The sequence below is a fragment of the Shewanella sp. NKUCC06_TVS genome (genome assembly GCF_019345515.1).
Lineage (GTDB): Bacteria > Pseudomonadota > Gammaproteobacteria > Enterobacterales > Shewanellaceae > Shewanella > Shewanella oncorhynchi.
Genome location: NZ_JAHKQX010000013.1, coordinates 57,672 through 115,342, shown reverse-complemented (window position 1 = coordinate 115,342; position 57,671 = coordinate 57,672). Strand labels below are relative to the sequence as shown.

The window sequence follows — 57,671 nt, the reverse complement described above, 5'->3', positions numbered from 1 at the left end:
TCATGGTTTTTTGATACCAGTGATGTCTGTGTTTACAGCGATGTGGGTAAAGTCTTTGAGCTTAAATGCCAAAAGCAAAGAGTGCTCGCCCTCGTGGTTGAAAATACCCTACAGTCGGCGCTAGTGATGTTATTGTCACCTGAATGTGTTTTGTCGGGCGCTAAAACTATGGTGCAGTTTGAAACCATCAAAGTGATGCATAACCGCTTACACCCACTGCGCGCGCAGCGCCATGTGGTAGCGGCATAATATGGTTGTAGATCAATTGTCATCATTGGTTTTTAATATCTACCATTAGTCATACATCACGATTGGTTTTGATATTAACCACTTGCCGATAATTCGCTCAAATCCCCATGGCGTTAGTGTGCTATCCGTACTCTTTTCTGCTAAGAAAGCCTTTTCCTAAAATTAGTCACGTGAATCTTCGACACCTTTCTATCGAATGCTACCCAACGATAATTTGTGAGTCTTATTACTCTTTATTGGCTCTGCTTTTAGTATCAAACTCACTACGCAGTCTGGTTTGCCATGGTATTGACTCGTCGACTCGCAGCGAGTCCATCCTTGGATGCTCGACCGCCCCGTCCATGGGGCGGACGGTCGTCTCGCCAATCACCATGGCGCACCTTTTTGGCATTTGCGTAGTCTGGAGGTTCAAAGAGGGGGGAGTTTTTATTTAACTATGGTTGGTACTGTTTTCTGTATTGTTTGCACAGTGCTAAAAGCAAAAAGCGTGGTGGGTGTCCGGTTTTTTCGCCGCCCTTAATACTGATTGTTTACACAGTGTTATCTGGTTTGTGCCGATTTCAAGGACTAGATTGAAAATATTTGTGCGCGTTTACATAAGAGCTTCATGTATATAGCATTTATAATCAATAACTTATTTTTTGACAGCTTGAGATAATAGGTTTGGAAAACGCGCATGCGCGTTTTTCCGGATGGTATATCTGATAGAAAGCTGATAAGTTCCTTTTATTACATGTAGTTAACCATGCGCGTTTTTACTGGTCCAACAAGCGATTTATGCCCTGCAAACAGCGCAGCGCATAAATACTAAGACGTTAGCTGCTAGGAGAAGTCATGAGTGATTGGCCATTTGACCAGATAGAAACCTGTGTAGCGGTGACAAACAAAGATATTATTCATGAGGGCGCTCCAATACTTCACGTAAGCCACGATGATGAAGATCATGGTTGGCAATTCATCGGTTTAGATGATGCAGAAGAAGAAAATATTGCGCTTGTATGTATGGCTGAAATTGTAAAATTAGACCCTACAGTTAAAGAGGTGGCACATATCCCTCCTGGCTGGCATGCATGGCGTCAACATGTTGGTGCAGAATGGGAAATCGAAGAATATGCAGAGTAATCAGCTAACAAGTAGTACCAACGGGCTCCGTAATATTGGCACCTTTTGCGTAAAAATACGCACAAAAGTCGCCAATATTACTACGCCGTTGTGCTAGCCGTTATGTGCAAGGAGAGTAAGTCACAGTGAATATATTGATTGTCATCGTTGGTTTAGGCTTGGCTTGCACAGGTGCGCTTCTGTCGTGGAATGAAAAGAAGAGTATGGGGATTTGGGCCACATATGCATTTGGCTTTTTACTTGTTCTAACTAGCGGGCCAATAAGTAATAGTCTGCAAGGGTTTTCGTTAACAGGAAAAGGACTTGACGTAAAATTTACGGAGATATCGCCGGAAAGTTCAATTATTGAAGCTATAAGTACGAAAGCTCAGGAGTCAATTAAATCTCTATCCTTGTCCAGTGCTTCAGATAATAATTTTGGGGTAGAGGTCACAAACACATATACAAAGGACATCGTCGAGAAGCTTATACCTTTTATTCAATCATTGGGTTACACACCAACGCAGATAGTTGGTTCGCCAAATATTCGGCCAGGTTCAATCGTTACAATTTCTAATAAGGGGCTATCCCTGTGGGCCACGCCTCAAGAGGCATTTCCAAAATTACTAATCCAGTCTTCTGCAGTAGCATTACCTACCTTCCAGTTTAGCTATCCTCTTCCTTCGCAAGAATCATTTTATAAGTTTATTTTTGAATGTGGTGAAGGCGCAGTAAGTGAGGAAGCTTCTCTTTCTGGATTAATGGGCAGCTGGAACAAAACTCTATCTCAAAGAGCATTAAACTCGACTGAGACCTTTGTAGTTCAATCCGTATTACTTTGCAGTAGTTTACAAATGGCATCCTCTCTGAGAGGGAACGGATCAAACGAGTCCAGGCAGGATTTTGATTTTTCTACCAAGGATAAAGTAGTAATTGGATACAAACTAGTCAAAATGGACTTTGGGAATAGTGAGTGAAATTGCACATAATCGGGTAGCCGGAAGTATCTAGCCTCCAGCCCCCACACCACCCTGCATGCGGCTCCGCACAGGGCGGTTCATTTAGAACACCTAACTAGCTTTCTGGTTAGGATAATGAACTGCGATCCATCCATCTCTTAGTGAATATAGTCCTGCTTTCTTGAGATACTCGTTACTCAACGCTTGCTGTATTCCTGGTCAAAGATTTTAACAAGAGTCGAGCTCCGCCATGGACCTTTACTTGTGATACCCAAAACACTTCGTGGGGTAGGCCCTCACACAAGCAACGGCAGCTTGGATCCTGACGCCACGTTTAAGTACCATTCATTTCAAGAAGGCACCTTAGTCCGTGGTTTTCTCCACTGACGCCAGTAGCGCATACGTACGCGACGGCGGATCCAATGGTCACTCTTTATAAACAATAGGTGACACACCCTTGGCGGTAAGCGTTGGCTATGCCAAAGTAATTGATCCAACCTTGCCTTCTTGTTTGGCAAGAGGTGCCGTACTTTAAACAATTGATATCCCATGCTAACGCCCCAATTTCGGTTCGTCAGGCGTCTCATCTTTTGTTTGAAAATGTGTAATGTTTTAGCATGCCATTGGATCTTTCCACGGTTAAAGGTAAAACTAAGGAACTTGCTTTGGTCTACCTTAACCACTTGGCTCTTCTGTTCGTTAACAATCAGTTTTAGCTTAGTGGCAAGGTATTGAGCAATACTCTTGAGTACCCGTTCACCCGCTCGTTGAGATTTTACCAAGATGATAAAATCGTCTGCGTAGCGGGCGAATTTGTGCCCTCTGCTTTCCAGCTCTTTATCCAGACTATCCAACATGATGTTTGATAGTAATGGTGAGAGTGGGCCGCCTTGAGGCACACCTTCGAAACTTGCCTCAAATTGGTCGTTGACTATCACACCTGCTCGAAGGTACTTACCAATAAGCGCCAACAAACGCTTATCCTGTACTTTATTCCTTAGTTGAGTCATCAAGAGATCATGATTAACTCGGTCAAAGAACTTAGACAGATCAACATCGACGGCAAATTTGCGTTTCAGTTTGATGATATCCTTTACTTGCAAGACCGCTTGTTTGGCATTTCTGTTCGGCCTAAAGCCAAAGCTGTTAGTCGAGAAGAATGGGTCAAACAATGGCGTGAGAATTTGAGCTATAGCTTGTTGTATCACGCGGTCAATAACGTTGGGTATCCCCAATTTGCGTTTACCGCCATCGGGTTTATCGATCTCCACGCGCCTGACTGCTGAGGGGTTATATTCACCTCGTTCCAGTAGAGATTTACACCGTTGCCAACCGCCTTGCTGCACCCAAAGCGGGAAAGCATCGATGGTCATGCCATCGATGCCTGCCGCGCCTTTATTGGCTTTAACTTGACGCCACGCTCGGTGTAGATTTTCAGGTTCGAGCAGTTGTTGGAATAAATCGCTGTTGAAGGCCGGTTGCATATCAATACGCTGCCGATAGTAATCGTCTGGCGACGTAGTGGGTATCAACAAGTTTGACAAGACTCCTCCTTCTTCTAAATGTTCAGGCCTTCACCATGTACCCACAACGCTAACGCGGGTATGCTATCCCATCCATTACGATGGGCTACTCGGCAACTGCTCCTGCGTTGCTCTACCTCCTGCATCCATGCAGTCGTATGCCGTCTGCTGACTTCTGCTTAATCACATGCCGAGTTGCCCCGTCATGCGCTATCGGTTTTGACCGCCACGGATGGCGGAAATGCAGGTATTGCAGGAGCAATATATCTGCCATCTGGTTCGCTCTTTTCAGTCGATGAAATTGAAAAGCCAAGGCACTTATAAACCAGAGCCTTACTGGTTAATGACCGATCGCGTGTTAAGCAGATCTCACCACTCTTTATTGATTAGAGAAGGAACATGAACTTTCTTTGCACTGCTGCATCATTTACGGTGGCCATTAGATCACGTGGTTTCGTCGTCTTGTCCCCTTACTACGTGGGGGAGGCCCTGCCAACTCACCTCTAGCCTACGCCTCATATGATGTTCTTGTTCATCAGCTCGCACTCTTTATTAATTAATAGGCTAGCGGCTTCCTTCAGACCAATCCTCGCGGATAAGCCCTTGCCATTCGCTAGTAGTTAACGTTTAATAACAGTATGTTATTTAAACGGTGATCTTTCTACAGAGGACTTTCACCTCATTAGTTCGTGCCCATGCTGGGCGTACACAAGGCCCGGCAACACGCAGCCTTCGGCTGCTGGACTCGCTACGCTCGCCGCTGCGGGCGGCGTTAGACAATTCAGGAATAAGTTAACTAAAGGAAAACTATGCAAGTATTTATATCTTACTCATGGGACAACGAAGAACACAAAACTTGGGTTAGGCAGTTTGCGGACAAGCTAATTCATGCCGGTATTCCAGTGATACTAGATCAGTATGATCTGCGCGGTGGATCTGATATGCATCATTTTATGGAAAATGCTGTTAGCTCGTCGTCGCATATTTTGGTGATATGCACACCGCAATATGTGAGTAGAGCTAACGAAAGAATAAAAGGAGCAGGAGAAGAAACATCACTTATTACTGGTGAGTTTTATAATCGACATGTTAATGGTAAGACTTACTTTCCAATTGTACGCACTCAATCAACGAAACCTGTCCCTGACTATTTAGGAAGTTTGGTGTATTTTGATTTTTCAAATGATCAGAACTTCGAAAGCACTTTTGAAGACCTACTTCGAAATATTTATCAAGAACCTCGTTATGTAAAACCTGATCTCGGGAGTAAACCTCTATTTTTTAATCAACCTCCACAAATACCTACGAACGTCCTTAGTTTGGAAAGTTTAAAAAATAGAGTGTTAAGCTCTGAGCCTGAAGACTGGGTATATGACGATGATATTGGTGTTTATAGTAATAAACACGACATTCGCCTGCAAATACGGAATAGACGAACTGATAGGTACGAAAGCTTCAGGGAAGAGTGGACAGATAGGTTCCCAGACCCATCAGCTTCAAGAGATTTTTACGATATTTACTATGACAATAATAGGGTTTGTGATTATTTCCAAGTATCTGTTGATGGAGGGCGGGTTTCTATCCCTATTCCAAAACTAGGAAATAACCTATCAATTGATAAAGAGCAATATACTTTTGGACGCCTAATTCATTATTCTGGTAACAACTGTTTGTATGACTTTGAAGACTACCTTCGAAGAGCAGGAATTTCGGTGACGCAATAATTGCCTAACAAATAAGGATAGGCCGCGCGTAGCCGTGACCCATTCTCAAAAGGCATGGCAAGTGTTGAACAAGCCCGATGCTGGTTGTTGACACTTTATAATGCAAATAGCTGATTGAGAATTTGAGGGTGCTAAGGTCGTATTTTGAAAGAGACTTTTGTGCAGACATGAGCAGCCCTTAGAAAAATCGAATGAAAAAAAATCGAGACACCCATTGTTAAATTTGGTTACCAGTATACGCCGGGTCGATGAGATTAAGCACAGTCATGGAAGTGACCGTTCGTGACAGGGATGTCACGGTCGAGCCTATAGGGATACTTCTTACTAGGTAACAGGACTGCGTGTCACTGGAATGACAGTGCTTAACCAAACTCCATCAAACAACCTAAAATCTAGATCCTCGCTCAAAGGTATTGGTCAGCAAATCATTCCCTTTATCGACCACCAATAAAAACGCCTGCGATTGCAGGCGTTGTTGTTTAAGTCAACTCGTTTGGCTTTTATGCGTTAGAGCATTAAATAGTGGATTACTTTTTAATCCATTTGCCTTTGGCATCTTGCACATAGTTGCCTTTATCTGTGGCGGCGATGGCTTTTTCGCCGGCGAGTTTAGCGACATCGGCGGCGGAGAGTTTGTTCTTCTTGGCGATGGTTTCGTAGTGGGCGCGGCGTTTGTTATTGACATCGTCCATCACGGCTTTGGCTTCGGGATTGGCTTTTACTAAACCTAAGTAGCCGTTGGCTTGCTCGCCTAAATAGCCCTGTGATTTCGCTTCTTGAAGTGACATGGCGAAGGCGCTTAGGCTTAAAAGACTAAGGCTCAAGAAGCTGAGGGTTAATAGTTGTAGTAACTTTGATTTTAGTCGCATTGATTTCATAGTGATTCCTCAATTCTGATGTAATTAGAACAACTGCTCATCTGACAGAAGCTGATCTAGCTCCTTATCCACTTTGATTTTTATTTCGTGTTCAATTTTCACATTAAGATTGATGACGATAGGTTTATCCGGTGGTTCAATTTTGACTGTAGGGGCGCAGCCCGGCAATATGGCAAGTGCAGCCAAGGCGACAAGAGCGCTTCGGGCATTTAGGCTAATTTGCTGTAATTGAATAATTTTCAATGATATTTCCTTATTACTTCACGGATTTTTCGATTCTATCCTGCAGATCGTTACCAATCTGTAGACTCCTGAATAATTGCAGCATGTTCTCTTCATGGGAGTAATTCAAGTGGATTGGGCGTTCAATCCCTTGGCTTTGTCCTTTCACTTCCACGAGCAGTTTAGCATCACCCGCAGTGTCCATATCAAAACTGCTGGATAACTGGCTGTATTGTAAGTGTTCTAACGCCGAAAATACAAAGTCGAGGTAAGGTTGGGATTGGCGCATCTGATCCACGGCGGGATTACCCGAGATGGCGATTAAGCCGCCGGGCGCGCGGGCGGCTAATTGACCGCCGGTGATAGATACTTTGCCGTTGACTAAATCGACGGGTAATACACCATCGAAAATACCGTCGGCATAGACACCAATTTGTGGCTGAATGCGTAGCACTTCTTCTAGGCTCATGCCCTGCAATAGGAGATAGGCATGGGATTTATCCTGTAGTTTTAAATTAAAGTCGGGCAGCAAAAATTGGCCACTGAGCACTTTGCCTTTGGCCGTCATGGAAACATCGGTATCGCTTAAGCCTGTAAGTTGTTGCAGCCAATTGTCGGGCAGCTTCTGCGCATCTTTACCGAGGGCGATATCGGCTTCCACTTCGATATCGGTCAGCGGAAAGCCGGGATCAAACAGGTTAAAGGTCATCCGCGTTTGCGGGCAATTGAGTTTACTTAGGCTGTTAACAGAACCTTTATCCTGCGGCTCTTTTTTATAAGAGAGGCCCCAAGTAAACTCACATTGCGCCTGCAGTTTTCCGCCTTCAAAGGTGGTGTCCTTATAAAAACCTTCAAGTTCGGTCATTGACTGGGTGATTTGCATGGCAAATTGGGTCTGATCGCGCTTTTGCGTCAGCTTAAACTGCGCCTGTAATTGGTTATGACCCGTGACATTAAGCTCAGCAGGCAAGGGTTGGGTTTGATTGAGTAAGGACAGTGCTTCGGTCATGCTGGTATCGACAACCCATTGACCCGTAAGCAATAAGGGGTTATTCGCATTAGCGAGGTTTAACTTGTGTTGGCTTTGCAGCTCAACCGTGCCCACTTGCCAGCGTTCATCACCCAAGAGCGTGTTATTTTTCCAATTTAAGGCTTGTGCCAGCGTTAAGGTATCTAGCTTGAGTATAGTTTCTTTGCGGCTGCGGCCTTTGCTACTGAGCTGTTTTTCGATATTAAGCTGATTGGCTTGCCATACGAGTTGATTTTGCCAAGTGGCTGTGAGCAGCGAGTCGAGTGGGGCTTCGACCTCGGGCTTAAACTCAAATGACATGGCTTTTTGTAATGCAATCGAGAAACTGCCCGCGCTCATGTCAGTTTTAGTTGTGATGCTCGTGTTTGTGCTTTTGTCAGCGCTAGCTTCTGTCACTTTCGTTTCAACAGCTGCTGTTTCACTAACAACCGTCTGTGTGGTTTGCGAAAAATGCAGTTGCTCCAGTGCCAAGTTCAAAGGCGGTAAGGCCAGTGTGAATTGGTTTGCAGTATCGGACGCGGGCACTGAAGTTTGTGCTGAGCTGATACTTGAGCTGGTATTTGAGTTGCGCTGCGAGCTTACGGTAAGCGGTGCAAGGGCGTTTATTGTGATACTGCCAAGGCTCACATCGGCATGTTTAGCCGCATTGTTATCTTGAGCGCTTAACTGTTTAAGCTCGCCGACAGTGAACTGCAGTGTGTCGCCGGCATTTTGCTGTGTTTGGGTGGCAGCGCCGATAGGCGTGGTAATGAATTGCCAGTCGGTTGAGCTTGGTGTCCGATTAAAGCTCAATCTGCCCGCAGTGGTTAACTGGCTGCTATTCCAGCTGAGATCTTGGGGCGTATTCGCCCACAATTCAGATAATAGCAGTGAACTGGTTTGCTTAGCGTTAAGGCGCCAATCTGTTTTGAAGGACAGCGCTTCGGCGGACTTGACCACTTCAACATTGGCCAAATCGATTTGGGTATCGAGTTTACTGCCTAAGGTTTTTAGCTCAATTCGGGGAAGTTTGAACCTAAGCGGCTTATTATCAAGCGGCTCATTCTTAAGCGGTTGACTCTGTGCATCTTGCTGGATTTGAGTCAGCGGATAATGCAGGGCTTCACTTAATGTCAGCGCGATCCCCACTGGTGCATCTGTGCTTTTGAGCCCTGACAGCAGCTTAGCGATTTGACCTGCTGTTTGACTTGCAACTTGTTCCGGCACTTGCTCCGAAGCGGACTTGGCTGCCGATCTGGATGGAGGCAGAGACAAAGGCTGAGTTAAAGGTTTAGCTAAAGGCTTAGCCAGCGTCTCATCGAGCAGCTGCATCAATCGCTGTTGCTGCGCTTCATTGGGAGTCAAGGCTAAGGTAAAGGGCTCAAGGCTTAGGTCAAGTTCGGCTAAATGCCCAGTAATCTTAAATGCGAGCTCAGGTTTAGGCGCAAGTTCTAGCGCCGCCAACTGATTAAAGGTCAGCTTAGGATCAATTAACTGGTGCTGGCTGATAAGCTCGCCCGAAGTTAATGTAATACGGCTGTCGGACACTAATTGGCCTTGTAGATCAATCGCTAACGCTTGCCACTCTTGATCAAGTTCCGTTAACGGACTCAGCACACTGTCTTGAGCTTGCCTCAGGCTGATTTGATGCAAGCTAGCAAGCAGCGGCGCGAGTGTAATTTGACTTGCCAGTTGCCATTGTTGGGCTGTGAGTGTGGCTTTGAGTTTGGCGATGCTTTCACCTTCGTGGCTAAACTCGCTGTTGATTTCCCCCGCGCCGTTAAGGCTCAACTTGTCCATCACCAAACGATAGGCGGGTAAATCATTTTGGGTGTCGAGATGGTGAGCTTTGAGAATAAGGCTGGTTTTACCGATATCGATGAGGGGTAATGATTTGATATCTAAGGCCAAGGCGGGGCCTTGTTCATCGATGGCATTTCGATTGGGTAAAAATAGCGATTGCCCTAACTCGACTTCAATATCACCCGTGGAGATTTGGGTGATTTTTTGAGTGAGGTAAGCAATTTGGCTGAACTGTTTCAGCTCGGCAAAGCTCTGCGGCCAGTCAAGTTTTAGCTGGATATTCAGGTTATTCAGCCTGATATGGCTGTCATGCACCCTAAGATTGGCAGAAGTAATGCGCCAATGTTCTAACTGACTTTTCCCTAATTCAATGTCAATCAGTTCGCTGTCCATGCCTACGAGGGCAAAGTTTGCCGCCTGCATAATCAGTTTTTCAGCCTGAGTATTCACAATCCACACAGTTAACGCCACCCCCGCCAAGATGCCCGTTAAGCTGGTCGCCAATAAGGTTTTTTTTAGGGGGAATTTACGGCGATTTTGCGCAGCAACATGAGTATCTGTTCCAAAACCTAAAGCACCACTGCGAGGGCCTGCGGATATTTCCGTTGCCTCGTGCTGAAGTGCCTTGCTATCAGAGGCATTGCCACGGCTTGGCTTGTTGTGGATTGGCATTGGGTTTGATATTTATCCTTTATTGACAGAGCCCTGATCAAACTCGTGCCTTAGCAGTGCAAAAATACACGATTGTGTATATTTCATTGGCACTTTTACTTTGTTCGGTTACTTCGGAGCTTTTATATCGCGCACGAGCACCTGAGGCAGTTTAACACTCAAGGGCTTAGCTGACTAATGTGAAAGGATCATTGAATAGACAAGAGCCTGATGTCAATAGTTGAGGTTTTACAGGCTCTTGTACTTAATCTGTTATTCGGGCTAGCTAACTTTTAGTTCACTCACTCTTGGTGAGTGAATTGCGGCTAGCTAAATATCTGGGCGGCGATCACCACAATTCCGCAAAGTGTGGCGAGCATTAAGGCTAACTTGCCGCCCGCAACGCGGTAACCTGTCGGCATATTGGCAGCGTCTCGCATCTGGCGTTGTGTCCACACCATGGCCACAGGTAAAAAGATGGCGAGGATCACCAGCGCAATCGCCGCGTAACCCAGCGCTGTGATAAAACCTTGAGGGTAGAAGAGGGCAAAACCTAAGGGCGGTAAAAAGGTGATAGCCGCGGTTAAGCTGCGACCTGTTGCATTATCTTCTTGCCTTAAGCTTGAGGCCATAAAATCGAACAAACCTAAACTCACCCCTAAAAACGAAGTCGCAAGGGCTAGGTCGGCAAATAGACTAATAGCGCTACTTAAGTATTCACTGTGCAGTACGCTCGCCAGTTGATTGATAAAGCTCGATAAACTCTGGTTTTCGAGCAATTGACTTTGGCTCAATACGCCTTGACTGCCCAGTTGCCACAAAAGGTAAATCACTAATGGCAAAGCTGAGCCAAACAACATGATCCTGCGCAGGGCTTTGACCTCAACGCCCAAGTAGCGCACCACTGAGGGAATCGAACCGTGGAAACCAAAGGAGGTAAAAATTACCGGGATAGCCGTGATAATCAGCCCTTGGTTAAGTGGAAGCTCGAGTAAATGTGGGCTTTCAACCTGCGGCAGTAACAAGGCCAACATAAGCAATAATGCCAATAGCTTAAGGGCAAATAAACCGCGATTGATGAGATCCACACAGTGGGTTCCCATGCCCACAATCGCCCCAATCAGCAGGGTAAACAGGATGGCGCCAGCCTGTGGTGGCAAACTTAGCCCTAGCCAAGTGCTCAGCTTTTGGTTCACTTGCTCACCGCCACCGGCAATGTAGGCGGCGCAAAGGGCGTACAGTAAAAACATCAAGGCGCTATTGGCGATCAACTGGCCCTTACGACCCAATAAGCGCTGCGCTAAGTGATTAAGGCTGGCATCGCTGGGGGCGAATTGGTGGATCTCCACCATTAGCAGTGCTGTGTAGGCCATCAGCGCCCATAGGATGAGCATTATGGCGGAGGAGGTGCCAAAGCCAAGTCCAGCAGATGCGATAGGCAAAGCCAACATGCCCGCGCCGATTGTGGTGCCGGCGATAAGCAGTAAACTGCCGAAAATTTTATTCTGTGTCATAACATAATCTCAAAAGCGTGTCGGATGAAAAAGAGCTAAAGATTTGATCCGAAAGCAACTGTCTTAAAATATTTTGCTGCGATTCAACGTGAAACGCTTCAAGCACAAAATGATTTAAGCAAATGAGACAGTGGCGCTCAGCGGATCCGAAAGGATATGGCCACAATGGAAGGTCAGGCGAGGTGCCTATTTTATACCCAAACAACCTGAAGATGCAGGATTCAGCGGGAGTTTAACGCACTTTAGGCAAGGCGGTTATTTGCAGACCTAGCGGGCTAAGTTAAAAATAACCAACACCGCATAAAGTGCGTTAAAACCCGCCGGGACGGAGCGTCTAGGGTACTCCACTCCCGTGTTGCATCAATTCAAAAGGTGGTCGACATTCTGTCATTGATACGCCTTGAATTGAAGCCCCCTAGGCGCTCTGAAACTCGTATCTTCAGGTAGCTTGGGTATATCCATTGCGGCTACAGATAGGGATAATAAAAGGGTGTGAAACACATAAAACTTGCCTTAGCGTGTGTTGAGTAAAAACGGATAAGTGTTTTGATGCCTTGCCTTAATAACCTAACGGCAACGGAGGTTACCATAGGGAACTGATCTGTACTTGTCAACCATTACAACAGTATTTTGATTATTTTTTGTTACAGGATTAAGGGGCAATATATTCATTGCTCACATTGCTGCAATGGCACTTGAGGGAATCGCGCGATAAAAAATGCCGCCGACTTGATTTAAGAGGGCGGCATTTTTAGCGGTAAAATCGATAGTAAGACATCAGGAACAGTGAGCAGATTATGCTTTGCTCTGCAGCGCCTTTTCATGTCTTGCCAACAAGTTTGCTGTGATGTCACTGAGGCTTAAGTGTTGATCTTCAAGCAATACCAGCAAGTGATAGATAAGATCAGAGGCTTCGTTAACTAACTCTTCCTTATCGTGGGTCGCAGCGGCAAGGGCGGTTTCAAGACCTTCTTCACCGACCTTTTGGGCGATACGTTTTGTGCCGCGCGCAAACAAAGACGCCGTGTAACTGGAATCGGCACTTTGCCCTTTACGTGAGGTGATTAAGTTCGCGAGATTGTTCAAGAAAGGGTGCGCATTGTCATCTAACCAGCAACTTTCGGTGCCTTTGTGGCAGGTTGGGCCGTTGGGGATCACTTGCACTAACAGGCTATCGTTATCGCAGTCTTTATCGATAGCGACCAACCTTAGCGTATTCCCCGAGGTTTCACCTTTAGTCCACAAGCGCTGTTTTGAGCGGCTGAAAAAGGTCACATCACCTGTGCTCAAGGTTTTTTCCAGCGCGGCCTTATCCATATAACCGAGCATTAATACCTTGCCCGATAAGTGATTTTGGATAACGGCAGGAATAAGCCCATCCTGTTTATTCCAATCCAGCTCATTAACTTGAACAGGGCTAAAATCCGACTTAGTGTTTGTTTGCGTTGACATAGTATTCACTCTTAATCTGTTTGTAGAACCTAGAACCGCTCTAGCGTCTAATCGCAATGCCTTCGGCCGCTAAATAGGCTTTTAATTCACCTATGTTGATAATCGCCTTGTGGAATACGCTCGCTGCCAGCGCTGCATCGACCTTAGCTTCAATAAATACATCGCGAAAATGCGCCATAGTCCCAGCACCGCCAGAGGCAATTAACGGCACGTCGCAGATGGCACGAACAAGACTTAACTGCTTGATATCATAGCCGCCGCGCACGCCGTCTTGGTTCATAACATTGAGCACTATTTCACCACAACCTCGTTTCTGTACTTCTTCAACCCAGTCTTGGGTGAACCACTGCGTATCCTTAGTTGCCGCTTCATCGCCGGTAAATTGTTTTACCTTATAGCTGTTGCTGGTGGCGTCGAAAAAGGAGTCGATGCCAATCACGATACACTGGCGGCCGAACTCGTCCTGCAGGCGTGAGATTAAACTTGGATCGGTCAAGGCGGGCGAGTTAATCGAAATCTTATCCGCCCCAAAGGCTAATAATTCACGGGCTTGGCTAATGGTTTTAATGCCACCTGCCACGCAGAAGGGAATATCAATCTGCTCCGCCACGCGGCTCACCCAAGATTTATCGACCACACGTTCGTGGGCGCTGGCAGTAATGTCATAAAACACCAGCTCATCGGCGCCTTCTTCGGCATAACGCGCGGCTAAGGGCACGATATCACCGACAATTTCGTGGTTACGAAACTGCACGCCTTTCACTACTTTACCGTCTTTCACATCTAAACAGGGGACTAGTCGTTTGGCCAGCATTGGATTGCCTCCACCACGTTAAACTGATTGATAAGCAAGGCTTTGCCTATAATGATGCCCGCGGCGCCGCTGTCTCTCACGGCGGCAACATCATCAAGAGTCGCAATACCGCCAGAGGCTTGCCAAGCGATGTTTGGGAAGCTTGCTGCAATTTCTTGATAAAGCGCGGTATTGGCGCCCGTTAAGGTGCCATCACGGCTAATGTCAGTCACTAGCGCGTGCTTTAAGCCGACAGCGCTAAAGGTTTCTACGAGGGATTCTAAACTCTTACCGCCGCCACTTTGCCAACCGGATACGGCGACCATTTTCTCGCCGCTCTGGTTGATATTGACATCGAGCGCGAGGCAAATCGCTTCGCTGCCGTATTTGATAAACCATTGTTTGACTAACTCAGGTTCTTTCACCGCCAGTGAGCCAATTACCACTCGTTTTACACCGATAGCTAATAATTCAGTGACTTGCTCTTCAGTACGAATACCGCCGCCCACTTGAATATTGGCGTTTAGTTCCGCCACTAATTCACTGATAAGACGAGTTTGGCGTTTCGCGGGATCTTTCGCGCCCGTTAAATCAACGAGATGCAACCACTTAGCGCCTTGTGCTTCATAGGATTGCAGCTGTGCCAAAGGACTTAAATCAAAGGTGGTCTGCTGGCTGTAATCGCCTTGATAAAGGCGGACGACATTGCCACCAATTAAATCAATCGCAGGAATAATCATAAGCTCATATCCTTGATTGATTTGTTTATAAATAATTTATTAATAAATACTTTTTTAATGAGTAATTTATTCATTGGTCAGCCTTCTTTACACCAGATTGGCCATCAGCAGAGTTGCTTTGCAGCGCTTCGTTCATCAGAGCTTCATTCATCTGTAACTCGTCCATCAGCAAAAAGTTACGCAGAATTTGCGCACCCACGGCGGCACTTTTTTCGGGGTGGAACTGCACGCCCATAAAGTTGCCTTTGCCGATGGCGGCGCTAAAGTCTTCACCATAGGAACATTGGGCTAAGGTAAATTCACTCAACGGCGCGCGGTAACTGTGGACGAAATACACATAACTGCCATCTTCAATGCCCGTAAACAGCGGGTGAACGTTAGGGATTTTGGCTCCTTGTGAGTTTGTCGTAAGCTTAAGTTGGTTCCAGCCCATGTGCGGTAAAGGTAGGCTTTCAGCTTTGAGCAACTGCGTATCCAGCTCGCAAATGTCGGTCGGGATTATGCCTAAGCACTCGCAATCTTGACCTTTTCCGCCGCGCTCCTTAGATATTGTCGCCAACATTTGCATGCCAAGGCACACACCTAGCACAGGTTGAGTCAGGCCTTGAATGAGTTCGACCAAGCCTTTTTCATGTAAGGACGCCATGGCGGCACCCGCTGTGCCCACACCCGGCAGTACCACACGTTTTGCCGCTTTGATTTTGGCTTTATCGTCTGTGACCAATACCTTAGCGCCTAAACGCTCGAAGGCGAAACGTACTGAGTTTAAATTGGCACAGCCCGTGTCTATGATGACGGTTTCAGCATCTGGTGATTCATTTGCTGTTAATTGCGGGCTAGCTGTTAATAGAGTGTCTTGTTGCATCCTAACCTCTTAAACGATTTATGCTGATGCCTTAAAGCACGCCTTTGCTCGATGGCAGAATATCGCCTTCGACTTTAACCGCTTGGCGTAGCGCGCGGCCTAGCACTTTAAACAGGGCTTCAACCTTGTGGTGATCGTTATCACCTTCGGTCGACACATGTAGCGTACAGCGCAGGCCATCGGCAAAGGATCGGAAGAAGTGCGGCACCATTTCAGTGGCCATTTCGCCCACATGCTCACGCTCAAAATTGGCCGAGAATTTGATAAAAGGACGACCAGAGATATCCAGCAGACATTCGCCCTTGGCTTCGTCCATCGGCAGGCTAAAGCCGAAACGGGCAATGCCGCGTTTGTCGCCGAGCGCTTGGCGCAGGGCATCACCTATGGCCAGTGCCGTGTCTTCGATGCTGTGGTGATCGTCGATTTCCAGATCGCCATCGACTTTCACATCCATTCTAAAATTACCGTGGGTGGCAATTTGATCGAGCATGTGGTCGAAAAAGCCAATGCCCGTATCAATTTTACCTTTGACTGAACTGTCGAGATCCACAGTCACGCGAATATCGGTTTCTTTGGTGGTACGTACGACTGTGGCGGTGCGGCCTTTATTGAGCAGCGCATCGGCGATGGCGTTCCAGCCTAAAGTGTCGCGTTGATATTTCAGGCTTTTAATGCCCATGGCATTGCCCAGCTCCACATCGGTTTCGCGATCGCCAATTACCGCCGATTGGGTGAAATCGATGCAGCCTTGGGTGAGGTAGTCTTTCACTAGCCCAAGCTTAGGTTTACGGCAGCTGCAATTTTCATCATTAAAGTGTGGGCAAATTACCACATCTTCGAAGTTCACCCCTTGGCTTTTGAGGATTTGCATCATCATATTGTGGGGCGCATCGAAATCTACCTGCGGGAAAGACGGTGTGCCAAGGCCGTCTTGATTGCTGACCATGACTAAGCGAAACCCTGCCTTTTGCAGACGTAGCAAAGCGGGGATCACTTGTGGCTCGAACACTAATTTCGCTAGACTATCGACCTGTTTGTCGGTGATGGGCTCTTCAATCAAGGTGCCATCGCGGTCGATAAACAGAATTTTTTGTGCAACGTTTGGGATAAATTGTGGGTTCATGGCGCTACCTTAAAATATAGTTCGTTTTATTATTCAACTCGTTGTGACTCAAAAAGGGCGACTAAGCGATCGGTATCCGCCTTTGAACTAAAGCTAAAGCGTATCGCTTTGGCAAGCCTTGGGTCCTTGTAGGCGCGGGCGACAACACCACTGCCTTGCAGTAACGCCGCGACCTTGGCGACATCATCAAATTCAGCCAATACATAATTGCCGTTAGGCTTAAGCACGCGGGCGCGAGACTCTGAACTATTCGATTTTGAACAATAAGCGCTGAGCACCGCTGTGAGTCTGGCGCCTTGCTCATTTAATTCAGCAACTTGCATTTTCATCCGCGCAACGCCTGTGCTCGATAGCGCCTGTGTGGCGACTTCACTCACGGGCAGCGGCACAGGATAGGGCGCAATCACGCGCATAATGATTTCGACTACGGCCTCGTTTGCCAGCATAAAACCACAGCGTGCACCAGCAAGTGCAAAGGCTTTTGACAGAGTGCGCAGTACCACTAGATTCGGATAGCTCTCCAGCAAATCCGCCACACTGTATTCGGGGCAAAACTCAATATAAGCTTCATCAATGACCACAAGCGCATCGGGCAGGGCTTTGATTGCTTGCTCGATAATGGCTTTGTCGATCACTGTGCCAGTCGGGTTATTGGGATTGCAGATAAACACCAGTTTTGCGCCGCGAACGTCCTCGGCATAGCTTGTCGGCAAGCCATATTCCGCGCTGAGATTTAATGCTTTAACGCCCACATTAAAGGTGTTCGCGCTGATGGCATACATGCCGTACGTCGGGCCAAAGCAGGCAATGCTGTCGACGCCAGGTATACAAAAGGCGCGAATTAATAGTTCAATTGCTTCATCGGCGCCGCGACTGGCGACTATCTTACGCTCGCTTACACCGCTGTACTCGCTGTAGGCCTTGATAAGCTGCGGCGGTTGGCATTCTGGGTAACGATTCAATTTCGATAAATCGAGCGCTGCGGTATCGACATTATTGAAGGGTGATTCGTTGGCATTGATCCAAATATCACCACGACCGCCCAGTCTGCGGGCACTCTGGTAGGGCGTTAAATCCAGTAACTCAGGGCGCGCTAAACGCTCGGCTAAATTTAGCGGCGCCGATTGCGTTAACGTTGATGGTGTTAACTTTGATGCCGTTAATGCTGTGGGTTCTGCTGTCTTTTCCATGCTGCTCATTTGGCTCATTTTCTTCACTCAGCTCTATTTTTATAAACTTAAGGGCTAATCACTTAAGAGTTATTCACTTAAGTGCTAATCATTTAAGATCTAGGCGGGTCATTTCTCTAGGCTAGCTAAACGTACTGCGACCGCATTTTTGTGCGCATCGAGCAATTCGTTACTGGCTAACGTCATGACTGCTTGCCCCAATCCTATTAAGCCCTTAGCGCTGAGTTCCTGCACGGTAAAGCGGCGGCTAAAGTCGGCTAATGACAGGCTCGACACGGCGCGGCTGTAACCGTAAGTCGGTAGCACGTGGTTGGTGCCACTGGCATAATCGCCAACAGATTCAGGTGTATAAGCGCCTAAAAATACCGAGCCCGCCGCGCGAATGTTTTTCAGTACCTCGCGGGGAAAGCGCGTTTGAATGATCAAGTGCTCAGGCCCATATTGATTGGAAACCTGCGCGGCTTGCTGCATATCGTCCACAACAAAAGTGCGACTGCTGAGGAGCGCCGTTGTAGCTATATCACAACGCGGCAGGGCAGCAAGTTGTCTTGTCAGCGCGTCATTGACGCCATTGGCGATCGCTTGCGAGTCTGTCACTAAAATCACTTGTGAATCAGGGCCGTGCTCCGCTTGCGAAAGCAAATCGGCGGCGATAAATTCGCAATTGGCGTCGCTATCGGCAATCACCAACACCTCAGAAGGACCAGCCGGCATATCGATACACACAGTGCAGCGGCCATCCTGTGACACTAAGCGTTTAGCTTCTGTCACGTAGCGATTACCTGGGCCAAAAATCTTATCGACCGCGGGAATAGTTTCTGTGCCAAAGGCCAGTGCCGCAATGGCCTGCGCGCCACCCACTTGATAAATTTCAGTGATCCCGCAGGCATTGGCGGCATAGATAATGGCATTGTTGATCGGCGGTGGGCTGACCAATACTCTTTGTTCGCAGCCGGCGATCTTGGCGGGCAGGGCGAGCATCATCACGGTAGAAATTAATGGCGCGCTGCCACCGGGGATATATAAACCCACTTTTTCAATCGGTTCGCTACGTAGCTCGCAGCGTACTCCCGCCTCGGTTTCCATATCAATCGGACGAAATTGCTGGGCGCTGTGAAACACATCTATATTTGCCATGGCTTTGGCGATCGCCGCTTTCAGCTCTGGTGATACCCGTGCGCTTGCCGCAGCAATCTCGGCTTCACCCATGCGCAGCTCGCCACTTCCTTGTCCATTTAAATTTTTGGTCGCGCTATTGAAGCCATCAAACTTTTGATTAAATTCGGCAATAGCGGCATCACCCCGCGTTGCCACTGCATCGATAATGGCGCGAACGCTTTGCTCTAAGCCGCTGTCACCAATTAAAGGCGAGCGTTTCAGCGCCGTTTTTTGCTCGGCGGTTGATAAGGTTGACCAAGTTAGGATTTCCATACATTACCCCATCATTTTTTCGATTGGCATTACCAGAATCGAGCTGGCACCGAGTGCGGTCAGCTGTTCCATAGTATCCCAGAACAAATCTTCGGTACTGACGGCGTGTATAGCAACGCGGTTAGTATCATCATTTAATGGCAATACGGTTGGGTTTTCCGCGCCGGGCAGCAGGGCGACGATTTGATCTAAGGTCTCGGTTGGCGCGTGCAGCAGGATATATTTGCTCTCACGGGCGCGGATAACGCCATTGACGCGGGACAGAATTTTGTCGATGAGTGCTTGTTTAGTCGGTGTTTGGGTTTGGGTCGATTGAATGATGCAGGCCATAGAGCGGTAAATCACTTCGGTTTCGTATAAACCGTTGGCCTCTAAGGTGGCACCCGTCGATACGAGATCACAAATCCCATCGGCAAGGCCGGCACGCGGGGCGACTTCAACCGAGCCTTTTAACATACAGTCGCGATAAGTTATGCCTTTTTGTTGCATAAAACGGCGCAGCAGATTCGGGTAAGAGGTAGCGATGCGCAACCCCTCTAGCGAGGAGGCATCGGCGTAACTGAACTCTGTTGGTACGGCTAACGAGAGGCGACACGAACCGAAATCTAACTGACGCAGCTTGAGGCAATCCGCGGGTTTGTTCAGAGTTTGACGCTCGATTTGTTCCTCTTCGAGCACGTTTTCACCGATGATCCCCATATCGACCACGCCGTCCATCACCAATCCTGGAATATCGTCATCACGAACGCGCAGTAAATCGATAGGCATATTGTCAGCGTGAGCGATAAGACGTTGTTCATTAATAGAAAATTTAACACCACAGCTTTTTAGCAGTTGCTGAGAGTCAGTAGAAAGACGGCCAGATTTTTGGATGGCGATGCGTAAACGGTTCGATTCAGTCATAGTGTTATCTCGCTCAAAAGTATCAAAATTAAAAGATTCAAAATGTGTTGTTTAATCGGTTTAATACGCCTTGCCATTCAATGGGCTCTAGCTAAGAACTCTAGTTAAGTGCTCTAGCTAACGTATTGATAATTTATTAAATATCTAAAAATTTTTTATTTAAATTAAAACCAAAATTAACGCCTAAATGCAAAAACCCCCGGAATTCCTTCCAGGGGTTTATGATCATCTTGAATCAGTCCGCCAGAAGGATATAGTCCTCCGGCAGTGAGCGTCCGAAGGCTACCGCATATGGTGGTGATGGTGGTGGATAGCGTTCAGTAGTTGGCTCATTTTACTCTCTCGGTATTTAACTTTATTGGCTTAACTGCTCGAAATACAGTGAAGCGTTGAATTCGTTGTTACGGACGTCTATCCGTATAAGTGGATTTAAACTAACCGCTTTTATGAGCCTTTGCAACAGCCAATTTGAATTAAATGAGAATATTTATGCGTTTTTGTGAAAGGCAGAGGGTTATCGTTAAATAAAGTTATTGAGCATTTTTGTTGGGTGGATGTTGAAAGTAGATGGAAATGTGTTGGAAGTCGTGCAGGGGGAACTGTAACTTGAGTTGTGAGCATTTGCTGATATTCATTAATACAGGCTTGCCATGGTGTTACTCATAGCCAGTCCGTATATGGACACCTCGAATAGATCAACCACTTTTTGAGTAACAGAAAGTAATACTGCGTACGTATATCCGACCTTTTTATGAGAATCTTTGCTCTCTGGCCTTAATGAGAACCGCGCCTTTGCTGCTTATCGTCCGTCCGGAGTCATATGCTCCTTGTACTCTCTCAGCATCTGCAAAGGCCGGTATTACCTGTTACTTCATTGTCTGTAGTCGTGTTTTTGGGGTGAGTTTAATACTTGATTTTTACATATTAACAAGGCCGATATTCGCTGCGATGAAACAGCATAGCCCAGATGATCCGCGCCAATTTGTTTGCAATTGCTACTGCCGCTTTCTGTTTACCTCGCCGCTCAATCACCTTTAAGGCCCATACGGAGATTCTGTCATTACTCTTACTTGCATAGCGAATAATCGACCAAGCTCCCTGGATCAGTTGCCGCCGCAGATAGCTGTTACCTCGTTTGGTTATGCCGCCCAATTTTTGTTTTCCCCCACAGGAAAACTCTTTAGGAACCAGTCCTAAATTTGCAGAAAAATGCCGAGCACCATGATAGCCTGAGCCATCTCCGGCAAATGACACCGCGGCAGTGGCAATGATTTCTGCAACGCCTCTTATACCCATCAGTCGCTTGGCATCTGGGTGCGTTCTTGCCTGTAGTTTGATGTCTTTTTCCAGCGCACCTATTGCAACGTTGATCGCACGCAACTCTTCCATCAGCTCACGCATGTATTGGCGTGCAATCGTAGTGAGTTGATTACTGGCATCCTCAAGTAATTCCGGCAGCAAAAGATTCAATGGATTACGTCCTTTAGGGAGGGCTATTCCATATTCACTTAGTAAGCCTCTAATTGGATTGGTTAGTGCAGTGCGTATTCTGATCCGGCGCTCGCGAATTCTGTGGGTAATGATGATATCAACCTGCGCTAAGGTTCTCGGCTGGACGAAAATCAGGTTTGGTCTCTGCGCTGCCTCACAGATAGCGAAGGCATCATTGCGATCGTTCTTATTGCCTTTGACAAATGGCTTAACATGCTGAGGCGGGATCAGTTTGACGTCATGCCCGAGAGAAAGTAACTCTCTGCCCCAATAGTTAGAGCCACTGCAGGCTTCCATCGCAATAGTGGCATCAGGGTAAGTACGCAGAAAAGTCAGGAGCTGAGCACGTTTAATCGAACGGTTAAAAACACTCTTGCCTGCTTGATTAACTCCACATACTTGGAAGATATTTTTTGCGAGATCAATTCCTATTAGTGTAACTTTCATTTTGGACACCTTTTGTTGTTATTGAACGTGCAAATTCAATATGGCGTAAATGACGCCTACTTCACAAGAGGTGTCCATCCCATCATCCTTGGATGCTCGACCGCCCCGTCCATGGGGCGGACGGTCGTCTCGCTAATCACCATGGCTCACCTTTTTAGCATTAGCATAAACTGTAGGTTTTAAGGAGACATGCAGCACGCTTTTGGACAAAAGCGCGTTAGATCTATTACTCACAATCGTCTAGTTCACATTACGATAAGTATGGCGAAGGTCAAAAACGTAGACATTGCTGAGGTCAATTCTAACTAGATGGCCAAATTAACCGTACCACTACAAACAATGGGTGGCTTAGAAAAACTTGAATAACATCGATTGTTAGATGTGTTCATTTATGATGAAAGTATAAAACGGCGTAGTTTCATCCTCGATTAACTCACGTACTGAATTAAGCTGTAATCGTTTTGATACCGCTTTAAAAAAGCGCAAAGCCAGTTCATTTTCTTTGAACGTAGCGACCAGTATCGGTGTGCTAATCTGCTCAAATATTTGACGGACTACTTCGAGCGCAATCCAACCACCGCGATATTTAGGAAGAATAAAGAGGTCAGCCAGTTCCCAGATAAGCCTTTTTTCATCTTCAACCCATTCTAGTAGAACAAAGCCTATCAATACTTCATTTACCCAAATGAGGTAGGCTTTTGCCTCTTGTGAGTTAACATAGGATTCAAGATCTGAGGCTGTAGAGCCATCATATAACCCATCAATGCCTATATCTTCTTTACTCCAAGATGTTGAATCAAAATAATAAAGTTGGAGCAGACGTTGTAGCGTTGTGGTGTCACTTGTTTTTAAATTGATAAGACTAACGTTTGACATCATTCATCCTGATTACCTGCGTCTTAGTATTGATGCTTGGGCACTGAAACATCCTGTTATCGAGCGTATATAATGGTATAGAGTTTTGCTTTGCTGAGGTAGCTTATTTATTTCAAATGGTTAGTGGCAGGCTGAAATCGACAGAAGTTTGCGAACTGTTACAGCTAGCGCACATGCTTTGGCGGATGCTAGCAAATACCGACGTTTAAATTGGCGTTAATTACGCGGCTAACTTGTAGTCTTATCTCAAATCAGCATAATGCTTCGAGCTGTTAAGCTTAACGCTATTGTTTACGGCAGCGGCATGCGGTACTAACCATTGTTTGTGCTTATAAAGTTTCACTATGCACTCGCTCAGTAATTTATTGTGTGGACTTGCAGTACTGTTTTCACTGACGTTCCTAACACCTTGATAAAGGATTGATTCTCCCTTTGACTCGCTCCCGCCAACCGACATCAAAGCATGTTTCCTCTAAAGAAACCGTCGCTAAGCCTTCTGCCTTAAAAGGCGCCGCTGCGGTGAGTCGACTCGCGTCCGAAGTGCAACGCGCATTTTTGCCCGATGGAGTATTGTCTAAACATATTCAAGGGTTTAGTGCGCGAACAAGCCAAATGCAAATGGCGCAGCAAGTGAGTGAGGCGATAGCTGCGAAGGGCAATCTGGTGATTGAGGCGGGTACGGGGGTAGGTAAAACCTTTGCGTATTTGATCCCCGCGATATTGAGCGGTAAGCAAGTCATCGTCAGTACGGGCAGTAAAAACTTGCAAGAGCAGTTGTTTTTTAAAGACTTACCCGCGCTGGTCGCCATGTTGGGGATTGAGCCTAAACTGGCTCTACTAAAGGGCCGCAATAATTATCTGTGCCAGTGGCGACTCGATAAGCAAATGAGTGAGGCGACACATATCGATGCGCGTTTGTTGGATGATTTGTTGAAAATTAATCAGTGGGCGAGCACCTGTAAAGATGGTGATATTGGCGGCTTAACCTCAGTGCCTGAGAATTCTTCGGCGCTGCCGCTTGTGGTCAGCACTAAGGAAAGCTGTATTGGTAAGCGCTGCGATTTTTACGATGCCTGCTTTACCCGCAAGGCGCGCAGCCGTGCTCTGGATGCCAAAATTATTGTGGTTAACCACCATTTATTTTTCGCCGATAGTGTACTGAAAGACACGGGCTTTGCCGAGTTATTACCCGATCCTGATGTGGTGATTTTCGATGAAGCGCATTTATTACCCGATATTTGCGTTAACTATTTTGGCCAGCAATGTTCGAGTCGTACTATCGATGATTTCATTCAAAAGCTACTCGCTATTTATCAGACCGAACTCAGTGATACTGGGCAACTCGCCCAATTTTGCCAGCGTTGCCTCGCTAAATTAAGTGATTGGCATAATCAGTTATATTCCTGCGGCGAATCCGATTGGCGTTTAGTGCTGGGCAATAAAGCGCTCGCAGGGGCGTCATGGGATTTATTAGCGGAATTAACTGCGCTGCAGAATTTATTAATGGCCCATATTGGCCGCAGTGAATTGTTAGATGATATCGCCATCAAGTTGGCTGAGCTGAATAATAAGCTCAGTGTGTTTTTTAACTGCGATAATAATCTGGCGGCCTACAGCATCGAATTGGGCAGTCGCTTTGTGGTGCTGCGAATTTCACCAATCAATATTGCCCGTGAGTGCCAACAGTTATTTGTACCCGAAACCAGCTGGATATTTACCTCGGCAACTTTGCAGGTCAACCGCAGTCTTGTTCATTTTGCCCGAGAAATGGGTATCGTTGATGCGCAGCAAAGCATTCTCGACAGTCCCTTCGATTATCCCCGCCAAGCGGTATTTTGTGTGCCGAGACAACTTGGGAGCGTGACCAATCAACAGCAAGCGTTAAAGCAGCTGGTGGATGTGTGCGTGCAAGCGATAGATGCGGCGCAGGGACGGACTTTTATTTTATTTACCAGCCATAAAATGCTCGAACAAGCGGCGCTGGCATTGCGAACTCGCACTCAGTATCCGCTGCTGGTACAAGGCCAAGCGGGTAAACAGAGTCTGCTGACTAAGTTTCGCCAACTCGGCAATGCGGTATTGCTCGGTACCAGTAGTTTTTGGGAAGGGGTGGATGTGCGCGGCAAATTGTTAAGCTGCGTGATTATCGACAAATTACCTTTTGTGTCGCCCGATGAGCCCCTGTATCGCGCCCGAGCCGACAATGTGAGTCGTCAGGGACTCGATCCTTTTATTGAAGTGTCGTTACCGCAGGCGATTATTGCGCTGAAACAAGGTGTTGGCCGTCTTATTCGTGATGAAAAAGATCGTGGTGTGCTGATCCTTTGCGATAATCGCATTGTGAATCGCTACTATGGCCAAGCTTTTTTAAACTCGCTGCCACCGATGGCGCGCACCCGTGACCTAGAAAAGGCATTGGCATTCTTGAGAACAATCCCCTGAGAGTCGTCTATGGCTTACCTAGCATACGTAAACTTGTCCTATTTGCCGGATATGGGATTCTGAGCTAAGTATTGAGCCGTTAAACATATTGTAAGGATATAAAAACGGAGGTAAAAATTGCCACCTGTGAGCAATAGATGGCAAACACCCTTGGAGGTTGGGTCAAGTGGCATCCTGCCTAATGGTTCCATTCAAAATAAATAATTCTTCGGCCTTTGGTTTTAGATTTTTAGTGAATTAATGGCATTCTTTGCAAGCATCTGCTGGTGCTTTTTCTTGATGAGCGATATGGCAATTGGTGCATGTTAAAACGCCATCATGTTTAGTATGAGCTTCGCCTGCGAGTGTTTTCATTTCTCCATGGCATGATACACATTGCTGATTTTCAAAAACATAATCCGCTGAAGGTTTTTTATCTTTATGGCAGGATTCACAGTCAGATCTTTCAGAATGACTGTCGGCAAGTGATACCGCCATTAAATTAGTTGAAAAGCACAGTGCGCACATTAGCATCATCTTTTTAAGCATGTTATTTTCCTTTTTTATTGTTGGTTAAATCATCATTCTGAAGCGAGTAAATCACATATCTAGCTATGAAATATTTAACTTGAAGTTGGAACTGTATTTTTTCTCGCTGTTTTATTAGTGATATAAACGGAAAGATAATATTGCTTTTGCTTGGTGCGTAAGTTTAATAATCGAGAATTTTACACCTCAAGCTTTAGCAGTCTTGCGTGTGTATAATAGTTTTTTAATATGACAAAACCTTGATCGTTATCAAAGGTTAACGGGTGAGTTATTTTTTAGCGTTAAAGTATGATCAAGATTATATTGTGGAATGTAAAAGACTAATGATTTAAATCTGGATTATGTAATTTATATTTTTGATATTTATTTAAAAATTCTATATTTTAGAAAATATATTTATTTTACTTTTTCTAGTCGGATCTGTGATATTCATTTTGGTCTTAAAACAATAGGCGAAGCCAAAATGGGCTTCGCCTATGATGTTTAATGTTGAGTAGCAGAGCTGCAATTACACATTAGTTTCTGGCTTGTGAAGCTTAGAAACTTGCTGTTACCCCTGCATAAATACTGCGACTCTTTTGAATATAATCAAGGTCGGTGGCAACTTGGTCACGTTCAGAATCCGTTAGGTTAGTCACGCCAAGCTTCAGTCTAAACATAGGATTAATTTGATAATTCGCACCTATATCGAGCGAGCCATAACCCTCTGATTTGACATTGGCTCGCAAATACTGCTCGCCAGTATAATGGTAGGCGATAAAGGTGGATAAACCATCGAGTGCCTGCCATTGCAGTTTCAGGTTATAGCTGTCGTCCGGTGTTAAGGTAAAAGGCGCGCCATTTTGCTTATCTTCGGCATCGGTTTTACTGTAATTACCGTTTAGGCTGAGATCTTGAGTTAAATTGTACCAAGCTTGTAATTCCCAACCAGTGATCTTAGCTTCGTTCACGTTTTGGTAAGTTAATACTGTACCTGGGACTCTATTCCAAGTTTCGGTGATAATTTTATTTTCTACATCGTTATGGAAGTAGGTGATCGAGCCACCAAAATCCGTGGTTTGATATTGGGTCGATAACTCGTAGTTCACTGAGGTTTCGGGTTGTAGATCAGGATTTCCCGCAACGGTACAGGCGCCACGACAAGCGGGGATAATATAATCGGCTTGGGATTGCGCCATATTTGGCGCTTTAAAGGCTTTGCCGCCACCACCTTTAATGACCCATTCAGAGCTTAAGTTATACACCAAATACAAGCGTGGGCTAAATTCGGTGCCGTACACATCGTGGTGATCGACGCGCCCGCCTAAGGTGATATTGAGTTCGCCTAAGCTAAATTCATCTTGTAGATACAATGCCGATTGGCTGTCGTCTAAGGTGCCATCACCTAAAATATTGCGGCTATTTTCGAGCTGGGTCCAACGGTATTCTGCACCGCTGGTTAACATGTGATCGCCAAGCAGGACAGTGGTTTGACCGTCGAGATTGTGGTTGGTTTGGGTGATATTACCAATCTCGGCGATTAACGCTGAGTCGTCAGTCACCTCAACATTTTCATAGTAATAGCGCAGGCGAGTATCGCCCCAGTTCCAGTGGCCATTATGGGTCAGACCTGAACTTATCCGCTCCGCTTGTTGGTTATTGGTGAGAATCGTGCCGTAGTTATTCCAATCAGACTCGCGTTCATCGTTGGCGTAACTTAAGTCAAATTGCAGATCTTGCTGGTTATCAATCAGCCATTGTAAATTGGCGAGGGCGCTGATTTCATCTCTGTCTTCTAACGCATCAATAGTGGGTTTTAAGTCCGAGCGCCATGCATCGCGTTTATTGCTGTCGACGATTAAGTTTGCCAGTAATTTATCTTTGATCAGCGCGCCACTGCTGTAGAAATTGTACTTAGTGCTATCGCCACCCTTGCCACTGGTAGGTGCATCGTATTGCACGCCAACGCTGGTTTGCCAGTCCTCAGTTGGTTGACGCAGTATGACGTTAACCACACCGCCCAAAGCTTCTGAGCCGTATAGGGATGACATAGGCCCACGCACAACTTCGATACGTTCAATGGCAGACATTGGAATAGAGGACAAGTCAAAATCGTTGCCATAACCAGAAGTTAATGCTTCGCGGGAGTTAATGCGGCGGCCATTAATCAAGATTAAAGTGTAATCTGAATCTAAACCTCGCAGGCTGATTTCATTGCGACCATAGGGCGTGCCTTCGCTGATGTTCACACCCTGTAAATAACGGACTGCGCTAGCAAGATCGTCTATGACTAGCGCTTCAAGTTCACTGCGGTTTATCACGGACACTGAAGCTGGCGCCGAAAGCTCCGAGTGTTTAGTTTGTGTTGCTGTGATCACCATGCGTTCCATTTCTGGAGTGGTATCTTGCGTGTTTGCAGCACTAGCCCATGCTGCAGGTAATAACAAACATAAACCAATAGCGCGCGATAGCTGGCTCAACATAGGTGTCTGTGTTGCATGAGATAGATGCGAGGTTTGGCGAGTGCGACGGATAAAGCGGGGCATATCATTCTTCCTTCGGTAATTTTGGCGAATGATAATTATTCTTAATTATAGCTTCAAGCTTGGATGTCTCTCTTTTGTGTAAAGGCAGTGTAAATTTTTTAGTGTTTAATAACAGTGTGATAGCCCGTATATTCGACGTGTTGCTCGCTGGCATGGTCATTCTGATTGAGCGCATTGAGCATAAGGCACTGAGTATGACGATCTGAGTCTGACTGTCGTCGGATAAATCACTAAAAAATAGTGAGAATAATCAGAAACTATCACCGCACAAAACTGCATAACGTAATATGAAGCTATATCAATATGATTAATATGGACATTTTAACTGGCATAAGCTTTGCTGGCGATGTGACTTTATGTCTCGTGGTGCATTCATGTTTGTGATGTGAATCGTCGCCATACAAAATGTATTGCCAATATTTACGGAGAGAATATGAATCCAGCATTTTATAGCCTAGCCACAGTCACTGTTTTAACTTTGTCACTCGCCACTACCGAACCTGCTGTTGCAACAGATGCGCCCGCATTAGCTAAAGCAGCATCAGTTAAAACGGCTGGGGCTCCACAAGCTGACATTGCTCAGCCCGCTGCTGCACTTACAGACACTTTATTTACCCAAATTGCAGCGGTGGATTTTGCTGTGTTCGACAGTTTCAATAAGTGTTCAGCCCCTGCTGAACTCAAGAAACACGCGGCGTTTTTCACTGAAGATGTAGAGTTTTACCACGACACGGGCGGCGTCACTTGGAACCGCAAGGACATGATCGCTAATACCGAAAAATATGCCTGTGGCCATTACCGCCGCGAGTTAGTTGCGGGCACGATGAAAGTGTTTCCGGTGAAAGAGTTTGGCGCGATAGAGCAAGGCGTTCATCGTTTTTGCAGCTTTGAAACTGGTAGCTGTGATGGCCTAGCCGACTTTGTCATTGTGTGGCGCAAACAGAACGAGCAGTGGAAAGCCACTCGAGTGCTGAGCTATGGACACAGAACCGCTGAGGCCAAAACGGACTAAACCACTCAACCAAAGCTAGCTTTTAACAAAAAATGAGCCTTTAACAAAAAGCTAGCCTCTAACAAAATGCAGTAGTCGATTATTGGCGGGCATAGCCACATCTTGCTTCAGCGTTAAGCCTTGCTCGCTGGCTAAACTGCAAATCCATTCAATATCGCGAATGCCGCTGGCGGGATCCCGCTGTTTTAAAAAGGCATCAAACTGGCGATTGCTGTCACTGCTAAATTCGCCTTGGTAGTTAAAGGGGCCGTAAATACACAGGGTCTTGAGTTGGGGCAGGTACAGACCAAGGCCAATAAAAAACGCTTCAACCATATTTTTGCTCATAATATGCAAAGTGTTGGCGCTGAAAACGGCGTCAATCTCGGGTGTTAAGCCCTCCACCTGCCATGGCACAGTGACATCAAGGATAAGTGGTAAGCGTAGGTTTGCCGCTGCATTGGGTAGCTTGCCTTCATTCATACACCTTGCGGTAATTACCTCAATATATTCAGCTTGATCGCTGGTTTGCCAGATTAAATGGGGAAGATTTGCTGCAAAATACACAGCATGTTGCGCTGTGCCACTGCCGATTTCGAGTACATGTTGGTTGAGTGAGAATGCTTGTGTTAATACCGCTAAAATCGGCGCTTTGTTGTTTTCGCACGCTTGGGAAAACGGCAATTGGACAAGTGGCTGGGTAATTGGCATTAGTGGCATAATGGACTCTAGGTTGCTGAGATAAAAAGAGGATGACGCCGCACAAGCCTATCTTAAACCAGCAAAAAGTATAAGACTTAAAAGATAAAATGAGCCGCGCCTTAACATTCGGAGTCTCTATCTTAGGTACCTTAATTTTAGTGCCTTAATTTTAGGTACCGCCATTTCAGAAGCTTCCATCTCAAGCACCTCCATTTCAGGTTCTTCAAGAAGGAGCCTGCAGTTAGCTCAACTTCCTTTGTCCTGTCCTGCAAATAGTTATCGCAATTCACTGTTGATCTCGATCTCAACTCAGATATACTCACAAATTCTGAACGCTTGTAAAAAATATAAAACAACATCGGTATAATGCCGCGTTAAAACGAGTGTCCAGAACTAAGACTCAACGCTCACTTTCAGCCATCAACAGTTAACTTTCAACATCAAGGAATGACCATGCCAGCAGAGCGTTGCGCCTCCTACTACAATGCCACCATTAACCAAGAGTCGGATTATCCTGCGCTTGAAGGCGACATTCGAGTCGATGTGGCGATTGTCGGTGGCGGTTTTACAGGCGTGGCAACGGCGTTGGAATTATCTGAGAAGGGCTATAAAGTGGCACTTATTGAGGCCAATAAAATTGCGTGGGGCGCGACCGGACGCAACGGTGGGCAGGTGACGGGCAGTTTGTCCGGCGATGTTGCGATGACAAAACAGCTGCGCCGTCAAATCGGCAATGAAGCTGAAGATTATGTGTGGAATATGCGTTGGCGCGGCCACGATATAATTAAAAATCGGGTGGCCAAGTACGGCATAAACTGTGATTTAAAGTTTGGTCATATCCAAACCGCTTACCAGCCAAAGCACATGCAAGAGCTTAGGGCTATGCATGATGAGGCACAGCGCCGCGGCATGGGTGAATTTATGACGTTGGTATCCGCCGATGAAATGCCCGCCTATTTAGGCTCGCCCTTGTATCACGGCGGCTTAGTCAATCGGCGCAACATGCATTTACACTCTGTTAATCTATGCTTGGGTGAAGCCCGCGCGGCAGCAGGTCTTGGGGCGTTAATCTTTGAACACTCACCCGTACTTGATATTGAAGAAGGCGATGTGGCGACTGTTGTCACTGCCAAGGGAAAAGTGCGCGCCAATAGTGTGCTGATCGCGGGTAATGCTTACCATAAACTCGCCCGTCCAAAACTGCGCGGTATGTTATTTCCGGTGTCCTTAGGCAATTGCGCCACTGCGATTTTGCCCGATGAGATCGCTTTACAAATCAATCCACAGGATTTAGCCGTGTACGATTGCCGCTTTGTACTGGATTACTATCGCCTGACCGCGGATAAACGGCTGATGTTCGGCGGCGGGACTAACTACAGCGGCCGCGATCCTAAAAATGTGGCGGTGGAATTACGGCCCGCGATTGAGCGTACGTTTCCACAATTAAAGGGCGTTAATATCGAATTTGCGTGGGCGGGAATGGCAGGAATTGTGATTAACCGTATCCCGCAGCTCGGCAAAGTGTCGCCTAATGTGTTCTATTGCCAAGGATATTCTGGGCACGGAGTAGCGACATCGCACATTATGGCCGAGATCATGGCCAATGCGATGGACGGGCAATTGCGTGAGTTTGATTTGTTTGCCGCCATGCGCCATATCCGCATTCCGTTAAATGAATGGTTCGGCAATCAAGCGCTTGCGTTAGGCATGTTGTATTACACTTTGCGGGAAAACTGGCGCTAGTCTGCGCCGTGTTGTCTGCTACCAATCAATCTGCTCAAACAGTATTTAATCCTGCTCGGCGAGTTTTTCGGCAAGGTAATCGACCAATACACGGATCTTAGCCGACAGGTGGCGGTTTTGCGGATAGAGTGCCCAAATGCCTTCTTTGGCTTCGCGGTGACTGTCAAGGAAGGAGAGTAACCGTCCGGCTTGAATATCTTCTTCAATATAATAATCAGGCAGTTGAACTATCCCTATGCCTTTTAGTGCCGCATCCCTTAATGCGTAGCCGCTGTTACAATTGAGATTGCCACGGACTTTAATATTGCGCTCGCGGCCATTTTCCACAAAGCGCCAGTAATTATGATTACCGATCAAACAATTGTGCTGGCTAAGTTCAGATAAGGTATGGGGCTGACCGTATTTTTCCACATAACTCGGTGAGGCGGCGACATAGTGAGTGCGACTGCTGAGCGGTTTGGCCATCAGGCTCGAATCGGCGAGTTTTCCGAGGCGAATCGCTAGATCATAACCGCCTTCAATCAAGTCCAAGGTGCGATTGGTCAAGTCGACGCTAAACTCAACGCTGGGATATTGCACCATAAAATCATTGAGTAATGGCATGATAAATTTCTCGCCATAGGCGACGGGCGCTGTGAGCTTGACTAAGCCTTGGGGTGAGTCCTTTAGGTTTGAGATGGCGCGCTCGGCTTCTTCTAACCCAGTTTGTAATTGGCGGCAATGACGATAATAAATCGTGCCTTCTTCGGTTAACGACACTTTGCGGGTAGTGCGGTAAAAGAGTTTTGTGCCGAGGCGGTTTTCTAAGGTGCTCACTTGGCGGCTAACGTGGGCGGTGGAGATATTCAGCCGCTGCGCCGCTAGGGTAAAACTTTCGGCCTCAGCCACTGCGACAAATTCAGAAATGCCATCCCAGAGATACATTGTTGTTACTCAGTAAAAATGAATTGCTTGAATACTAGATTGTCTCTCGCTGAGAAACAAATACAATCCTCCTATTCAGTAGCATCAGTACAATGGGCGCAAGAATTTGCTTGGCCTGAATTGAATTTATGATACACCAATGACTTACTCCTATTACCTATTCAAGGGACGTAACAATGTCGAACGAAAAACCGCAGTTTATTAAATCAAAGGCCGCTGTTGCTTGGGGGCCAGGACAACCACTTAAGATTGAAGAAGTGGATGTGATGTTACCTAAAGCGGGCGAAGTCTTAGTGCGCATTGTGGCTACGGGCGTGTGTCACACGGATGCGTTTACCCTGAGCGGCGACGATCCAGAAGGCGTATTCCCAGCGATTTTAGGCCACGAAGGCGGCGGTATCGTTGAGCAAGTGGGCGAGGGCGTGACCAGTGTACAAGTGGGCGATCATGTGATCCCACTTTATACCCCAGAGTGCGGCGAGTGTAAGTTCTGCCTATCGGGCAAAACTAACCTATGCCAAAAAATCCGTGCGACCCAAGGTAAAGGCTTAATGCCCGATGGCACCACGCGTTTTTATCTTGATGGCAAGCCTATTTTCCATTACATGGGCTGCTCGACCTTCTCTGAATATACTGTGTTACCTGAAATCTCATTGGCTAAAGTCAATAAGAGCGCGCCATTAGAAGAAATTTGCCTGCTGGGTTGCGGCGTAACCACAGGTATGGGCGCTGTGATGAACACGGCCAAAGTGGAAGAAGGTGCGACCGTGGCGATTTTCGGCCTCGGCGGTATCGGTTTATCGGCGATCATTGGGGCGACTATGGCCAAAGCCAGCCGCATTATCGCGATTGATATCAACGAGTCTAAATTCGAGTTAGCCAAAAAACTCGGCGCGACCGATTGCATCAATCCTAAATTACTCGATAAGCCCATCCAAGAGGTGATCGTTGAAATGACCGATGGCGGCGTGGATTACTCATTCGAGTGTATCGGCAACGTCAACGTGATGCGCAGCGCCTTAGAGTGTTGCCATAAGGGTTGGGGTGAATCAGTCATCATAGGTGTTGCCGGTGCTGGACAAGAGATTTCAACCCGTCCATTCCAATTAGTTACTGGCCGAGTATGGCGCGGTTCTGCCTTTGGCGGCGTGAAAGGGCGTTCTGAGCTGCCACACATTGTTGAGCGTTACTTAGCGGGTGAGTTTAAGCTCGATGATTTTATCACTCATACTATGGGGCTTGAGCAAATCAATGAAGCGTTTGAGCTGATGCACCAAGGTAAGAGCATTCGCAGCGTGATCCATTTTGATAAATAAGCCGTTTCGCATTGTAAATGGATGCTTCAGCTTGATGTGACTAACGGGCAGACAGGTGCAAATCTGTCTGCTGTGTTGCCAACTGAGCTGACGATAAGCGCCATGACTAACGCTAAGACTAACGTTATAAATAGCACTAAAAGATTGAGCTTAAAAGGACTTGTATGACCATAGAAAATATCAGTTGTAACAAGAGTTTTGGCGGTTGGCATAAGCAGTATCGCCATCAATCTCAGTCGTTAAACTGCGAGATGCGCTTTGCCATTTATCTGCCGCCTGAGGCGGTGAATAAACCTGTGCCTGTGCTGTATTGGCTGTCAGGTCTAACCTGTACCGATGAAAACTTTATGCAGAAGGCGGGTGCACAGCGCATGGCAGCGGTACTTGGGATGGCGATTGTCGCCCCTGATACCAGTCCTCGCGGTGACGATGTGCCTGATGCGGCAGATAAAGCTTACGATTTAGGCTTAGGCGCGGGTTTTTACCTCAATGCGACAAAAGCACCTTGGAATCGTCATTACAAAATGTACGATTACATAGTCCATGAGCTGCCTAACTTGATTGAAGCGCATTTTCCGGTGACTAGCCAGCGCGCTATCTCCGGCCATTCGATGGGCGGTCATGGTGCTTTGGTGATTGGTCTGAGTAATCCGCACAGATATAGCTCAATTTCGGCTTTTAGCCCGATTTCGAATCCGAGTAATGCACCTTGGGGCATTAAAGCCTTTAGTGAGTATTTAGGTGAAAATCGTGAACATTGGCGCCAGTATGATGCCTGCGAGTTGCTTAAGCTCGCGATTAGCGAAGTGCCAATACTGATTGACCAAGGTGAAGCTGACAGCTTTTTAGATACCCAATTGATGCCACAATCGCTGGTGGATATCGCCCATACCAAGGGTTATCCCTTGGATGTGCGGATGCAAGCGGGGTACGATCACAGCTACTACTTCATCGCAAGCTTTATTGAAGAGCACCTTAAGTTCCATAGCTTGTACTTTAAGCCTTAAACCCATTTAAAATATTGATACAAAAGGCGCAGTGATATTGTTTTATCACTGCGCCTTTTGTTTACCCAATACTGTCTCTTGGTCGTTGGATAGCTTAGAAACATGTCACGCTTGAACATTAATTTGGTTGAATAAAACATTTATCAACAGTAAGTTAGTATTCAATATTTAGGGATTTGAAACGTATTTAAAGGAGATTTGATGAGGATCGTTAAACTTGCCATGTTAGGCGCATTGTTGATATTAGGGGGATGTGCATCGTACACCACCCCAGGTGGTAGTGTGCAGCTGAGTTCGTTAGCTGAATCGGATATCAACTTACTTATGTCCAAAGAGCCTGCTGCGGTGTTTCCTGCAAATATTTCGGTAGCGCGTATTCAAGCTCCCGGTTATTTATCCTATCGAGTAAGCAGTTTTGGTACAGGTCGTTATAGCGTGGTGACGACCCGCGAAGTTGAGACGGAAGCCGACTTTGCTAGGCTAGCTAAAATGCCACAAGTGTCAGGTATTGCGCCATTAAATCGCATTTTACTCCCTGAGAATTTGGACTCGATAAAATCCTTACGAGAAGCCGCTGCGAGATTAAAAGCGGATATCTTACTTATCTATACCTTCGATACTTCATTCCATGCGGGTGAACAACAGTTTGCTCCACTCAATGTGGTGTCTTTGGGTTTCTTAAAGAATAAAGAGATCAGTGTAACGACGACTGTTTCTGCTGCATTTTTTGATGTTCGGACTGAATATCTTTATGGACTTGCCGAATCTACCGCGAAAGAGACGGGAAATGCTAGCGTATGGGGAACGTCTGAAGCGGTAGATGATTTGCGGGTGATTACCGAAAAAACGGCATTTACGCAGTTAATCCCTGAAATAGAAAAAGCTTGGGCGGGTATTATTTCGCAGTATTCCCTGAAAAAATCTTAGTTATGCCAGTTGCCTCACATCTACCATCGATAGCGATTTAGGAGGCAAGTGCTAGCTAAAACAAAAATGCCGCAACTCACTGGTTGCGGCATTTTTTATGGTGCGATTTAAGCGATTAACGAGAGTTAACTAACACTCAGTACTTAGCACTCAGCACTTAGCACTCAACAATGTTGACCGCTAAACCACCTTTGGCGGTTTCTTTGTATTTGCTGCGCATATCTCTGCCGGTGTCCATCATGGTTTTGATCACTTTATCCAGTGAAACCTTATGGTTACCGTCGCCACGCAGGGCCATACGAGAGGCGTTAATCGCTTTAATCGCGCCCATGGCATTACGTTCGATACAAGGCACTTGCACTAGGCCGCCCACAGGATCGCAGGTTAGACCTAAGTTATGTTCCATGCCGATTTCAGCCGCGTTTTCAACGTGCTCAACCGTACCGCCCATGATCTCAGTCAGTGCGCCAGCGGCCATAGAACAGGCCACACCCACTTCACCTTGGCAACCGACTTCGGCGCCCGAAATTGAGGCATTTTTCTTGTACAAAATACCAATTGCAGCGGCAGTTAATAAATAACGGGCGCAGACATCGATATCCACTTCTTGTACGAAGGTATCGTAATAGCATAATACGGCAGGAATAATTCCCGCAGCACCGTTTGTTGGCGCAGTGACGACGCGATCACCGGCCGCATTTTGCTCGTTGACCGACAGGGCGAATAAATCGACCCAATCCATAGCGGTTAATGGATCGACATTGTTACGGCCTTCGGCTTTCAAACGGCGGTACAGTGCAGGAGCACGACGACGCAGTTTTAGGCCGCCAGGTAAAATACCTTCCTTCTGATAACCGCGTTCGATACAGGTTTTCATCGTCTGCCAAATATTCCACAGCTTGGCTTTGACTTCATCTTCAGTGGCTAAACTCAGTTCGTTCGCCATCATTAAAGAAGAAATGCTGAGACCTTGCTCGCCGCATAATTCCAGTAAATGAGCCGCACTCACAAAATCAAAAGGAGCCGATTCAATTTGTGAGGCTGGCGATGCATTACGTTGGCTAATTTCATCTTCATCTAAAATAAAGCCGCCACCCACTGAGTAGTAAGTGCGATCAAAAATACATTCCCCTTTACAGTAAGCGTACAAGGTCATGGCGTTAGCATGCGCAGGTAGCGTTTTGCGTCTGTGATAGGTAATGCCTTGCTCACGGGTAAACTTAACCACTTTGCCACAGTGCAGCGTTAAGGTTTCGTCCTTGGAGACGTGTTCTAAAATGCCGTCGATACTGTCAGTGTCCACTGTTTCGGGATCTTCGCCCATTAAGCCTAAAATCACTGCTTTGCCCGTGCCGTGGCCTTTGCCTGTTTGGCCGAGGGATCCAAAGAGTTCGGCTCTTAATTCATCAATCTGGGTCACGAGTCCTGAGTCAGTCAGGTTTTGCATAAAGATTTTGCCCGCTTTCATTGGGCCGACGGTATGTGAACTCGATGGACCTATGCCGATCTTGAACATGTCAAATACGCTAATCATGATAGAAGTCCTGTTGTGTCTTGTTTATTATTTTAGTCTGAGTGCATGGGATTGCTCGCTCTGCAGATTGAAGCACGCTAATCTTGCGCGTGTACTCTGGTCACTGGCGGCGTTCTTTCATGCGAAATCTGCTTGTGTGATACTCTAACGCCAGTATCCCATAGATTAGTGTGACAATTCACATTAGTTTTTTTTATTCGTAATAGTTCGGATAAGCTGAACTTAATTGGGACTTTTTTACAGGCCATTTTATGGCCAAGAATACAGGCTTCGATAGCGCTACAAGGGTAGGTGGCTCGCTTTTTTTAGCTTTTTTGTGAGCGTGGACTACTTATGGCTTGAGTGGTTATTTTTTGAGTATTAATGAATATTTTTAGGGAGAAGTATGAGCTATTTAATGTTGGATTTACTGTCGTTGGACGTCAGTGAGGCTGAATCTGAGATGCTACGCCATCCACAGGTCGGTGGTTTAATCCTATTTTCCCGCAATTTTTCGAACCGTGATCAGTTGATCCGTCTGGTACAACAGATACGCCAAATCCGCCCAGAAATATTAATTGCCGTTGATCATGAGGGTGGCCGAGTACAACGTTTCCGTGATGGTTTTACTATTATTCCCGCCATGGGCGACATTTTACCCGCAGCAAAGGGCGATATGGTATTGGCCAAGCGTTGGGCCTGTGAGCTCGGTTTCTTGATGGCGATTGAATTACTGGCTTGCGATATCGACTTAAGTTTCGCGCCCGTGTTGGACTTAAACGGTGTAAGCCAAGTCATAGGTAAACGCAGCTTTAGCCCTGAGCCCACCGAGGTCATTACACTGGCCGAAAGCTTTATTGCTGGCATGGCCGCAGCTGGCATGGGCGCCGTGGGTAAACATTTCCCCGGACACGGCAGTGTAGTGGCGGATTCGCACTATGAGAAACCCATTGATGATCGCGATGCCGAGGCGATTTTTGCAAAGGATATCCTACCGTTTAAAGAATTGATCGCAAAAGAAAAGTTATTAGGCGTTATGCCCGCGCACGTGGTTTACCCTAAAGTCGACCCTAACTCTGCGGGCTTCTCTGAATACTGGTTAAAACAAGTGCTACGCAAAGAACTCGGCTTTAACGGGGTGATTTTCTCCGACGATCTCGGCATGCAAGGCGCAGGATTTGCGGGCGATTACCGTGCAAGGGCCAGCGCCGCCTTAGCCGCAGGTTGCGACATGATTTTAGTGTGTAATGACAATGCGGGCGTGATGTCGCTGCTGGATGGCTTTACATGGCCTGCGATCGCGCCACAGTATCCTGCGAGTTTACTTAAACCTAATGCCGCGCAAACGGCAGCGGCGCTCGATAATACGGCCCGTTGGGAAAATGCCAAGCAGCTTGCAGAGCAAATTTGTTTGGCTCAACAGGCGAAAGTTTGATGTAGCGCAAGGTGTGAGATCACTCTTTTGCTAGGGTTAGTTAATTCACTGTGATTAAAAATGATTAAAAGGCCTTGATATGATTTTCTATCTTCATGGATTTGATGCGACTAGCCCAGGTAATCACGAAAAAATGCGTCAGTTGCAATTTATTGACCCTGATGTGCGTTTGATCAGTTACAGCACCTTGCACCCTAAGCACGACATGCAACACTTGCTCAAGGAAGTCGCTAAGCAAATGCAGCATAGCGACGATCCCGCGCCGTTAATGGTTGGCGTGGGACTCGGCGCTTATTGGGCCGAGCGGATTGGATTTTTAAATGGTCTTAAATCTGTGCTGATTAACCCTAATTTGCACCCAGAAAATAATATGCAGGGCAAGATTGACCGTCCAGAAGAATATGCCGATATTGCTAATAAGTGCGTGTCGCAATTTCGTGAAAAGAATACTCACAAGGCCATGTGCATATTTTCTGTGAATGATGAGATGTTCGATAATCAGCAACTCGCCAGTGAATTAAGCGCCTATTATTCGATTGATTGGGATGACGTTCAACCCCACAAATTCCCCCAACTCGCTGCCCATCTGCCCAAAATAAAAGCCTTTAAGTTGGCTTGATTGATATCGATTGAATAAAAGTATCACTCCTCTTTTTATATTTAAGAGGGGAGTGGATTTATCTCATCGGCTATTTCGCCTTATGGTTTGGCTTTCGTACTTCATGTGGCGGACATTGCGACTTTGAATATGACTGTGGCTATTGGGAATATTTTTAAGTAGAGCACATTGAGGGCTCTAGATTATAAAATCGACTGTATTGGTTTTGGACTTAAATGTGTAGGAAAGTAGTCTCGAGTGGCTGCGACTTTTGTTTTTGTTTTTGTTTTTGGTTTTGGTTTTGGTTTTGTTTTTAGGGGATTAGTGTTGGCTGATATCCCCGCATATAGGCTTGCCATGGTATTTACTCACCGACGCGCTGCTAGTCCATCCTTGGTGCTCGACCGCCCCGTCCATGGGGCGGACGGTCGTCTCGCCAATCACCATGGCTTACCTTTAGTGCATTCACGTAACCTGTAGATTTAAAAGACATACGCAACACACTTTTGGACAAAACCTTGTTAGATAATTGGCTCTTCTTAGCCAGATTCGGATTAGCTATTCTTTAGTAACGTCTTACCGATTTTCAAGTAATCCAATGGCATGGTTTGTAACAAAGATAAGGTTGTTTGCCCAGTACCAAAGTCATCGATAGCCATTAAAATCCCCAACTGGCGTAAGCTTTCAATGCGCTGGCGCCACGTTGAACGCAATCCTAAAGCCCGAGTCAACCTTCATATCAGTAAAATCTTTTAATGCCTGCTCAAAAATATAGTTAGTTAATGAAACAATTAATTTGTCCTCTTCGGCAATGGGAATAAACAAATCAGGTCGCACTAGCCCATTTGCGGGTGTTGCCAACGTACTAATGCCTCGACTCCCTTAGCTTTACCTTTCTCGGCACATCACTGGCTGATAAACTAAGAAAAACTCTTCTTTCTCTATTCCACTGCGAATGTCATCGGTGAGGGAATGGCGAGTAATTCTTGAATCGAGTACAAATAGGATAGAACCCGTAAGTAAGACGATGCTAACTGGCCATGAAATGGCCAGAAATATCCATAAGAAATGCCAGAAAAATGCGGGGACATTTCTAATAACACTGAAAAATTGTTCTCTTCAGAATCTAGTGCTATCACCTTATTTTTTATAAACTCGAGTGATTCAGGGATCGTGTTGCCAGTTATGGATAAAGCGACATTGATAACAGCGCTGGGAAATACATTCGGCTGTACAAAGGAGTCTAATAAATATCTCCCTTCTTTAATGAAGGCGGCGCCGCGCTTAGAGATAGGATCCTAGTTTAATGATACTACTGCTGGCACTGACATATTGACGAAGGTTAACAAGTAATGAATTACTATAAATTAGGTATAAATTCGGAAAGTAAAAAATGGATGAATTATATGAATCCTAGTTCATTTTTTATAGATGGCGAAGGAAATGAATTAAGTGATGTGAAACTATCTGCGATTCAATCTGGATTCAAAGGTGTTTTATATTTCAATGCCTTAAAAGAAGGTAAATCACCTCCGGTTGTCTCGGTTGGAACCAGGTTATTGGCGTTTAATGAGGATGTCTTTTTTGAGGACGATATTAATGTTAGTGGTGTCCAGTTAATACCATTTATAAATAGGCATAACAATTTAAAGTATGTGTTGATGCATGTATTTAATTATATTGACTGCGTTGATTGGGAATGTTCTAAAATTGAACGCTGGCCTCTAGGCTACATTCCAGAAGTTTGGGAATCAAAGCGTGGGCGATTTTTATTGAACCAGTTGTCTATAAGGACAAAATACCTGAAAACTTAGACGCCTTTCGTTTGTATGAGTGGGGTGGTGCATTTAATATAATAATATCCGAAGCTTTCAAAGATAAATTGTTGTCTGTGGAGTTTGATAGTTCCCTTCTTGATTTTAAACCACTATCTCTTAAATAATAAATGCCGAAGAGGTTATTAAACATCCTCGGCATAATTTTGTTTGTATATCCATCCCTCAACTTTGTAGGCGCATATTGATGCGGGACACATATTGGGCAAGGTTCTTGGTGTGCAGGTCAATACCCACAGATTATTGACCATTACAATGCTGATGACTTGGTAATATCATAGCAACTGTCTAGAACCACGGTGAACAGCTCCTAGACAGCCAGCCCCGCAGTGCTTTTAGATTCTTTCACGTACGTAATCTCCTAATTCTATGATGTTTCCAAATTCAAGATATATACCTTTCCCATCTAGAAGCCTATATGACTTAAAATCTCTACGAAAGAACACAACAGCATCTAATGCCTTTAATTGATAAACGAGCCACCAATTCTGCCCTTCCTTTTTTGGGTAGCTCTGACGACATGATTTTAGGTACTCTTTTATAGACAAACCACGAATTTTTCTTCTATCTAAATCTGCCTCCTTCATTACATCCGGAGGATAAACATATGCACTAAGTTTTGCAGCAGAGATACCTAAGAATTCCGCCTGTCTTTCTAATTCACTTGAAGGATTAATTATTTCTTCCAGTTCTGACTGTGTGAGATTGCTATAAATGTTATTTTTACCACATATTCCGCAATGAAATGAAAGATTAATTTCATTGCTGGTCATAAAGTCATCAAAAAAACACGCGTCGACTTCATTATATTTTCCACAATACTTACACTTTAATGATGCTGTTGTTGACATTGTTATCCCTACAAAAAGCTAACGTCTTAGTATTTATGCGCTGTGCTGTTTTCAGGGCATAAATCGCTTGCCGGACTTGGCCGCTGCCACATCCGTGTCAATTGGTATAAATGATGCTATAGGAATTTGCTTTTTTGCGGTAGCGGTTTTATACCGTTTGAAGGGTAATTAGTTGATATCTATGACTGGATGTTACCCTATGAACCAGACTAGGAAAGTCTGATTCACTAGCTAATTTTTGGACAGAAATGTGTTGGAAAGTAGTGTTTGGGGAGCAGTAATTTCTGTTGTTAGAAGTTTAGCGTTTACGGGTATCCACTAGCACAGGCTTGCTATGGCATTCGCTCGTCGACTCGCAGCAAGTCCGTCCTTGGATGCTCGACCGCCCCGTCCATGGGGCGGACGGTCGTCTCGCCAATCACCATGGCACACCTTTCGAGCATTCGCGTAATCTGTAGATTTAAAAGCGTTACGCAGCACGCTTTGGGACATTTTCGCGTTAGGACCTAAATCTAATCCTTGAGTTTCGAATTACTAAAAATATGGCAAAATCCTGAGCGACCGATTTAATAAGCAACAAATTATTTTTCACCGACAGTAATCCTCCAAACTCAGATCAAAATGAATCTCTACAAGTTTGTGCATCTGGCACAAACTTGTGATTTCAATTTTTCTTCAGCAAAAATAAGAAATGATTTAGTTGTAAAACTTTGATCTACGTAAAGAACGGCTCTCTAACGATAGTGTAATTTATATGGAAAGAACCGCTTTCCCCCTACTGCAAAGGATTGTGAAATCAATGCCCAAATATCCTGAAGTGTATATCACATTTGATTGTAATATTTACAGTAAAGAGGCAGTTCTTAAGGCCTGTTACCAGTTAGCAGATATAGCCGTTTTCGATGTCAGTTCCCAAAAGAATAAAATCACCGTATCCGCAGTGGTTCATTCTACCAGTAATACTTCGGCAGATGAATTGTCTAACGATCTGAAAACTTCGGTTATCGACTATCAATTGCGTGAAAAAATTGAAGCACAAACTAATAAAATTAAAAACATATTAATCAGTGCTGCATTAAGTAACTCTTTGAGGGCGTCGAACTGATGAGAGTAGCTTCTCCAGAAACTTTTGCATCACAGAGTTATCGTTTACTGCCATTTCGGTTTGAACGTATAAATGATGATAGATTTTTACTCATCAATGAGGTTGGCGAACATTGCTATTTAAATTGTGCGGATTTAAATGACTTAGTTGATGGATCCTTAACCACATCAGGAAAAACCTTTGAGAATCTTGAATCTAAATCATTTGTTTACAGTGAAAAGAACAACTTTGCGCTGAGAGCTTTCAGTGCAAAATATAGGGCAAGAAAATCATTTCTGTTTGATGGTCCAGCGCTACATATTTTTGTTTTAACACTCAGGTGCGAAAACTCGTGTGAATATTGCCAAGTAACACGAAGAAGCCCTGATGCAGTTAAGTATGACATGCCACTTAGTATCGCAAAGCAGGCCGTGTTGCGCATGTTTGAGTCACCAGCAGAAAATCTAACGGTCGAATTCCAAGGTGGAGAACCACTACTTGCCTATGACGTACTTAAGTACATTATTGAACTCTGCATAGAACTTAATATAACTGAACAAAAAAATTTGCAGTTTGTTGTAGCTACGAGTCTGCAAAATATAGACATGGAAATGCTCGAATTTTTCCACCTCCATAACGTTCATATTTCTACTTCGGTCGACGGTCCTCAATGGTTACACCAACTCAACCGGCCAAATAGTTGCTCAAATAGTTATGAGAAGACAATGCATGGTCTTGAAATGGCTAGGAGTGTTCTGGGACATGACAGAATAGCAGGAATGACCACTATTACTCGTAGTAGTTTAACTGCGATAAAAACCATTATCGATGAGTATGTACGTCTTGGTTTTCACTCGATTTTTCTACGCCCCTTGAACATGTACGGATTCGCAGTGAAGAAAGAAAACAAGGTAGGTTACTCATCTGAAGATTTTAATAAATTCTATGAGCAAGCGCTTAAGTACATCATAGAAATCAATCAGCAAGGCTATCGTTTAGATGAAGTAAACGCAGCTTTAGCGTTAAACAATATCCTGACGCCACAGGCAACTGGATATGTCGATATGCGTTCGCCATGCGGAGACGGTACAGGAGTCTTGGTATACAACTACAATGGAAAAGTGTATCCATCGGATGAGTCTAGAATGCTGGTTGAAATGGGCGACGAATCACTCGCACTTGGTTCGGTTAATGAATCATACCAAGACCTGATGTCATCAAGTGTGTTGAACACTATCTTACACGCTGGGATTGCTGAAGCCCTGCCAGGATGCTCTGATTGCGCATATTTACCTTACTGCGGAGCGAATCCAATACAAAATTACTCTCGTTATGGCGACATGATTGGTCATCGAACATTTAGTGCTTTCTGTGCAAAGCAAAAGTTTCTTTATCGATATGTATTCAATTTATTGCAAGACAAATCTAATCGTACTGTCTTCAATAGCTGGTTGCCACATAGTCTCTGTCAGAGAGCCGAAGAGGGGCTGACAAATGAATAAAGGGATCCCATTAAAAACGAGAGCAGAGGTCAATGCATTCAATGGTTCGAAGATGTTAAAAGTCATAGGACTGGATGAATTTGTGTCTAGCGGCATATGCGATAACAGACATTGCCTGCTTCTGCCAAATTATGATCCGAACCAAAGAGAGTTACTCAGTCTAGATTGGGGAGCTGTTGCTATACAATGTGGTGGCATACCAAGTAATCTAACCATTCCGGTTATCAGTAAACTGGAGCATCCTGAAGTCATCTCTACTGGAGATGTGATTGTATTAAACGAGAATAGAGTTGATATTCTGTATCGTCGTAAAAGCACTGCGAATCTGCTTTTTGTCACAGAGAGATGCAACCACCAATGCATCATGTGCTCCCAGCCGCCAAAAGTGCTAGATGATGGCTGGCGTTTTGAGGAGTGCCATCAGCTACTGGAACTCATTGACCGAGATATCCCTGTTTTAGGTATTAGCGGTGGCGAGCCGACATTGCAACGCGACGGATTTCTAAAACTGCTTGAGCATGCCAAAAAAGCTCTGCCATCAACGCAATTGCATATCCTGACCAATGGGAGTGCTTTTGAAGAATATCACTATGTCGAGCAGATCATTCAGTTAGGCCATCAACAAATTGTATGGGGAATTCCAATTTATGGTTCGACTCCTAAACAACATGATTACCACACACAAGTTCTAGGCTCATTCAATAAAACCATGCATGGGCTCTACAATCTTGGGCATGTCGGAGCACAAATAGAGCTAAGGGTTGTACTAACTCGACCAATCATAGAAAACATAGTAGAGCTATCAGAGTTTATTGTTAGGAACCTTCCATTTGTATCCACTGTCGCCTTAATGGGATTAGAACCAACCGGATTCGCCAGAACAAATTATGAAGCGGTATGGTGTGATTTAAATGAATACCAAGAAGAATTACTCGAAGGAACACATGTTCTACTAAGCTCAGGGCTAGATACCGTCCTTTATAACATTCCACGATGCCATGTTCCCAAATCACTGCGTTCTATCGCAGTACAAAGCATCTCCGATTGGAAAAACAGCTCTAGGAAAGAATGCGAATACTGCGAAGAACAGGATCTTTGCTGTGGTTTTTTTAAATCTCATACTCAGCGATTTAGTGAGCAAAATGTTGTGCCCATTCAGTTAGAAAGGAGAGCAGAAAATGTGGTTAGAACTTAATAAAATCTGGCGATCAATTACAGGAATCCTTCCAACAATTTCAGTTGCTTCTATAGGCGGAAGTACATTATTGGTTCCTCAGGCGTACGCTATTCCGTCAGTGACAATGGCAGACATTGATAGCGCTCAATTGAACCGCTTGGTCAGTTTTGACATGCAAATAAACGCAAACAGTGAAAACTTATATGCAGGTCATCGTTCTCATTCCAGCCACCGTTCTCACTCAAGCCACAGATCTCATTACTCATCTAGGACTGGAACGAGTTCATATCCATCCACACCTAGCCCTATTAATACACAGCCAAATACTCCAACATATCCCAGCTCAGCAGCTCAAAACAGTTCTGTATCAGATACCCCGTCTTATCAAGGCAGTAGTGATACACTGAAAGCATTAGTAATGAGAGTTCAAATCGTACTTCTCAGAAATGGTTACAACATAGGAGCGATTGATGGACTAATGGGACCGAGTACTTCATTAGCACTGAAATCATACCAAAAGGATATGGGACTGAAGATGACGGGGACCATGACAACAGAGACACTAACTAGCTTAGGAGTTTCACTTCCATAAATACAATGTCATGAACAATGTATAAAACACCACCGTTACAGTAGCCACTTTGTATCATTACTAAAATTTGGTCAACTTGTGGTGTTCTAATTCAATTGGTCAGCTTGATAGAAGCTATACGAATTTTATTGCCAGTGCTGATTTGAAAAAGATGTGCACTTTAATAACTGTTAAAGTGCAGTTTTCGTGAGTTATAGCGCTTAAACGATGTGTTTTGCGCATTATCGTGACAAACTTGTCTCAAACTAAGCTTATGCAGCACAATGTGCATAAACAGTCACATATCTATTAGTTTTTAATGTTTCACTCTTAAAATCGACTCAGACTAAACTCAGAACAAAGTATCACTTAGCAGCTTTGTATTTGTAGAGTTCTTTAATTGCCATAACATAAAGTCTACACTTCTTGCTAAAGGACCAAATTCACTAACCCACTACAATTACGAACTAAGAGTTTCAGGCTGGCATAAGGACATTGTCTTTTCTAACCAGTTTAAAAACTCCAATTCATTGCTTCCCAGTCTTTCTGTGTGGCTGAGCAGTACATAACGATGTCCAGATTGAGTAAATCCAAATGGAGCCACCAGTCTCCCGTTTTTCAAGTCATCGATTATTAGAGGATATGACCCTATAGCAGCCCCTAAACCGTCAACTGCCGCCTGTAAGCAGAAATAAAAATGCTCAAAGGATTTAGACTTATTGATATTAAAGGCATGTGTTGAACGTGATGACCAATCTGACCATGCAGAAGGTCTCGTTTCACTATGAAGCAAAACGATATCATCTAAGTTGTACTGAGCTTTGTTCCAATATTCAGGCGAAAAAACAGGGCCAACCCACTCATTGACTAAGTTGTGTGTCGTATATTCTGGGCTAATATCGAAGTCATCACGCCGGATGGCTAAAGATAATCCTGTTTCATCTAAATCCACAGGCCCTCCTGCTGTTGATAGTCGAACATCAATACCCGTAAGCTGGAAAAAACTGGCCAGCCTAGGCATCAGCCAGCGCATAGTTAATGTTGGCTCACAGGAAACTTCAAGATGCTTATTGCTTTCCCTCGTTAGCTTCTTAACTCCATTATCTAGAGCATTAAACGCAATATCAGTGTACAGCTTGAGTAGCTCACCTTCTTGCGTGAGACACATTCTTCTACCTTGTTTGTAAAACAGTAACTGCGACAAATGGCTCTCTAGCAATTTAATTTGCTTACTCACTGCTCCGTGAGTGATATGAAGTCTTTCTGCTGCCTTACTGTAACTCGATGACTCTGCCGTAATATGAAATACATAGAATGCTTTTAAATGTCTCATCTGTGACTTTTTCTCACATTTAGGATGCCTTTTTTTCGATTATAACTTACCAATAAATCTATACAATTATTTTAAAATCATGAACAGTTAGGATAGAAAATGGAGTTAATAAGTTTTGCAGTATTTGGGCTTTTAATCGTAGTAAGCCCTGGTGCTGACTTTGTTTTAGTATTTAAAAACAGTGCAATTTTTGGCAGAAAAGCGGGCATATTAACGGCTCTTGGGATAGGGATTGGTGTTTGTGTGCATATTACCTATTCAGTGATAGGGATTAGTCACTTAGTTTCTCAGAATGCGGTTTTATTTAGCATAGTGAAGTACATTGGTGCGGCGTATTTAATTTATCTCGGTGTAACAGGGTTAGTCAGTTCTAAGTTGAAATTAGACTATGAAAACTCAACAGACCAACCCACACATACTCGAAAGTACATATTTCAAGGTTTTTTGTGTAATGTATTGAATCCTAAAACAATGCTTTTCTTTCTAAGCGTCTTTAGCCAACTAATCTCAGCCAATAATGAAGGTATGTCTTTCGTTATTAGCTATGGCGTTTACATTGCACTTCTACATATGGCTTGGTTTTGTATAGTCGCTTACCTAGTCACATCTGTACAAGCGAGTCACATAATTCAAAAGTTTGGTCATAGAATTAATCAGGCGTGTGGTTTGGGTCTAATTGCTTTTGGTGCAACATTATCAATAAAAGCCTAAATTCCAACTCTCACATAATAAGTAAGTATTGTACTGGTACGCTAAATTTAGTCACTTAGATAGAGGTGTAATCTGTCTTTACTTCCATATTTTTGGAATGACTAAATGTAAGTCAAATTATCCTCTGCGCACTGAGTGATTAATCGGTCATAGCTCACAATGGGGCAATAGCTTTTTAGCTGAACGAACAGCAAGAGGGTTCGTGAGGATTGGCATTGTTGTACCTGTGACCGTTGGCGATATGGCTGCTCTTTCACATCTGACCCATAGGGATATGGGAAATGTCACTATGATGTCGGGAACATCATTGACCATGTGAACGCGGTATTTACACTTCCATGTGCTGCAGATGTTACCGTCGAGTCCAGAGGGATACTTCTTATTAAATAAAAAATCGGCGAGTCACTGGGAAACAATGACAATTAATGCTGCACAACTCGCTTTTTTCATCAGTTATTGATGCCGGAATTTGTCATTAAAAACTTGCCTGAGATTGGTTTACTGTACCTGTGACTATCTAAAAGGATATTTTAGTCGTGCATTAAGGTGTTGCGCTGGACAGGCAAAATAGCCAAAGCATTTTATTTACTGGGTATGAAAGGGCATAATGCGGCGCTTACTATTTGTTTGAGATACAAGGAATAACCATGAAGTACTTGGTTAGCGTAGTTGCATGCTGTTTATTATCGGCCTGTTCTTTTGGGGATGCTGATGTTGAGTTTACGCCTGAAAAAGGGGAAGAGCGCTCGTATCAGCTGTATAGCACCACTAACATCACGGTAGACAATGGTAGTCGTACCGAAACGGTTAACGCCACGTCACATCAATTGCTGCGTTATAAGGTCCTCGAAACAGGCAAAAACAGTCGGTTTCAAGTGCACGTCGATTATATGAACATGCGCGATGGCCAAGGGAGTGGTGTCAGTAGTGGCCAGCGGGCCGATCGTAATCCAGAAATGCACGCTATTTTCTCGCAGGGGTTTGAATTTACGTTAAATCTAGACGATGGGAGCGTTAAAGAATTCAATGCACTGAACAAACCTGTATGGCAGGCGCTGTTGGCTGAACGCGGCGCAGAGCTTGAGCAGGAACTGAAAAAGCTCTTTAGCTCATCTGCCTTCCTTAGCACCATACCCGCCAAAGCGGGGGCGGTCGTCGCGCTTCCTGCCTATCAAGGCCACGCCAATGCCAAGCTTACTGTATTGCAAGTCACTGATACTCATGTGTTAGCCAAAGTTGAAAGTGGCGGCGAGCAAGCCAAAATATACGGTCAGTTGATGTTAGAACGTGAGCGGGGTTGGTTAGCGCAGTTAGCCTTAGTGGCGGAAGCGCCGTTTGAGCGCTACGGCTATAAGGGCACAGTGCGCAGCAACGTTATTATGTTGCCGCAGGAGCGCCAGTTGGGCGATCTGACGCAGTATTTAGGTTTTTATGATTTCCCAGTATTTGAGTATCAAAAACAACCTGACGTTGTGTTGGATAACGTCAATAAGACCTTAACCCAAGATGCTGTATTTGCCTATGATGCGGGCTACTTTTACCAGCAAGATGATTTATTAAAGCTGACTTATCAGTATGACTTTTCAGGTTTTAAACCCGAAGGCGGGTTTAACTTAACCGATATCACAGCACACAGTGCGGATGGCACAGTACTGCCGCTGCAATTGAGCAAGGTAGGTAGTTATAGTTATCCAGAACAGGATGGTTTCCATCAGTCTGAGCAGCAGAATTTGCTTATCGGTTGGAATGCGCCGAATGACCTCTTAGCTCAGGTTGCTGAGTTTCGCGCGACTGCCCATTATCGCGGCGCGAAATTAGTCAAACTTAACCTGACCCCCGATCCCAGCAAAACTGTGGTCTTGCAGTATGAAGATATACAGCTGGAACTCTCACCAATCCAAGATAAACCATTCAGTTATTTGCTGAAATCGCGAGGCAGCACTGACAAATCTTGGTTATACCGGCGCTTTGACGGTGCCGAAGGCGCTATGGTGAAATATCTTTCACCGCCGCCCACTGGGCCGGATTGGTTAACCCCGGCAGAGCAAAATATGGTGGCGTTGGCCTCATCGGCACAATATGAATCGATCACACAGTTTACCTTTCCCGCAGCGCCGCCCACGCTGACACTCTATGTGAATACTGTGGTTGACAGTGGTGAACTGACTAAGAACATTCGTTTTATTCCGACTCAAGATTACGCGCAAAATGTCGCCTATCCGCCGGCGCAGCAACAACTGCTTTATAGTGATGATATGTATGCGTCCTATGTTAATCAGCCGCAAGTTACTGCACCTGAAGACCCCGCCTTACTTGAGCCGCAAGTCGTGGCCAAATACGGCGTCAGTTTGCTGTTAACTTCCGAGCAGGCAGCGGTGTGTACGCTCAGTGTTGTCGATGCACCTAAGGTCAACGAGCACACACTGCAATGGACAAACACAAGCACTAACACTAACAACACGGGTTTTGGTGGAGGGCTGGATAAGTTTGTGCTGTACCAACTGACTAGCGCCGATGGGATCCGCCGCAATTTTTACGACATTAATGTCAGCAGCACTTTGGCCTGTACCGGTACGCCCAAATGGCAAGCGCTAGCGTATCAACCCGAGCAAAGCTGGTTGATTGATATCACTCAGTTGCCGAATGTTGATACCCATCAAACCGTGGCCGACTTTATGCGGCGCTATCGTTTTTTAAATGCGCAAAATTTACAGCTAGCTCCTGCTATTCAAGGTGACAGCAGTGATTTTTATCAGCGTCCGTTGCAGCAAGTATTACGTGAGGAACGCTGGTTTGTACTGGCGGGGCGCGCAGCACAGATAGAGCAGCTGACGATAAGCGGCGAAGCGGTCAATAAACAGTGGGTTAATACATTCCCTGCGTTACCTTAAGGAGCAGAATATGAGAGTCTTATTACTATTATCTGCACTACTTATGTCGTTTAATCTGTCGGCTGAGCGAATTTTACTCGACGAACTATGGCGGCTTAGCGATGTGCCTGGTGAAGCCATTTATTATCAGGAGCAAGCGCCGACAGAGCAAAATGGTGAGTGGCCGCTACAACTCTTTTATCTGGAGACGGATAAACCCGTTTTTAAGGGCAGCGTCAACAGTCCCAATTTAGCCGAGAGTTTTATCGTTGGTGATTTCGAGTTTTTCTACCCCGATGGTCAACTGTCTCGCAAGGGCAGTAGCGATGCACAAGGGCGTTATCAGGGCACGCATCTGCATTATTGGGAAGACGGAGCGCTCTCGGGAGAGTACCACTACCAGCATGGCCAGTTGAATGGAGATCAGAAAAGTTACCATACTAATGGTCAATTAAGGGAGCTTCAGCATCGTGTGAATGGGGCTGAATTAGGATTATCGCAAAGTTATTTTAACAATGGCCAGTTGCAAACACGCGTAACCTACGGCGCTAACGGTATGGAAGGGCTATATGAAAGCTTTCATAACAATGGTCAGCCGGAGCAAACCGTTAATATGGTGGCGGGAAAAAGAGAAGGCGAGCGACTGTATTGGACAAAAGACGGCTGGTTATACACTAAAGAGTTTTATCTTAAGGGGAAAATACACGGCGAAGTGTTGATTTACCGAGCTGCCGATGTGCTGCAAGAGATTAAACACTATGAACATGATAAACAGGTGGGAAACCAGCAGCGTTTTGATGAACAAGGGCGGTTAGCAGAGCTGCAAAAGTATGATAAGGATGGTCGTGAAATTCAACATATTACCTATGATAATGCCGGTAACGTTGCGACCCAAACCGACACGCAATACCTCGCTAAGGGTCAGACCAGCACTGAACAGCGCTTCGATTCTGCGGGAAAGTTAACTTATCAATATCAGCAAGATACAGCAAAAGACTGGAGCTTACGTCAGCATTTTGATGCAGCTGGTGAGCTGATTGAACGTGATGAACAACTCAAGGGGCGATACGATGGCTTGTATATCGGTGCTGGTTGGAACGGTTATATCAGGCGGATAAGCTACCGCAAAGGTCAAATGCACGGTGCATATCGAGAAGATAAGGCCGAGGACGGCGGCTTTGTCATCGGCCAATATCACTTAGGGTTAAAGTCCGGCAAGTGGGTCACAAAAAACGCGGATACGACGCGCAATGAGCAGTTTAACCAACAAGGTGAGCTGAGTGGTGAACAAACAGAAATCGCAGCCGATGGCACGATAATGCGCCGAGAGTTTTATAAAAACGCTAAGTTACATGGCGCGTATTTACTGCGTGGCTTTGATAAACAACTGCAAGCCCAAGGTCAGTATGTTAACGGTCAGCGCGAAGGCCAATGGCTGCTGCAAGATGAAAGCAGCTACAGCATGGTTAAGCTCTGGCATGGAAACTATAAAGCAGGACACGAAGTGGGTCACTGGCAAGCCTTTTCCGCCAATGGCCATTTATTAGGGCAGGCCCAGTATGATGATCAAGGTCAATTGCAAGGCAAAGGCTATAGTTTTAACGAAGATGGCATCCTGCTGCAAAGTGATGAGTATCTTGATAATCAACTGCACGGCAGGTCGGTGTATTACTTTAATGGCGAACCCTCATCCGAGTATCGCTATCAAAATGGTCAGATGATCAGCGAGTAGCACTTCATTACCTAACCACACAATCAAGCAAAAACCGGCTAATTAGGTCGGTTTTTTGCTTTTTTGCATCTAGTTTGCTTGCCTTGCTTTATCGTCAGGCATACGCGCCGCTTGTCATTAGATGGGACTTCTCAACCCCTCGTTTCGTGTTTACTAATTGCCAGAACAAACACAATCTCAGCGTTAAACGTCAATACGCCTTTATACTTCTTCGGCTATCACCGGGGGTGTTTTTAAACATGATCAATGCAGATGGGTGTACGAGCTGATTTTCAGCTAAAAGCATTATATTCATTCGGGATGGATAGTTTTACTTTTCAAACTCTTGAAAATAATTATTTATTGTGTAAAGTAGCGACCCTTGCTATTTTGTAACAAAATGATACAAAGTTGCTGTTTTATTTGTCCATTTATTGGATATCCCTTTGCGTATGTCGCCCGACACAGCTAGCAGCAGTCTTGTTAGCTGTTTTTTTTGCCTAAATTTAAATATTGTTTGTTTTTTGCTCTACAAATCCATAGGTTAACACTTAGCCTTTGGATAATTGCGGCTATGCTTATTTCTATAACAAGGTTCCGTGAAAAAGGAGCGTGAGATGAAGCGAGTATTAATTAATTTGACGGGAAAAGTGCAAGGTGTGGGTTGCCGTCATGCGACCTTGACTAAGGCCAGAGCCCTTGGTGTGACAGGATATGTAACCAATTGCCGCGATGGCAGTGTTGAAGTACTCGCCCAAGGCAGTGACATTGCCGTTAATGCTTTAATTGCTTGGTGCGAAGTAGGTGTGCCTTGTACCGAGGGATTAACCGTAACGGTAGGAGAAGACGAGGCTGATGATATCTACCTCGATTTCTCCATCGTTCAGTCTTAATTTAAACGTACCGTGTTAGCTTAAGAATTGTGCGGGTTGTGCGTTTGTTCAGTATTGGCCAACAGTCTGTATTGATTCGGCATTCTGATTATTTTGCATTGCACTGGGTTGCGCCATCTTGCGGATTTGGATCACCATGCCCATTTCGGGATGATCTAAATAATGGATTTCTTCACTCTTCACGCGGCGGTTTTGCTCCAAAGGCACAGACATTAAAAATGGTGTCATGACTTTGGGCGCCGTGAGTGTTGCGCTGGTATCGGCCGCATCACTGGGTACGGCTGGCATTAATTTTCTGCCTTCTTTGCGCAAGTGCAATGCGGTTTCAATATACAAATAGTGGCTTAAATAGATATTCAGTGTGCCATCTAATTCCCATACCGGTGATACAGCAGGTGCAAGCATTGGTGTGCCATCGGCATTAGTCATAGGCTCTGCTTGAGCTTGCTTAATGATTTTTCTGCCATCGAAGTGATAAGTACCTGAGAAATCTTTACCCGCAAATAAGCGTATGGGTACTGAGCCACTCTTACCACGCATAGGTTGTTGCCAAGCCATGTGCAGTAAACTGCGCGTGCCACGTTCGCGGGATATGCTATTGATAATGCTCGCGAACTGACTTTGGCTGCGGGTTAACAATACTGGGTTGCCATTGGCTGTAGGATAACTGATCTGTGCGCTGCTGATTTCTGATGGGATCACCGGCGGGTAACGATATTCCACACTCGCAGGCGCGGCAGGCATAGGTTCTGACGTCGAGGTACCGTTTAAGGTTTCAGCGCAGTGGCTATTTGCATCGGCATCAAATACCAGTGTGCAAGGCGCAGATGCGCTGGGTATCGGCGTGATTGCTTGCGCGATAGCGGGGGAGATTAAGTCTATTGCGTTATCGGTTTTCGTCTTGTTCGGCGCATCAGGCCATTGTTCACTTGACTGACTTTGGCGTTCAAACACATACACTTCAACCTCGAACCAAGCTTCTGCTTGGACGACCTGACTGTGTGATAGTGCAATGAGTGTAGCGATAGAGACCGCGAGTTTACGTAACACTATTTATCTCCAAGACGATGTTGCGATAATTGTTCTAGCAAGAGTTTCACTAAAGCGAGCCTGTCTTTACTGGTTTCGGCTGCAAGGCTGAACTTTAACTTATTCGGTCCTTCCATTCGATAGATTTGTGGCTGGCTTTGGAGTAATCCAATAATAAACACAGGATCTATGACATGATCATCACTAAATTCGATGCTGCCACCTTTACTGTGCACTTCTATTTTAGTCGCACCTAAGCGAGTCGCCTCATGTTTATAGAGGGTCATTTCCATTAAGTTACGCGTCGGTTCAGGTAATAAGCCAAAACGGTCGATTAATTCGACTTTTAACTCATCCAGCGCCGCCTGTGTTTCGCACCCTGCGATGCGTTTATAGAGCGACAGACGAATATTTACGTCGCTCACATAAGCTTCAGGTAGTAGGGCGGGGATACGCAGTTCAATTTCGCATTGCTGATTGAGCATTTGCGCCAGTGACGGTTCTTTGCCTTGTTTTAAGGCTTTTACTGCCGCTTCGAGCATTTCCATGTACAAGCTAAAACCAATTTTCGAAATATGGCCACTCTGTTCATCGCCCAAAAGTTCACCTGCGCCGCGGATCTCTAAATCTTGGGTCGCCAGCATAAAGCCCGCACCGAGATCTTCAAGAGCATCAATAGCTTCTAAACGTTTGCGCGCATCTGGGGTCATACGTTTGGGATGCGGCGTCATCAAATAAGCGTAGGCCTGGTGGTGCGAACGCCCGACGCGGCCACGCAATTGGTGTAACTGCGCAAGACCAAAGGTGTCGGCGCGCTCAATAATAATGGTGTTGGCACTTGGGACGTCGATACCGGTTTCAATAATAGTGGTACAGACTAACACGTTGAATCTTTGATGGTAAAAGTCTGACATTACCCGTTCTAGATCGCGCTCACGCATTTGACCGTGGGCAACGACGACTCGCGCTTCAGGCAATAAATCGATAATGCCTTGGGCACATTTCTCAATACTTTCAACATTATTGTGCAGGTAATACACTTGGCCGCCACGGAGAATTTCCCGCAAAATGGCTTCGCGCACAGTCGCGGGATCCGATTCTCGCACAAAGGTTTTCACCGCTAAACGTTTGGCGGGCGGGGTGGCGATAATTGATAAATCGCGCATACCCGACATGGCCATGTTTAAGGTGCGCGGAATAGGCGTTGCGGTCAGGGTTAAGATATCCACGTTAGCGCGCAGCGCTTTGATTTTCTCTTTCTGACGCACACCAAATCTGTGTTCCTCGTCGATAATCAATAGGCCTAAGTTTTCAAACTTGGCCTCAGATTGCAGTAGCTTGTGGGTACCTATAACGATATCGACTTTGCCTTCTTCCAATTGCTGCAGCACTTGAGTCTGCTCTTTGGCGGTACGAAAGCGTGACATCACTTCAGTAACCACGGGCCAGTCGGCAAATCTGTCTTTAAAGTTTTCATAGTGTTGCTGGGCAAGCAATGTGGTCGGAACTAGCACGACCACTTGTTTACCAGCGTTGACGGCCACAAAGGCGGCGCGCATAGCGACTTCGGTTTTACCAAAGCCCACATCGCCACAGACTAATCTGTCCATTGCGGTCGGCGATTGCATATCGGCTAACACGGCAATGATGGCGCTTTCTTGATCGACGGTTTCTTCGAAGGGGAAGCCGCGGGCGAATTGAGCGTATTCTTCTTCGTCAATTGCGCAGCTTTCGCCAGGACGCGCTTGGCGACGGGCATAGACATCGAGCAGCTCGGCTGCGACGTCGCGGATTTTTTCAATCGCCTTTTTCTTGGCTTTAGCCCACGTCTCGTTGCCGAGTTTATTTAAGTGGGCGTCTTCATCGGCGCCAACACTGTAACGGCTGATGAGATGCAATGAAGACACTGGCACATACAGTTTGTCACCGCCAGCGTATTCTAATTGCAAGTATTCTGCGACCAGTCCACCCGTATCTAGGGTGACTAAGCCCCTATAAAGTGCAACGCCGTGTTCTAAATGCACTATGGGCTGGCCAACTTTGAGTTCGGCCAAGTTTTTAATCAGGGCATCATTACTGATCTGACGCTGTTTCTCACGGCGACGTTGCTGGGAAATACGATGGCCGAAGAGTTCAGTCTCACAAATGATACTGATACTTTCTTTGGCGCTGATTTGCAGTAAACAACCGCGTGACAGCGGCGACACGATAAGACCTAACTTGGCATCACTTTGAATAAATTCATCAAAATGGTTAAACAGTGCAGGTTTTAACTGAATTTTAGCGAGCAATTCAAGCAGCGCTTCACGGCGACCCTCGGACTCGGCGCTAAACAACATGCGTTTGGCGCTGCCGGCATAATCTTGCAGCGCTAGCAGCGGTTGCTTTAATTTATGATTGGCGCTGATGTCGGGCAGGGTGCTGGCGGCAATAACAACCACTTTCGTTGTTTCAGTGCCATCTGTTGGCACTTGCATTTGATAACGTGACAGCGGTTTAAAGGCGGCAA

At 45.5% G+C, this 57,671-nt stretch carries 46 protein-coding genes and 1 pseudogene (2 of these 47 cut by a window edge); 22 read left to right on the top strand and 25 right to left on the bottom strand.

What is annotated here, in order from left to right:
* The 3 genes from KO531_RS15170 to KO531_RS15160 all read left to right on the top strand — a co-directional run.
* Nucleotides 1-249 carry the end of a cell division protein ZapC gene (locus KO531_RS15170; RefSeq protein WP_006081901.1) on the top strand. Its footprint begins 285 nt before the window's first position, so only the last 249 of its 534 coding nucleotides appear in the window; its start codon lies beyond the left edge, outside the window; it ends in the stop codon at nucleotides 247-249.
* Between the two features lie 834 nt (nucleotides 250-1,083).
* The gene (locus tag KO531_RS15165; RefSeq protein ID WP_219251588.1) at nucleotides 1,084-1,371 is read left to right on the top strand and encodes a hypothetical protein; all 288 of its coding nucleotides are present in this window, start codon (nucleotides 1,084-1,086) and stop codon (nucleotides 1,369-1,371) included.
* A gap of 125 nt (nucleotides 1,372-1,496) precedes the next feature.
* Nucleotides 1,497-2,327, top strand: a complete 831-nt coding sequence (locus tag KO531_RS15160) for a hypothetical protein (RefSeq protein WP_219251587.1) — start codon at nucleotides 1,497-1,499, stop codon at nucleotides 2,325-2,327.
* 332 nt (nucleotides 2,328-2,659) lie between these two features.
* Here the strand turns inward: KO531_RS15160 and ltrA are convergent, their stop codons facing one another.
* Complete coding sequence (ltrA, locus tag KO531_RS15155) at nucleotides 2,660-3,853, bottom strand: group II intron reverse transcriptase/maturase (RefSeq protein WP_251068972.1); 1,194 nt, start codon at nucleotides 3,851-3,853, stop codon at nucleotides 2,660-2,662.
* A 788-nt stretch (nucleotides 3,854-4,641) separates the two neighbouring features.
* Between ltrA and KO531_RS15150 the strand changes: the two genes are divergently transcribed.
* Entirely contained in the window at nucleotides 4,642-5,556 is a 915-nt protein-coding gene (locus KO531_RS15150) for a toll/interleukin-1 receptor domain-containing protein (RefSeq protein ID WP_219251586.1), read from the top strand.
* A 527-nt stretch (nucleotides 5,557-6,083) separates the two neighbouring features.
* Here KO531_RS15150 and KO531_RS15145 read toward each other — a convergent pair.
* From KO531_RS15145 to KO531_RS15080, 14 genes are all read right to left on the bottom strand, one after another.
* Nucleotides 6,084-6,434 (bottom strand): YdbL family protein, encoded by a 351-nt coding sequence (locus KO531_RS15145; protein ID WP_219251585.1) that lies wholly within the window; start codon nucleotides 6,432-6,434, stop codon nucleotides 6,084-6,086.
* Between the two features lie 24 nt (nucleotides 6,435-6,458).
* On the bottom strand, nucleotides 6,459-6,677 hold the full coding sequence (locus tag KO531_RS15140) for a YnbE family lipoprotein (RefSeq protein ID WP_198780136.1): 219 nt from the start codon (nucleotides 6,675-6,677) through the stop codon (nucleotides 6,459-6,461).
* Nucleotides 6,678-6,690: 13 nt separating this feature from the next.
* Complete coding sequence (locus KO531_RS15135; RefSeq protein WP_219251584.1) at nucleotides 6,691-10,140, bottom strand: YdbH domain-containing protein; 3,450 nt, start codon at nucleotides 10,138-10,140, stop codon at nucleotides 6,691-6,693.
* A gap of 305 nt (nucleotides 10,141-10,445) precedes the next feature.
* Nucleotides 10,446-11,633: an aromatic amino acid transport family protein gene (locus tag KO531_RS15130; protein ID WP_131525896.1), complete on the bottom strand. Its 1,188-nt coding sequence runs from the start codon at nucleotides 11,631-11,633 to the stop codon at nucleotides 10,446-10,448.
* 795 nt (nucleotides 11,634-12,428) lie between these two features.
* The gene (gene hisIE, locus KO531_RS15125) at nucleotides 12,429-13,085 is read right to left on the bottom strand and encodes a bifunctional phosphoribosyl-AMP cyclohydrolase/phosphoribosyl-ATP diphosphatase HisIE (protein WP_219251583.1); all 657 of its coding nucleotides are present in this window, start codon (nucleotides 13,083-13,085) and stop codon (nucleotides 12,429-12,431) included.
* Between the two features lie 40 nt (nucleotides 13,086-13,125).
* Nucleotides 13,126-13,899, bottom strand: a complete 774-nt coding sequence (gene hisF / locus KO531_RS15120) for an imidazole glycerol phosphate synthase subunit HisF (RefSeq protein ID WP_006081894.1) — start codon at nucleotides 13,897-13,899, stop codon at nucleotides 13,126-13,128.
* Nucleotides 13,881-14,618: a 1-(5-phosphoribosyl)-5-[(5-phosphoribosylamino)methylideneamino]imidazole-4-carboxamide isomerase gene (hisA, locus tag KO531_RS15115; protein ID WP_131525899.1), complete on the bottom strand. Its 738-nt coding sequence runs from the start codon at nucleotides 14,616-14,618 to the stop codon at nucleotides 13,881-13,883. The genes hisF and hisA overlap by 19 nt, the downstream gene beginning before the upstream one ends.
* Before the next feature lie 70 nt (nucleotides 14,619-14,688).
* Nucleotides 14,689-15,483, bottom strand: coding sequence for an imidazole glycerol phosphate synthase subunit HisH (gene hisH, locus KO531_RS15110; RefSeq protein ID WP_219251582.1), 795 nt, complete (start codon nucleotides 15,481-15,483; stop codon nucleotides 14,689-14,691).
* Between the two features lie 31 nt (nucleotides 15,484-15,514).
* Nucleotides 15,515-16,606 (bottom strand): bifunctional histidinol-phosphatase/imidazoleglycerol-phosphate dehydratase HisB, encoded by a 1,092-nt coding sequence (hisB, locus tag KO531_RS15105; protein WP_219251581.1) that lies wholly within the window; start codon nucleotides 16,604-16,606, stop codon nucleotides 15,515-15,517.
* Nucleotides 16,607-16,635: 29 nt separating this feature from the next.
* Nucleotides 16,636-17,814 (bottom strand): histidinol-phosphate transaminase, encoded by a 1,179-nt coding sequence (hisC, locus tag KO531_RS15100; RefSeq protein WP_219251580.1) that lies wholly within the window; start codon nucleotides 17,812-17,814, stop codon nucleotides 16,636-16,638.
* Nucleotides 17,815-17,904: 90 nt separating this feature from the next.
* The gene (hisD, locus tag KO531_RS15095; RefSeq protein ID WP_219251579.1) at nucleotides 17,905-19,227 is read right to left on the bottom strand and encodes a histidinol dehydrogenase; all 1,323 of its coding nucleotides are present in this window, start codon (nucleotides 19,225-19,227) and stop codon (nucleotides 17,905-17,907) included.
* Nucleotides 19,228-19,230: 3 nt separating this feature from the next.
* Nucleotides 19,231-20,130 carry an ATP phosphoribosyltransferase gene (gene hisG / locus KO531_RS15090; protein WP_006086295.1) on the bottom strand — a complete coding sequence of 300 codons (900 nt, stop codon included), beginning with the start codon at nucleotides 20,128-20,130 and terminating at the stop codon, nucleotides 19,231-19,233.
* 924 nt (nucleotides 20,131-21,054) lie between these two features.
* Complete coding sequence (locus KO531_RS15085; RefSeq protein WP_219251578.1) at nucleotides 21,055-22,068, bottom strand: IS110-like element ISShes7 family transposase; 1,014 nt, start codon at nucleotides 22,066-22,068, stop codon at nucleotides 21,055-21,057.
* A 375-nt stretch (nucleotides 22,069-22,443) separates the two neighbouring features.
* Nucleotides 22,444-22,944 (bottom strand): GNAT family N-acetyltransferase, encoded by a 501-nt coding sequence (locus KO531_RS15080; RefSeq protein ID WP_158683085.1) that lies wholly within the window; start codon nucleotides 22,942-22,944, stop codon nucleotides 22,444-22,446.
* Nucleotides 22,945-23,376: 432 nt separating this feature from the next.
* Between KO531_RS15080 and KO531_RS15075 the strand changes: the two genes are divergently transcribed.
* Nucleotides 23,377-25,386 (top strand): ATP-dependent DNA helicase, encoded by a 2,010-nt coding sequence (locus KO531_RS15075; RefSeq protein ID WP_219251577.1) that lies wholly within the window; start codon nucleotides 23,377-23,379, stop codon nucleotides 25,384-25,386.
* Between the two features lie 237 nt (nucleotides 25,387-25,623).
* Here KO531_RS15075 and KO531_RS15070 read toward each other — a convergent pair whose 3' ends face one another.
* Both KO531_RS15070 and KO531_RS15065 read right to left on the bottom strand, forming a co-directional pair.
* Complete coding sequence (locus KO531_RS15070) at nucleotides 25,624-25,914, bottom strand: cytochrome c3 family protein (protein ID WP_028759787.1); 291 nt, start codon at nucleotides 25,912-25,914, stop codon at nucleotides 25,624-25,626.
* 536 nt (nucleotides 25,915-26,450) lie between these two features.
* Nucleotides 26,451-28,439 carry a TonB-dependent receptor gene (locus tag KO531_RS15065; RefSeq protein WP_219251576.1) on the bottom strand — a complete coding sequence of 663 codons (1,989 nt, stop codon included), beginning with the start codon at nucleotides 28,437-28,439 and terminating at the stop codon, nucleotides 26,451-26,453.
* Nucleotides 28,440-28,872: 433 nt separating this feature from the next.
* Here KO531_RS15065 and KO531_RS15060 point away from each other — a divergent pair, with 433 nt between their 5' ends.
* The gene (locus tag KO531_RS15060) at nucleotides 28,873-29,451 is read left to right on the top strand and encodes a DUF4440 domain-containing protein (RefSeq protein ID WP_219251575.1); all 579 of its coding nucleotides are present in this window, start codon (nucleotides 28,873-28,875) and stop codon (nucleotides 29,449-29,451) included.
* A 51-nt stretch (nucleotides 29,452-29,502) separates the two neighbouring features.
* Here KO531_RS15060 and KO531_RS15055 read toward each other — a convergent pair whose 3' ends face one another.
* Entirely contained in the window at nucleotides 29,503-30,150 is a 648-nt protein-coding gene (locus KO531_RS15055; protein ID WP_219251574.1) for a DUF938 domain-containing protein, read from the bottom strand.
* 435 nt (nucleotides 30,151-30,585) lie between these two features.
* Here KO531_RS15055 and KO531_RS15050 point away from each other — a divergent pair, with 435 nt between their 5' ends.
* The gene (locus KO531_RS15050) at nucleotides 30,586-31,875 is read left to right on the top strand and encodes an FAD-binding oxidoreductase (protein WP_219251573.1); all 1,290 of its coding nucleotides are present in this window, start codon (nucleotides 30,586-30,588) and stop codon (nucleotides 31,873-31,875) included.
* 45 nt (nucleotides 31,876-31,920) lie between these two features.
* On the opposite strand, the gene KO531_RS15045 is transcribed toward KO531_RS15050, so the two are convergent.
* Complete coding sequence (locus KO531_RS15045; RefSeq protein ID WP_014610473.1) at nucleotides 31,921-32,799, bottom strand: LysR family transcriptional regulator; 879 nt, start codon at nucleotides 32,797-32,799, stop codon at nucleotides 31,921-31,923.
* Nucleotides 32,800-32,975: 176 nt separating this feature from the next.
* On the opposite strand from KO531_RS15045, the gene KO531_RS15040 reads away from it, so the two are divergent.
* The 3 genes from KO531_RS15040 to KO531_RS15030 all read left to right on the top strand — a co-directional run bounded on the left by KO531_RS15040 (nucleotide 32,976) and on the right by KO531_RS15030 (nucleotide 36,049).
* A complete protein-coding gene (locus KO531_RS15040) occupies nucleotides 32,976-34,115 on the top strand; it encodes an S-(hydroxymethyl)glutathione dehydrogenase/class III alcohol dehydrogenase (RefSeq protein ID WP_025007830.1) in 1,140 nt (379 codons plus the stop codon).
* Nucleotides 34,116-34,279: 164 nt separating this feature from the next.
* The gene (gene fghA / locus KO531_RS15035) at nucleotides 34,280-35,122 is read left to right on the top strand and encodes an S-formylglutathione hydrolase (RefSeq protein ID WP_219251572.1); all 843 of its coding nucleotides are present in this window, start codon (nucleotides 34,280-34,282) and stop codon (nucleotides 35,120-35,122) included.
* A gap of 201 nt (nucleotides 35,123-35,323) precedes the next feature.
* On the top strand, nucleotides 35,324-36,049 hold the full coding sequence (locus tag KO531_RS15030; RefSeq protein ID WP_011919404.1) for a hypothetical protein: 726 nt from the start codon (nucleotides 35,324-35,326) through the stop codon (nucleotides 36,047-36,049).
* 157 nt (nucleotides 36,050-36,206) lie between these two features.
* On the opposite strand, the gene KO531_RS15025 is transcribed toward KO531_RS15030, so the two are convergent.
* Nucleotides 36,207-37,583 (bottom strand): L-serine ammonia-lyase, encoded by a 1,377-nt coding sequence (locus KO531_RS15025; protein ID WP_028759794.1) that lies wholly within the window; start codon nucleotides 37,581-37,583, stop codon nucleotides 36,207-36,209.
* Nucleotides 37,584-37,968: 385 nt separating this feature from the next.
* On the opposite strand from KO531_RS15025, the gene nagZ reads away from it, so the two are divergent.
* From nagZ to KO531_RS15010, 3 genes are all read left to right on the top strand, one after another.
* A complete protein-coding gene (gene nagZ, locus KO531_RS15020; protein WP_219251571.1) occupies nucleotides 37,969-38,997 on the top strand; it encodes a beta-N-acetylhexosaminidase in 1,029 nt (342 codons plus the stop codon).
* Nucleotides 38,998-39,076: 79 nt separating this feature from the next.
* A complete protein-coding gene (gene ycfP / locus KO531_RS15015) occupies nucleotides 39,077-39,616 on the top strand; it encodes an alpha/beta hydrolase YcfP (protein WP_028759796.1) in 540 nt (179 codons plus the stop codon).
* Nucleotides 39,617-39,853: 237 nt separating this feature from the next.
* Nucleotides 39,854-40,075: a hypothetical protein gene (locus tag KO531_RS15010; protein WP_219251570.1), complete on the top strand. Its 222-nt coding sequence runs from the start codon at nucleotides 39,854-39,856 to the stop codon at nucleotides 40,073-40,075.
* A gap of 95 nt (nucleotides 40,076-40,170) precedes the next feature.
* Here the strand turns inward: KO531_RS15010 and KO531_RS15005 are convergent.
* A pseudogene (locus KO531_RS15005) lies at nucleotides 40,171-40,920 on the bottom strand (EAL domain-containing protein); the annotation flags it as partial.
* Nucleotides 40,921-40,947: 27 nt separating this feature from the next.
* On the opposite strand from KO531_RS15005, the gene KO531_RS15000 reads away from it, so the two are divergent.
* Nucleotides 40,948-41,409 (top strand): hypothetical protein, encoded by a 462-nt coding sequence (locus tag KO531_RS15000; protein WP_251068971.1) that lies wholly within the window; start codon nucleotides 40,948-40,950, stop codon nucleotides 41,407-41,409.
* 356 nt (nucleotides 41,410-41,765) lie between these two features.
* Here KO531_RS15000 and KO531_RS14995 read toward each other — a convergent pair whose 3' ends face one another.
* Nucleotides 41,766-42,281 carry a hypothetical protein gene (locus KO531_RS14995; protein WP_219251569.1) on the bottom strand — a complete coding sequence of 172 codons (516 nt, stop codon included), beginning with the start codon at nucleotides 42,279-42,281 and terminating at the stop codon, nucleotides 41,766-41,768.
* Between the two features lie 799 nt (nucleotides 42,282-43,080).
* Between KO531_RS14995 and hxsD the strand changes: the two genes are divergently transcribed.
* The 4 genes from hxsD to hxsA are packed head-to-tail and all read left to right on the top strand — an operon-like array spanning nucleotide 43,081 to nucleotide 46,636.
* On the top strand, nucleotides 43,081-43,386 hold the full coding sequence (gene hxsD / locus KO531_RS14990) for a His-Xaa-Ser system protein HxsD (protein WP_212601510.1): 306 nt from the start codon (nucleotides 43,081-43,083) through the stop codon (nucleotides 43,384-43,386).
* Nucleotides 43,386-44,867 (top strand): His-Xaa-Ser system radical SAM maturase HxsB, encoded by a 1,482-nt coding sequence (gene hxsB / locus KO531_RS14985; protein WP_219251568.1) that lies wholly within the window; start codon nucleotides 43,386-43,388, stop codon nucleotides 44,865-44,867. The genes hxsD and hxsB overlap by 1 nt, the downstream gene beginning before the upstream one ends.
* On the top strand, nucleotides 44,860-46,062 hold the full coding sequence (hxsC, locus tag KO531_RS14980) for a His-Xaa-Ser system radical SAM maturase HxsC (protein ID WP_219251567.1): 1,203 nt from the start codon (nucleotides 44,860-44,862) through the stop codon (nucleotides 46,060-46,062). The genes hxsB and hxsC overlap by 8 nt, the downstream gene beginning before the upstream one ends.
* Nucleotides 46,046-46,636 (top strand): His-Xaa-Ser repeat protein HxsA, encoded by a 591-nt coding sequence (gene hxsA, locus KO531_RS14975; protein ID WP_212601513.1) that lies wholly within the window; start codon nucleotides 46,046-46,048, stop codon nucleotides 46,634-46,636. The genes hxsC and hxsA overlap by 17 nt, the downstream gene beginning before the upstream one ends.
* A gap of 439 nt (nucleotides 46,637-47,075) precedes the next feature.
* Here hxsA and KO531_RS14970 read toward each other — a convergent pair whose 3' ends face one another.
* Nucleotides 47,076-47,948, bottom strand: a complete 873-nt coding sequence (locus tag KO531_RS14970) for a LysR family transcriptional regulator (protein ID WP_219251566.1) — start codon at nucleotides 47,946-47,948, stop codon at nucleotides 47,076-47,078.
* Between the two features lie 99 nt (nucleotides 47,949-48,047).
* Here KO531_RS14970 and KO531_RS14965 point away from each other — a divergent pair, with 99 nt between their 5' ends.
* From KO531_RS14965 to KO531_RS14950, 4 genes are all read left to right on the top strand, one after another.
* Nucleotides 48,048-48,659 (top strand): LysE family translocator, encoded by a 612-nt coding sequence (locus tag KO531_RS14965; protein ID WP_198572905.1) that lies wholly within the window; start codon nucleotides 48,048-48,050, stop codon nucleotides 48,657-48,659.
* A gap of 647 nt (nucleotides 48,660-49,306) precedes the next feature.
* The gene (locus KO531_RS14960; protein ID WP_219251565.1) at nucleotides 49,307-51,550 is read left to right on the top strand and encodes a hypothetical protein; all 2,244 of its coding nucleotides are present in this window, start codon (nucleotides 49,307-49,309) and stop codon (nucleotides 51,548-51,550) included.
* Nucleotides 51,551-51,560: 10 nt separating this feature from the next.
* Nucleotides 51,561-53,261, top strand: coding sequence for a hypothetical protein (locus KO531_RS14955; RefSeq protein ID WP_219251564.1), 1,701 nt, complete (start codon nucleotides 51,561-51,563; stop codon nucleotides 53,259-53,261).
* A gap of 596 nt (nucleotides 53,262-53,857) precedes the next feature.
* Nucleotides 53,858-54,133 carry an acylphosphatase gene (locus tag KO531_RS14950; RefSeq protein WP_028759808.1) on the top strand — a complete coding sequence of 92 codons (276 nt, stop codon included), beginning with the start codon at nucleotides 53,858-53,860 and terminating at the stop codon, nucleotides 54,131-54,133.
* A gap of 48 nt (nucleotides 54,134-54,181) precedes the next feature.
* Here the strand turns inward: KO531_RS14950 and KO531_RS14945 are convergent, their stop codons facing one another.
* Together KO531_RS14945 and mfd are read right to left on the bottom strand one after the other, a co-directional pair.
* A complete protein-coding gene (locus KO531_RS14945; protein WP_173244633.1) occupies nucleotides 54,182-55,183 on the bottom strand; it encodes a peptidoglycan binding protein CsiV in 1,002 nt (333 codons plus the stop codon).
* On the bottom strand, nucleotides 55,183-57,671 hold the 3' portion of the coding sequence (gene mfd, locus KO531_RS14940) for a transcription-repair coupling factor (protein WP_219251606.1). The gene runs 997 nt beyond the window's last position; the window shows 2,489 of its 3,486 coding nt (coding positions 998-3,486); its start codon lies beyond the right edge, outside the window — the gene reads right to left on this strand; it ends in the stop codon at nucleotides 55,183-55,185. The genes KO531_RS14945 and mfd overlap by 1 nt, the downstream gene beginning before the upstream one ends.

Bases quoted from the DNA above. Each gene is read 5' to 3' on its own strand.
- KO531_RS15165 (WP_219251588.1), top strand. From the start codon at position 1,084: ATGAGTGATTGGCCATTTGACCAGATAGAAACCTGTGTAGCGGTGACA.
- KO531_RS15150 (WP_219251586.1), top strand. From the start codon at position 4,642: ATGCAAGTATTTATATCTTACTCATGGGACAACGAAGAACACAAAACT.
- KO531_RS15145 (WP_219251585.1), bottom strand. From the start codon at position 6,434: ATGAAATCAATGCGACTAAAATCAAAGTTACTACAACTATTAACCCTC.
- KO531_RS15135 (WP_219251584.1), bottom strand. From the start codon at position 10,140: ATGCCAATCCACAACAAGCCAAGCCGTGGCAATGCCTCTGATAGCAAG.
- KO531_RS15130 (WP_131525896.1), bottom strand. From the start codon at position 11,633: ATGACACAGAATAAAATTTTCGGCAGTTTACTGCTTATCGCCGGCACC.
- hisIE (WP_219251583.1), bottom strand. From the start codon at position 13,085: ATGTCAACGCAAACAAACACTAAGTCGGATTTTAGCCCTGTTCAAGTT.
- hisF (WP_006081894.1), bottom strand. From the start codon at position 13,899: ATGCTGGCCAAACGACTAGTCCCCTGTTTAGATGTGAAAGACGGTAAA.
- hisA (WP_131525899.1), bottom strand. From the start codon at position 14,618: ATGATTATTCCTGCGATTGATTTAATTGGTGGCAATGTCGTCCGCCTT.
- hisH (WP_219251582.1), bottom strand. From the start codon at position 15,483: ATGCAACAAGACACTCTATTAACAGCTAGCCCGCAATTAACAGCAAAT.
- hisB (WP_219251581.1), bottom strand. From the start codon at position 16,606: ATGAACCCACAATTTATCCCAAACGTTGCACAAAAAATTCTGTTTATC.
- hisC (WP_219251580.1), bottom strand. From the start codon at position 17,814: ATGAGCCAAATGAGCAGCATGGAAAAGACAGCAGAACCCACAGCATTA.
- hisD (WP_219251579.1), bottom strand. From the start codon at position 19,227: ATGGAAATCCTAACTTGGTCAACCTTATCAACCGCCGAGCAAAAAACG.
- hisG (WP_006086295.1), bottom strand. From the start codon at position 20,130: ATGACTGAATCGAACCGTTTACGCATCGCCATCCAAAAATCTGGCCGT.
- KO531_RS15085 (WP_219251578.1), bottom strand. From the start codon at position 22,068: ATGAAAGTTACACTAATAGGAATTGATCTCGCAAAAAATATCTTCCAA.
- KO531_RS15080 (WP_158683085.1), bottom strand. From the start codon at position 22,944: ATGTCAAACGTTAGTCTTATCAATTTAAAAACAAGTGACACCACAACG.
- KO531_RS15070 (WP_028759787.1), bottom strand. From the start codon at position 25,914: ATGCTTAAAAAGATGATGCTAATGTGCGCACTGTGCTTTTCAACTAAT.
- KO531_RS15065 (WP_219251576.1), bottom strand. From the start codon at position 28,439: ATGCCCCGCTTTATCCGTCGCACTCGCCAAACCTCGCATCTATCTCAT.
- KO531_RS15060 (WP_219251575.1), top strand. From the start codon at position 28,873: ATGAATCCAGCATTTTATAGCCTAGCCACAGTCACTGTTTTAACTTTG.
- KO531_RS15055 (WP_219251574.1), bottom strand. From the start codon at position 30,150: ATGCCACTAATGCCAATTACCCAGCCACTTGTCCAATTGCCGTTTTCC.
- KO531_RS15050 (WP_219251573.1), top strand. From the start codon at position 30,586: ATGCCAGCAGAGCGTTGCGCCTCCTACTACAATGCCACCATTAACCAA.
- KO531_RS15045 (WP_014610473.1), bottom strand. From the start codon at position 32,799: ATGTATCTCTGGGATGGCATTTCTGAATTTGTCGCAGTGGCTGAGGCC.
- KO531_RS15040 (WP_025007830.1), top strand. From the start codon at position 32,976: ATGTCGAACGAAAAACCGCAGTTTATTAAATCAAAGGCCGCTGTTGCT.
- fghA (WP_219251572.1), top strand. From the start codon at position 34,280: ATGACCATAGAAAATATCAGTTGTAACAAGAGTTTTGGCGGTTGGCAT.
- KO531_RS15030 (WP_011919404.1), top strand. From the start codon at position 35,324: ATGAGGATCGTTAAACTTGCCATGTTAGGCGCATTGTTGATATTAGGG.
- KO531_RS15025 (WP_028759794.1), bottom strand. From the start codon at position 37,583: ATGATTAGCGTATTTGACATGTTCAAGATCGGCATAGGTCCATCGAGT.
- nagZ (WP_219251571.1), top strand. From the start codon at position 37,969: ATGAGCTATTTAATGTTGGATTTACTGTCGTTGGACGTCAGTGAGGCT.
- ycfP (WP_028759796.1), top strand. From the start codon at position 39,077: ATGATTTTCTATCTTCATGGATTTGATGCGACTAGCCCAGGTAATCAC.
- KO531_RS15000 (WP_251068971.1), top strand. From the start codon at position 40,948: ATGAATTACTATAAATTAGGTATAAATTCGGAAAGTAAAAAATGGATG.
- KO531_RS14995 (WP_219251569.1), bottom strand. From the start codon at position 42,281: ATGTCAACAACAGCATCATTAAAGTGTAAGTATTGTGGAAAATATAAT.
- hxsD (WP_212601510.1), top strand. From the start codon at position 43,081: ATGCCCAAATATCCTGAAGTGTATATCACATTTGATTGTAATATTTAC.
- hxsB (WP_219251568.1), top strand. From the start codon at position 43,386: ATGAGAGTAGCTTCTCCAGAAACTTTTGCATCACAGAGTTATCGTTTA.
- hxsC (WP_219251567.1), top strand. From the start codon at position 44,860: ATGAATAAAGGGATCCCATTAAAAACGAGAGCAGAGGTCAATGCATTC.
- hxsA (WP_212601513.1), top strand. From the start codon at position 46,046: ATGTGGTTAGAACTTAATAAAATCTGGCGATCAATTACAGGAATCCTT.
- KO531_RS14970 (WP_219251566.1), bottom strand. From the start codon at position 47,948: ATGAGACATTTAAAAGCATTCTATGTATTTCATATTACGGCAGAGTCA.
- KO531_RS14965 (WP_198572905.1), top strand. From the start codon at position 48,048: ATGGAGTTAATAAGTTTTGCAGTATTTGGGCTTTTAATCGTAGTAAGC.
- KO531_RS14960 (WP_219251565.1), top strand. From the start codon at position 49,307: ATGAAGTACTTGGTTAGCGTAGTTGCATGCTGTTTATTATCGGCCTGT.
- KO531_RS14955 (WP_219251564.1), top strand. From the start codon at position 51,561: ATGAGAGTCTTATTACTATTATCTGCACTACTTATGTCGTTTAATCTG.
- KO531_RS14950 (WP_028759808.1), top strand. From the start codon at position 53,858: ATGAAGCGAGTATTAATTAATTTGACGGGAAAAGTGCAAGGTGTGGGT.